This is a genomic window from Heyndrickxia shackletonii, assembly GCF_001420715.1.
GTDB lineage: Bacteria > Bacillota > Bacilli > Bacillales > Bacillaceae_C > Margalitia > Margalitia shackletonii.
The window spans coordinates 2,324,594-2,374,647 of the sequence record NZ_LJJC01000004.1 but is presented as its reverse complement, the minus strand read 5'-3'; the positions used below and the strand labels follow the sequence as shown (position 1 = coordinate 2,374,647).

54 protein-coding genes and 2 pseudogenes are annotated in these 50,054 nt (G+C 37.0%); 41 read left to right on the top strand and 15 right to left on the bottom strand.

The features are described 5' to 3' along the window. Both AN964_RS11300 and AN964_RS11295 read right to left on the bottom strand, forming a co-directional pair. Positions 1-226 (bottom strand): transposase (locus AN964_RS11300; RefSeq protein ID WP_083489315.1); only part of this gene is annotated, 226 nt, incomplete at its 3' end. A 215-nt stretch (positions 227-441) separates the two neighbouring features. Continuing rightward, on the bottom strand, positions 442-636 hold the full coding sequence (locus AN964_RS11295) for a hypothetical protein (protein WP_055739773.1): 195 nt from the start codon (positions 634-636) through the stop codon (positions 442-444). Between the two features lie 150 nt (positions 637-786). Here AN964_RS11295 and AN964_RS11290 point away from each other — a divergent pair, with 150 nt between their 5' ends. The 9 genes from AN964_RS11290 (at position 787) to AN964_RS11255 (ending at position 8,784) form a co-directional block, all read left to right on the top strand. Next, positions 787-1,593: an amino acid ABC transporter substrate-binding protein gene (locus AN964_RS11290; RefSeq protein WP_152982374.1), complete on the top strand. Its 807-nt coding sequence runs from the start codon at positions 787-789 to the stop codon at positions 1,591-1,593. A gap of 13 nt (positions 1,594-1,606) precedes the next feature. Then, a complete protein-coding gene (locus AN964_RS11285) occupies positions 1,607-2,290 on the top strand; it encodes an amino acid ABC transporter permease (RefSeq protein ID WP_055739771.1) in 684 nt (227 codons plus the stop codon). Between the two features lie 13 nt (positions 2,291-2,303). Continuing rightward, positions 2,304-3,050 (top strand): amino acid ABC transporter ATP-binding protein, encoded by a 747-nt coding sequence (locus AN964_RS11280; protein WP_055739770.1) that lies wholly within the window; start codon positions 2,304-2,306, stop codon positions 3,048-3,050. A gap of 155 nt (positions 3,051-3,205) precedes the next feature. Next, positions 3,206-3,343, top strand: a complete 138-nt coding sequence (locus AN964_RS26675) for a hypothetical protein (protein ID WP_163258566.1) — start codon at positions 3,206-3,208, stop codon at positions 3,341-3,343. Between the two features lie 65 nt (positions 3,344-3,408). Then, a complete protein-coding gene (locus AN964_RS11275) occupies positions 3,409-3,858 on the top strand; it encodes a Dps family protein (protein ID WP_055739769.1) in 450 nt (149 codons plus the stop codon). A 205-nt stretch (positions 3,859-4,063) separates the two neighbouring features. Beyond that, positions 4,064-5,554 (top strand): argininosuccinate lyase, encoded by a 1,491-nt coding sequence (gene argH / locus AN964_RS11270; protein ID WP_437177116.1) that lies wholly within the window; start codon positions 4,064-4,066, stop codon positions 5,552-5,554. Between the two features lie 121 nt (positions 5,555-5,675). Continuing rightward, positions 5,676-6,962 (top strand): extracellular solute-binding protein, encoded by a 1,287-nt coding sequence (locus tag AN964_RS11265; RefSeq protein ID WP_083489314.1) that lies wholly within the window; start codon positions 5,676-5,678, stop codon positions 6,960-6,962. A gap of 65 nt (positions 6,963-7,027) precedes the next feature. Continuing rightward, positions 7,028-7,942, top strand: coding sequence for a carbohydrate ABC transporter permease (locus AN964_RS11260; RefSeq protein WP_055739767.1), 915 nt, complete (start codon positions 7,028-7,030; stop codon positions 7,940-7,942). An 11-nt stretch (positions 7,943-7,953) separates the two neighbouring features. Continuing rightward, positions 7,954-8,784 (top strand): carbohydrate ABC transporter permease, encoded by an 831-nt coding sequence (locus AN964_RS11255; protein ID WP_055739766.1) that lies wholly within the window; start codon positions 7,954-7,956, stop codon positions 8,782-8,784. Between the two features lie 225 nt (positions 8,785-9,009). On the opposite strand, the gene AN964_RS11250 is transcribed toward AN964_RS11255, so the two are convergent. Continuing rightward, positions 9,010-9,495 carry an NUDIX domain-containing protein gene (locus AN964_RS11250; RefSeq protein WP_055739765.1) on the bottom strand — a complete coding sequence of 162 codons (486 nt, stop codon included), beginning with the start codon at positions 9,493-9,495 and terminating at the stop codon, positions 9,010-9,012. Between the two features lie 451 nt (positions 9,496-9,946). On the opposite strand from AN964_RS11250, the gene AN964_RS11240 reads away from it, so the two are divergent. After that, positions 9,947-10,435 carry a glutathione peroxidase gene (locus AN964_RS11240; protein WP_055739764.1) on the top strand — a complete coding sequence of 163 codons (489 nt, stop codon included), beginning with the start codon at positions 9,947-9,949 and terminating at the stop codon, positions 10,433-10,435. A 101-nt stretch (positions 10,436-10,536) separates the two neighbouring features. Then, complete coding sequence (proC, locus tag AN964_RS11235) at positions 10,537-11,367, top strand: pyrroline-5-carboxylate reductase (protein ID WP_055739763.1); 831 nt, start codon at positions 10,537-10,539, stop codon at positions 11,365-11,367. 266 nt (positions 11,368-11,633) lie between these two features. On the opposite strand, the gene AN964_RS11230 is transcribed toward proC, so the two are convergent. Beyond that, positions 11,634-12,896: an Nramp family divalent metal transporter gene (locus AN964_RS11230; RefSeq protein WP_244885887.1), complete on the bottom strand. Its 1,263-nt coding sequence runs from the start codon at positions 12,894-12,896 to the stop codon at positions 11,634-11,636. Between the two features lie 308 nt (positions 12,897-13,204). Here AN964_RS11230 and AN964_RS11225 point away from each other — a divergent pair, with 308 nt between their 5' ends. The 4 genes from AN964_RS11225 to AN964_RS11210 all read left to right on the top strand — a co-directional run bounded on the left by AN964_RS11225 (position 13,205) and on the right by AN964_RS11210 (position 15,961). Further along, positions 13,205-13,642, top strand: coding sequence for a MaoC family dehydratase N-terminal domain-containing protein (locus tag AN964_RS11225; protein ID WP_055739761.1), 438 nt, complete (start codon positions 13,205-13,207; stop codon positions 13,640-13,642). 81 nt (positions 13,643-13,723) lie between these two features. Continuing rightward, a complete protein-coding gene (locus AN964_RS11220; protein ID WP_055739760.1) occupies positions 13,724-14,110 on the top strand; it encodes a MaoC/PaaZ C-terminal domain-containing protein in 387 nt (128 codons plus the stop codon). Between the two features lie 200 nt (positions 14,111-14,310). After that, positions 14,311-14,778 carry a flavin reductase family protein gene (locus tag AN964_RS11215; protein WP_055739759.1) on the top strand — a complete coding sequence of 156 codons (468 nt, stop codon included), beginning with the start codon at positions 14,311-14,313 and terminating at the stop codon, positions 14,776-14,778. A 142-nt stretch (positions 14,779-14,920) separates the two neighbouring features. Then, a complete protein-coding gene (locus AN964_RS11210) occupies positions 14,921-15,961 on the top strand; it encodes a TldD/PmbA family protein (protein WP_280513080.1) in 1,041 nt (346 codons plus the stop codon). Between the two features lie 70 nt (positions 15,962-16,031). On the opposite strand, the gene AN964_RS11205 is transcribed toward AN964_RS11210, so the two are convergent. Further along, entirely contained in the window at positions 16,032-17,858 is a 1,827-nt protein-coding gene (locus AN964_RS11205) for a LysM peptidoglycan-binding domain-containing protein (RefSeq protein ID WP_055739757.1), read from the bottom strand. A gap of 227 nt (positions 17,859-18,085) precedes the next feature. Between AN964_RS11205 and AN964_RS11200 the strand changes: the two genes are divergently transcribed. The 7 genes from AN964_RS11200 (at position 18,086) to AN964_RS11170 (ending at position 25,243) form a co-directional block, all read left to right on the top strand. Next, the gene (locus AN964_RS11200) at positions 18,086-19,147 is read left to right on the top strand and encodes a permease (RefSeq protein WP_244885870.1); all 1,062 of its coding nucleotides are present in this window, start codon (positions 18,086-18,088) and stop codon (positions 19,145-19,147) included. A 112-nt stretch (positions 19,148-19,259) separates the two neighbouring features. Further along, a complete protein-coding gene (locus tag AN964_RS11195; RefSeq protein ID WP_055739755.1) occupies positions 19,260-19,883 on the top strand; it encodes a hypothetical protein in 624 nt (207 codons plus the stop codon). 3 nt (positions 19,884-19,886) lie between these two features. Continuing rightward, positions 19,887-21,110 carry a sensor histidine kinase gene (locus tag AN964_RS11190; protein ID WP_055739754.1) on the top strand — a complete coding sequence of 408 codons (1,224 nt, stop codon included), beginning with the start codon at positions 19,887-19,889 and terminating at the stop codon, positions 21,108-21,110. Beyond that, positions 21,107-21,772, top strand: a complete 666-nt coding sequence (locus AN964_RS11185) for a response regulator (protein ID WP_055739753.1) — start codon at positions 21,107-21,109, stop codon at positions 21,770-21,772. Before AN964_RS11190 ends, AN964_RS11185 begins: the two co-directional genes overlap by 4 nt. A 152-nt stretch (positions 21,773-21,924) precedes the next feature. Then, positions 21,925-22,857, top strand: a complete 933-nt coding sequence (locus AN964_RS11180; protein WP_055739752.1) for an ABC transporter ATP-binding protein — start codon at positions 21,925-21,927, stop codon at positions 22,855-22,857. Positions 22,858-22,868: 11 nt separating this feature from the next. Next, entirely contained in the window at positions 22,869-24,065 is a 1,197-nt protein-coding gene (locus tag AN964_RS11175; RefSeq protein WP_055739751.1) for an ABC transporter permease, read from the top strand. A gap of 23 nt (positions 24,066-24,088) precedes the next feature. Further along, positions 24,089-25,243 carry an ABC transporter permease gene (locus AN964_RS11170; protein WP_055739750.1) on the top strand — a complete coding sequence of 385 codons (1,155 nt, stop codon included), beginning with the start codon at positions 24,089-24,091 and terminating at the stop codon, positions 25,241-25,243. A gap of 33 nt (positions 25,244-25,276) precedes the next feature. Here the strand turns inward: AN964_RS11170 and AN964_RS11165 are convergent, their stop codons facing one another. Next, complete coding sequence (locus tag AN964_RS11165) at positions 25,277-25,552, bottom strand: alpha/beta-type small acid-soluble spore protein (protein WP_055741221.1); 276 nt, start codon at positions 25,550-25,552, stop codon at positions 25,277-25,279. Positions 25,553-25,813: 261 nt separating this feature from the next. On the opposite strand from AN964_RS11165, the gene glsA reads away from it, so the two are divergent. After that, positions 25,814-26,743: a glutaminase A gene (glsA, locus tag AN964_RS11160; protein ID WP_055739749.1), complete on the top strand. Its 930-nt coding sequence runs from the start codon at positions 25,814-25,816 to the stop codon at positions 26,741-26,743. A gap of 132 nt (positions 26,744-26,875) precedes the next feature. Continuing rightward, on the top strand, positions 26,876-27,088 hold the full coding sequence (locus AN964_RS11155; protein WP_055739748.1) for a hypothetical protein: 213 nt from the start codon (positions 26,876-26,878) through the stop codon (positions 27,086-27,088). Between the two features lie 41 nt (positions 27,089-27,129). Here AN964_RS11155 and AN964_RS11150 read toward each other — a convergent pair whose 3' ends face one another. Genes AN964_RS11150 through AN964_RS11140 form a run of 3 tightly spaced genes read right to left on the bottom strand, consistent with a single transcriptional unit; the run spans position 27,130 to position 30,111 of the window. Continuing rightward, complete coding sequence (locus AN964_RS11150) at positions 27,130-28,014, bottom strand: glycine betaine ABC transporter substrate-binding protein (protein WP_055739747.1); 885 nt, start codon at positions 28,012-28,014, stop codon at positions 27,130-27,132. Continuing rightward, positions 28,014-28,862, bottom strand: a complete 849-nt coding sequence (locus AN964_RS11145) for an ABC transporter permease (protein WP_055739746.1) — start codon at positions 28,860-28,862, stop codon at positions 28,014-28,016. The genes AN964_RS11150 and AN964_RS11145 overlap by 1 nt, the downstream gene beginning before the upstream one ends. Before the next feature lies 1 nt (position 28,863). After that, complete coding sequence (locus AN964_RS11140) at positions 28,864-30,111, bottom strand: quaternary amine ABC transporter ATP-binding protein (protein WP_055739745.1); 1,248 nt, start codon at positions 30,109-30,111, stop codon at positions 28,864-28,866. Between the two features lie 403 nt (positions 30,112-30,514). Here AN964_RS11140 and AN964_RS11135 point away from each other — a divergent pair, with 403 nt between their 5' ends. The 7 genes and pseudogenes from AN964_RS11135 (at position 30,515) to AN964_RS11105 (ending at position 36,418) form a co-directional block, all read left to right on the top strand. Then, the gene (locus tag AN964_RS11135; protein WP_126646984.1) at positions 30,515-31,054 is read left to right on the top strand and encodes a GbsR/MarR family transcriptional regulator; all 540 of its coding nucleotides are present in this window, start codon (positions 30,515-30,517) and stop codon (positions 31,052-31,054) included. Between the two features lie 393 nt (positions 31,055-31,447). Beyond that, positions 31,448-31,543, top strand: a pseudogene (locus tag AN964_RS27605) (DUF1641 domain-containing protein); the annotation flags it as partial. 175 nt (positions 31,544-31,718) lie between these two features. Next, entirely contained in the window at positions 31,719-32,654 is a 936-nt protein-coding gene (locus tag AN964_RS11125) for an NADP-dependent oxidoreductase (RefSeq protein ID WP_055739742.1), read from the top strand. Positions 32,655-32,784: 130 nt separating this feature from the next. Continuing rightward, positions 32,785-33,174 carry a CidA/LrgA family protein gene (locus AN964_RS11120; protein ID WP_055739741.1) on the top strand — a complete coding sequence of 130 codons (390 nt, stop codon included), beginning with the start codon at positions 32,785-32,787 and terminating at the stop codon, positions 33,172-33,174. Next, complete coding sequence (locus tag AN964_RS11115; RefSeq protein WP_055739740.1) at positions 33,152-33,838, top strand: LrgB family protein; 687 nt, start codon at positions 33,152-33,154, stop codon at positions 33,836-33,838. Before AN964_RS11120 ends, AN964_RS11115 begins: the two co-directional genes overlap by 23 nt. 270 nt (positions 33,839-34,108) lie before the next feature. Continuing rightward, complete coding sequence (locus AN964_RS11110) at positions 34,109-35,728, top strand: long-chain fatty acid--CoA ligase (protein ID WP_055739739.1); 1,620 nt, start codon at positions 34,109-34,111, stop codon at positions 35,726-35,728. 75 nt (positions 35,729-35,803) lie between these two features. Then, on the top strand, positions 35,804-36,418 hold the full coding sequence (locus AN964_RS11105) for a lytic transglycosylase domain-containing protein (RefSeq protein ID WP_055739738.1): 615 nt from the start codon (positions 35,804-35,806) through the stop codon (positions 36,416-36,418). 153 nt (positions 36,419-36,571) lie between these two features. Here AN964_RS11105 and selD read toward each other — a convergent pair whose 3' ends face one another. Continuing rightward, positions 36,572-37,627: a selenide, water dikinase SelD gene (gene selD, locus AN964_RS11100; protein ID WP_083489311.1), complete on the bottom strand. Its 1,056-nt coding sequence runs from the start codon at positions 37,625-37,627 to the stop codon at positions 36,572-36,574. A 116-nt stretch (positions 37,628-37,743) separates the two neighbouring features. On the opposite strand from selD, the gene selA reads away from it, so the two are divergent. Then, positions 37,744-39,153, top strand: a complete 1,410-nt coding sequence (selA, locus tag AN964_RS11095; RefSeq protein ID WP_055739736.1) for an L-seryl-tRNA(Sec) selenium transferase — start codon at positions 37,744-37,746, stop codon at positions 39,151-39,153. Positions 39,154-39,253: 100 nt separating this feature from the next. Here selA and AN964_RS25520 read toward each other — a convergent pair whose 3' ends face one another. Further along, entirely contained in the window at positions 39,254-39,400 is a 147-nt protein-coding gene (locus tag AN964_RS25520; protein WP_083489310.1) for a small acid-soluble spore protein P, read from the bottom strand. Between the two features lie 117 nt (positions 39,401-39,517). Here AN964_RS25520 and AN964_RS11090 point away from each other — a divergent pair, with 117 nt between their 5' ends. Next, positions 39,518-39,775 (top strand): hypothetical protein, encoded by a 258-nt coding sequence (locus AN964_RS11090; protein ID WP_055739735.1) that lies wholly within the window; start codon positions 39,518-39,520, stop codon positions 39,773-39,775. 63 nt (positions 39,776-39,838) lie between these two features. Here the strand turns inward: AN964_RS11090 and sspO are convergent, their stop codons facing one another. Next, positions 39,839-39,988, bottom strand: coding sequence for a small acid-soluble spore protein SspO (gene sspO, locus AN964_RS11085; RefSeq protein ID WP_055739734.1), 150 nt, complete (start codon positions 39,986-39,988; stop codon positions 39,839-39,841). Positions 39,989-40,328: 340 nt separating this feature from the next. Between sspO and acnA the strand changes: the two genes are divergently transcribed. From acnA to AN964_RS11055, 7 genes are all read left to right on the top strand, one after another. Continuing rightward, the gene (gene acnA, locus AN964_RS11080; protein WP_055739733.1) at positions 40,329-43,040 is read left to right on the top strand and encodes an aconitate hydratase AcnA; all 2,712 of its coding nucleotides are present in this window, start codon (positions 40,329-40,331) and stop codon (positions 43,038-43,040) included. A 112-nt stretch (positions 43,041-43,152) separates the two neighbouring features. Further along, positions 43,153-43,743, top strand: coding sequence for a TlpA family protein disulfide reductase (locus AN964_RS11075; RefSeq protein ID WP_055739732.1), 591 nt, complete (start codon positions 43,153-43,155; stop codon positions 43,741-43,743). Between the two features lie 123 nt (positions 43,744-43,866). Further along, a complete protein-coding gene (locus tag AN964_RS25515; RefSeq protein ID WP_083489309.1) occupies positions 43,867-44,001 on the top strand; it encodes an FbpB family small basic protein in 135 nt (44 codons plus the stop codon). A 55-nt stretch (positions 44,002-44,056) separates the two neighbouring features. Then, the gene (locus tag AN964_RS11070) at positions 44,057-44,200 is read left to right on the top strand and encodes an acid-soluble spore protein N (protein WP_055739731.1); all 144 of its coding nucleotides are present in this window, start codon (positions 44,057-44,059) and stop codon (positions 44,198-44,200) included. Positions 44,201-44,295: 95 nt separating this feature from the next. Beyond that, positions 44,296-44,529: a small acid-soluble spore protein Tlp gene (gene tlp, locus AN964_RS11065; protein WP_055739730.1), complete on the top strand. Its 234-nt coding sequence runs from the start codon at positions 44,296-44,298 to the stop codon at positions 44,527-44,529. A 203-nt stretch (positions 44,530-44,732) separates the two neighbouring features. Then, positions 44,733-45,155 carry an acyl-CoA thioesterase gene (locus AN964_RS11060; RefSeq protein WP_055739729.1) on the top strand — a complete coding sequence of 141 codons (423 nt, stop codon included), beginning with the start codon at positions 44,733-44,735 and terminating at the stop codon, positions 45,153-45,155. Between the two features lie 12 nt (positions 45,156-45,167). Next, positions 45,168-45,467 (top strand): hypothetical protein, encoded by a 300-nt coding sequence (locus AN964_RS11055; RefSeq protein ID WP_055739728.1) that lies wholly within the window; start codon positions 45,168-45,170, stop codon positions 45,465-45,467. A 44-nt stretch (positions 45,468-45,511) separates the two neighbouring features. On the opposite strand, the gene AN964_RS11050 is transcribed toward AN964_RS11055, so the two are convergent. Further along, entirely contained in the window at positions 45,512-45,805 is a 294-nt protein-coding gene (locus AN964_RS11050; protein WP_055739727.1) for a HesB/YadR/YfhF family protein, read from the bottom strand. A 224-nt stretch (positions 45,806-46,029) separates the two neighbouring features. Between AN964_RS11050 and AN964_RS11045 the strand changes: the two are divergent. Next, positions 46,030-47,706 (top strand): annotated as a pseudogene (locus AN964_RS11045) (FAD-binding dehydrogenase). A gap of 118 nt (positions 47,707-47,824) precedes the next feature. On the opposite strand, the gene AN964_RS11040 reads toward AN964_RS11045, so the two are convergent. Together AN964_RS11040 and plsY are read right to left on the bottom strand one after the other, a co-directional pair. Beyond that, positions 47,825-48,973, bottom strand: coding sequence for a CapA family protein (locus AN964_RS11040; RefSeq protein WP_055739726.1), 1,149 nt, complete (start codon positions 48,971-48,973; stop codon positions 47,825-47,827). Positions 48,974-49,339: 366 nt separating this feature from the next. Next, entirely contained in the window at positions 49,340-49,939 is a 600-nt protein-coding gene (plsY, locus tag AN964_RS11035) for a glycerol-3-phosphate 1-O-acyltransferase PlsY (protein ID WP_055739725.1), read from the bottom strand. Positions 49,940-50,054 lie beyond the last annotated feature (115 nt).

Genomic DNA, 50,054 nt, shown 5'->3' with positions numbered 1-50,054 from the left:
AAAGATCCCAACCGGATGTATATTGAATAAAGGTAAGTTTAATCAAGATCACGGGATCAATACTTGGGCGTCCAACTGCGGAATATGTTTCTTCCACTAAATCATAAATGAAAGAGAAATCAATCGCTGCCTCCATTTTTCGGACTAAATGATTTTCGGGAACCAACTGGTCTAAAGCGATCATTTCTACTTGATCACGTTGAATGGAATTATGTTTTGAAAGCATCTTCATCACCCCAAGTATTATTTCTATTTATATTTTAAAACAAAAAAGACTGTAGGCAAGCTCGATCTTCATCGAGTTTGTCTACAGTCTGAGAGGAATAAGGTTCATACCTTCATTCCTCTTTTTTAATGTAAAAAAGGAGTGAAAATAGTGTTACATAATAATATTATGTTAACGTAATTTGCTCCAATACTTCTAACATTCATTTATCCTTATTATTTAAGACGATTTCCAAAGAGGACTATTAAAGCTTTTACAATTAAAACAACGGAGAAAAGAATGACGATAATTGCACCAACTACCATTAAAACCGTTGCTAAAGTTGCAGGTATGATGGATGTTGTAACCAATGATGGAAGGATAATTAAAGCAAACCCGGAAAGGATTGCGTAGAAATACTGAAGATTCATCTTCACCACCTCCTTGAATTAATATATGTACAATCCTTAAGATGGTGAAGAAATTCCGCATATTTGAAACATTGTCCTATTTGCATACATTTGAAAAACCGTGGAGATGATAAAAAAAGAAACGATGATTAAAATATTGGGGGAATCATTTTGAAAAAATATACACTCATCATCCTATTCTCGGTTTTATTCCTATTGTTAACAGCTTGTGGTACTTCCAATCGCAATACAGGAAGTGATAAGGATGGTAAAAATACTCTTTACCAAAATATCCAAAAAAAAGGAGTTATTACGATAGGGACGGAAGGAACATATGCCCCTTTTACGTATCATGACAGTACTGGAAAGCTGACTGGATTTGATATTGACATTGCAAATGAAGTGTTTAAAAGATTAAATATCAAACCTAAGTACATTGAAACCAAGTGGGACGGAATGATAGCGGGCTTAGATGCTAAACGATATGACTTGGTCGCCAACGAAGTAGCAGTAAGACCTGATCGATTAAAAAAATACGATATGTCTGATCCGTACATTGTTTCAAAAGCTGTGTTGATTGTTCGCAAAGATAACAACACCATCAAATCATTAGATGATTTAAAAGGGAAAAAGGTTGGGCAATCTTTGGATAGTAATTATCGAAAAATTGCAGAAGATCACGGTGCAACAAATACGGTCGTAGACGGCTTTAACCAAGCCGTTGATCTTATAACTTCCCGACGGATTGATGCAACGATAAATGACAGCCTTTCTTATCTCGATTTGAAGAAGCATCGTCCGGATTTACCGATTAAAGAAGTATACGAGGAAAAAAAAGCAACAAGTAATGCCTTTTTATTCCGAAAAGGCAATAAAGATCTAGTAGATGCGGTTAATAAAGCTCTTGCAGATATGAAAAAGGATGGCTCGTATTTAAAGATTTCAAAAAAATGGTTTGGTACAGATGTATCGAAGTAAAGGATAAAAGACAATGTTTACTAGTGACCGTTCAGAACATATTATAGGGATCCTGCGCGATTCCTTTTTTCCTATATTACAAGCAGGGTTATACTTTACCATTCCATTAACCCTCATCACTTTTGTTTTAGGTCTGATATTAGCCTTTTTAACCGCATTGGCAAGAATATCTGACATTAAAATAGTGGATTACATTGCTCGTTTTTATGTATGGATATTCCGTGGAACACCATTAATTGTTCAATTATTCATTTTGTTTTATGGTTTTCCTAGTATCGGAATCACATTAAACCCCTTTCCAGCGGCAATCATTGGATTTACATTGAATGTCGGTGCCTATGCTTCCGAAATATTTAGAGCTTCCATTCTTTCGATTCCTAAAGGCCAATGGGAAGCTGCATTCTCAATAGGGATGACAAAATCGCAAGCAATGAAACGAATTGTATTGCCGCAAGCAATGCGGGTTTCTGTTCCTCCATTAGGCAATTCGTTTATAAGTTTGGTTAAGGATACCTCCTTGGCAGCAACGATAACCGTAACAGAAATGTTTCAAAAAGGACAGCAAATTGCCGCTGCAACCTATGAACCATTATGGTTATATATTGAAGTCGCTTTTATTTATTTAATATTTAGCACTGTGCTATCCTATGCACAATCGGCGCTTGAAAAACGGTATAATCGTAGCATAGCAAAATAATGGAGGAAACATCATGATTACAATTGAAAAGCTCTATAAAAAATTTGATGACCTTGAAGTGTTAAAAGGTATTGATGTAACACTTGAAAAAGGAAAAACTGCTGTTATTATAGGTCCCTCTGGGTCGGGGAAAACAACCTTACTCCGTTGTTTAAATCTATTAGAAATACCGGATAGCGGAAAAATCACATTGGGTACAAAGAAAATCGAATTTATTCCCTCCACTAAATTAAAAACCAGGGAAATGATGACATTTCGAAAGCAAACAGGGATGGTATTTCAAGGGTACAACTTATTCCCTCATTTAACTGCAATCGAAAATATTATGGAAGGACAAATCGTTGTGCTGAAAAGGTCAAAGGAAGAGGCTCGAAAAAAAGCCCTTACCTTGTTGGAAAAGGTTGGTCTAAAGGATCGCGGGGATATGTATCCCCATCAACTTTCCGGAGGGCAGCAGCAGCGGATTGGGATTGCCCGGGCGATGGCCATGGACCCGGAAGTACTCCTATTTGATGAACCTACATCAGCCTTGGACCCAGAACTAGTTGGCGAGGTTTTAAAAGTTATGAAGGATCTTGCTAAGGAAGGGATGACAATGGTAATTGTAACGCATGAGATGAAATTCGCTCATGATGTTGCTGACCAAGTCATCTTCATGGACCAAGGTATTGTGATGGAGAATGGGACACCTGATGAAGTATTTGATCACTCCAATAACCCGAGGCTTTTACAGTTTTTAAATAAGGTTATTGCTAGATAAGAAAAGTGAAGCACTGCAGCTCAAGCCTGTGGATTTCGAAGTCTTCGACACAAGGAACCAAGGCGAGGGACAAGCCGATGTTGACTGAGAAATCCCGCTTGCGGGCGAATGACTAGCCAAACTTGTGTAATGATAAAAAAACGAGGTGTAAAAAGATGAATAAGAAAACGGAGACAAATAGAGCTTCCCAGAAGGGCAACAAAGATAATCAATCTTTAGAAGAAAGAGCATTAAAGAATATGCCATCCGAACCATTACCACAGCCAAAAGATTATGATGAAATCGAATATTAATTTTTCATGTATAAAAGCCAGCGCCTTTCAAAAAATAAGAAAAAACTTGAAAGGTAAGGTATTACATGTCAAATCAAAAGCTTATCAATTTTTTAAACCAAGAACTATCTAATTTTAATATTATGTATGTTAAATTGCATCGATATCACTGGTTTGTCCAAGGCAGACATTTCTACTCACTGCACCAATTATTTGAGAATTTATACAATGAAATGGCAGACGATCTAGATGAGATAGCTGAAAGAATCTTGTCCATCGGCGGAAAACCGCTCGCAACAATGAGTAAATATTTAGAGGAAACTACTCTTGTAGAGGCAACAGCTGATGACAAAGAAAATGAAATGATTTCACAATTGATCAAGGATTACCGTCAAATGGTGGATGAAATGAAAAACACCGGTGTTAAACTAGCGGAAGAAGTGAAAGATGAACCAACTGTTGACTTACTAAATGAACTTCAAGCAAAATTTGAAAAACATTTATGGATGCTTGGTGCACTAATTGCATACGAATAAAACCTGAAACCGGAACTAGTTTTTGCTTAGTTCCGGTTTTTTACGATTTGGCCTTCCTTGATGGACAAGTATACCTATTAATGTTTAGGTATTCGAAAAAACCATGTCTAATGTGAGGAATGATTTAATAAACTTTTACCAAGTTCGTTTATTTCATATCTAATGTAAAGAAGGAGAGGAAAGCTTGCATAGAATAGAAAAAATAATGAAACAGGAAGGCTTTAAATTTCCTGGGATAACGTACGCGGAAGTCGTATTGGAACCAGCATTTGAAAATGCAAAAAAGCAATTGTTAGAACCAATGTTAGAAATTAATCGAGCCCATTTAGTTATGTTGGTAGAACAACACTTATTGACCCAAAAAGAAGGGGCAACCATTCTCGATGCTATCAGTCAGATGGATATCGAAACAATCAAAAATACCTCTTACGATGGAGAATATGAAGACTTATTTTTTCTGATTGAAAGTGAAATTATTCGTCATGCAGGTGAAATTGGGGGCAGTCTTCATTTGGCACGGAGCCGAAACGATTTAGGTGTCGCTATTTACCGCATGACATTAAGGCAGCATATACTTCAAACTATTCAATCCGCACAAAACTTCCAACAAACCTTACTTGACGTTGCCGAGGAGCATTTAGATACATTAATGCTAGGGTATACGCATACTCAGCAAGCACAGCCCATGACTTTTGCCCATTATTTACTAGCCGTCTATGACTTTGTCAATCGTGATGTTAAAAGGCTTTTCAATGCTTATAAAACGTGTAATAAAAGCCCGCTTGGAGCAGCTGCCTTAACAACCACAGGGTTTCCTATTAATCGTTATCGTGTTGCAGAGCTTTTAGGATTTGATGGGCTAGTAGAGAATTCATATGACGCAATTGCTGGGGCCGACTACTTATGTGAAGCAGCATGCGCGATTAAAGTAGCACTTATTAGTTTAGGGAGGGTTGCCCAAGATTTGTTGCTTTGGTCCACACAGGAGTTTTCTGCCATAAGCGTCGCTGATCCATATGTGCAAATCAGTTCCATTATGCCTCAAAAGCGAAATCCAGTGTCTTTAGAACATATTCGTGCCCTTAGTTCGAGCGGAGTCGGGGTTGCCGAGACAGTGTTGCAAATGATTCATAATACTCCGTTCGGGGATATTAATGATACAGAAGATGACTTGCAGCCTTTTATCTGGAAATGCCACAAAACGGCTAAGGATGTATATGCATTATCGACAGTTGTTATCGGTACTCTCAAGGTAAATAAAAATACTTTATATGAGCGTGCAAAGGAAAGTTTTGCAACGATAACAGAATTGGCAGATGCCTTAACACGTGAAGTAAATATTCCTTTTCGATCATCGCATGCCATTGCCAGCAAACTTGTCCGCATTTGCATGAATCGCAAATTACAACCCTCTCAAATTACAGACAAACATTTAGAGGAAGCAGCAATACATATTCTTGGAAAACCTCTTCAACTTTCTAACCAATTCGTAGAAAATGCAATAAATCCCGAACTATTTATACAAAAAAGATCCCAACCGGGAGGGCCGGCTCCAACTGAAGTAAAACGAATGATAGAGAACAGAAAAAATAACATAAAAGCTCAGCTTTTAGAAACAAAAACATTATTTGATAAACTATCCTCTTGCAGCGAATCATTGCATGAAATCACGAATAAATGGACGAAAACAGATTAATAAGAAAAGCGGAAGCATCTGGCCCATCCGCTAGCCGAAAGGCGCTCGAACTAGACAATGGCTAAACATGTCAATCAATTTATCGGAAGTTTTATAGACAGCTTGATGAGGGGGAACTTATATGAAGAAAAGAAAGTATATGATTTTTATTACCTTAGTCATCAGCGTGCTGTTGCTAACAAGTGCATGCGGCAAAGAAGATGGCTCTAAATCAGGCAAGATAACCATTACGTATTGGCAGTACACCTTCCCACAAAAAGTAGATATTATCAAAGATTTAATCAAAAAGTTTGAAGCGGAAAATCCGAACATTAAAGTTGTAGCACAGGATTTCCCATATGATCAATACAATCAAAAAATTGCGGCAGCAGTAAATGCCAAAAAAGGTCCGGATATTATGAATCTCTACTATGGCTGGCTTCCTCAATATCAGCAAAAAGGCTATATTCAACCCATTCCAGAAGACTTCATGAGTGCACAAGATATTGAATCCTACTATATTCCTATGATTCAAGCTTCAAAAATAGATGGAAAATATTATGGATTGCCCGTAGCGGTACGATCTCTTGCTTTATTTTGGAATAAAGATATGTTTAAAGCAGCAGGTCTAGATCCTGAGAAACCGCCAAAAACATGGGATGAACTGATTACAATGGCAAAACAAATGACCAAAATGAAAGCTAATGGGCAATATGAGCAGGAAGGTTTTGCTTGGGATGTGAATGGTCAAGGGTACCATACCTTTGAAGAAGTAATGCTGCGTCAATGGGGGGTAACACCATTTAGTGATGAAGGGAAAACAGTTCAATGGAATAGCTCACCAGAGGGTTTAGAGGCATTTAAATATTGGATTAATATGACGAAGGAAGAAAAAATAGGGGATCGTAATTTCCTGACGGATTATAATACTGCGTTTAAAGCGGGCAAAGCTGGAATGATGATTGATGGATCCTTCAGTGTTGCTGCTACAAAAGAAGCAGCAAAGTTCGACTGGGGCGTTACTACCTTGCCTGTTAAAGAAGAAGGAGGAGTAAAATCTAACTTTGGCTCCTATTGGACTAATAGTCTAGCAAAAGGGTTGTCAGGAGAAAAATTAAAAGCCGCAGAAAAGTTTTTAAAATTTTTGATTTCCGAGGATACACAAAAGGAATGGCTGGATAAAGTAGGGGAACTGCCTGCCGCAGCATCTTTTTCAGACGATGCCACCATTAAAAATGATCCTATTTACGGCCCATTTGTGGAGGGATTGGCGGATGCGCATGCGACACTTTTCGTGGATGAGGCAAAGGAAAGAGACTCCATCAATAATGCAGTTGAATCCATCCTGCTTAAAAAAGCGCCATTCGATAAAACATTTGAAGATTTAGTGAAGCAGCAACAAGATATTCGTGATCAATATTATAAATAAGGATTTTAGCACCGTCTGAACCTTTTTCACCAGACGGTGCGTTTTCCAATAAGGGGGACAAGGAGATGAATTCCACCACCGTTCATAATAAGCGGCAGCCTATGAAATTACATACTAGAAGAACGCTAACTGCTTATGCCTTTTTAACGATTCCATTGCTTTTCTTTTTATCCATTCGAATTTTTCCAACTCTTTATGCATTTTCACTCTCTTTCATGACCCAGGATCATTCAAGCGGTACATTGGATAATTACAAACAACTTTTACAGGATCCTGTTTTTTGGAAGTCTGTCTTGAACACAGGTTTGTATGTTATTGTCACCGTTCCCCTGCAGATGGCTTTTGGGTTAATTATCGCATTAGGGATTGGGCGGGTTAGGCGTTTTCGGTGGCTGTATCGAATGATTTATTTTTTGCCATATATTACTTCCATCGTTGCAGTCAGCTGGGTATGGAGACTGATGTATGACCAAAATACCGGAGTGTTTAATCAGATATTAACTTGGCTTCATATCCCTCCCCAAGGATTTCTCGGAGATCCAAGTGAATCACTTTTATCTGTGAGTGCTGTAATGATTTGGCAGGCGATGGGATTCAGTATGCTGATTTTTATGGCTGGACTTGAGGCGGTTCCTAAGCATTTTTATGAAGCGGCACAAATCGACGGGGCAAGCAAATGGAAAATGTTTTGGAAAATTACATTTCCATTATTAAATCCGACGATTGTATTTTTAGCAGTAACAGGGGTTATTCAATCCTTGCAATCCTTTACGCAAATTCAAAATCTAACCGGGGGAAGCGCCGCTAATGCAGGAGGACCATTAAATAGTACTTTAAGTATCGTGGTATACATGTATAAGAACGCCTTTACTGATTTTAATATGGAGTATGCTTCCGCCATTACAGTTGTTTTATTTATCATTATTTTACTCGTAACGTTAATACAGTTAAGAATTTTAAATAAAAGCTATGAATATTAGGAGGTGTTTTTATGCAAAGGAAGAAGAAGGACATCGGGGCTGTCATTATTCATCTTTTTCTTATAGCTGGAGTCATTATCGTTGCATTTCCATTTGTATGGATGATCCTGTCATCTTTAAAAAGCATCTCTGATTTTTATAATTTTACCTTTCTTCCAAAGAAAATTGATTGGTCAGGCTACGAATATATTTTTAAAGAAACCGAATTCTTGCGCTGGTACTGGAACAGTATTGTCGTAGCAATAATCGTTACTATCAGCTGCCTTATTTTTAATTCTTTAGTTGGTTATGTTTTAGCGAAGCACCGTTTTCCCGGAGCAAAAGTTGTCTTTATTTTAATTCTAAGTACACTAATGATTCCAACAGAGATGCTGGTCATTCCCTGGTATATGATGGGGAGTGATTTTGGCTGGGTAGATACTTTTTGGGGGATTATGTTTCCCGGCTTGATTGAAGCGTTTGGGATTTTCTTAATAAGACAATTCATGCTCGGTGTTCCCGATGATATTTTAGATGCGGCAAGGATTGACGGAATGGGGGAATTTAAGATTTGGTGGCGAATCGCCCTTCCACAAGTAAAACCTGCATTATCGGCTTTAGGAATCATAACTTTTTTAGGAAATTGGAATGCTTATTTATGGCCGGTTATTATCACCGCTACCGATAATATGCGTACCCTTCCTGTTGGGATTTCCTTATTTTCGACTGCAGATGCAGGCGGGATAAAATGGAACCTCATTATGTGTATGAGTACAATGGCTGTAATCCCAATGATCATCGTCTTTCTCTTTTTCCAAAAAAGAATTGTAGAAGGGATTGCTTTAACAGGTGTGAAAGGGTAGAAGGGCTAGTTTAAAAACGTATTATGTATTCTTTTTGCTTTTCTTAAAAAATCGAAATAATATCGTTCCGATGACAATATAGATAACTACCATTATACTGAGGATTGGTATCCAAATATTACTCATGCTTACTGCTCCTTTCGTTATACTTCCTTATTTTAAAAGTTTCTCTTTTAGATGAAAAGTATTTGCAAGAGGGAATCAAAGAAAAAATGGATTCCCTCTTTATTTTATCTTTAACGCTGTTTCTAATATTTTTAACGTAAGTGGATGGTCATCGATGATATAAGAGATTTGGTCCGGTTCCACCCAAATACGAGCTAGAGATTCATTTTTTCGCAAAAATGGCAAGCACTCTGTAATTTCCATACGATAAAACAATTGATATCCGATTAAAGGGTATATTCCATTTGGATCAAAAAGAGGATTATCTGAATGGTTTACTTCTATTGTACCTAAATATTTTATTTCTCCCTTTACATAGCCCTCCTCATAGGCTTCACGATGAAAGGCCTGTTCAGGTGTTTCATTTCCTTCGATATGTCCGCCCGGCATATTGAAGCCGCGATTATCAATCTTAACCAACATAATTTTTTCATCCAGAAAACAATATCCGTGCACACTTGTCACTAATGCAACGTTGGGCATCCTATTTGGAAGCCAAGTTAGTTTAACATGATGACCATTCCAGTTAACATATGATTGATCCATCTGAATTTCCCCCCCTAAAATGATGGAATGATATAGTTTAACATTACATTAAATATTCTTGAATAATATTCATTTCCCTTTTCAAGAAGTCGCCAGTTTGTGACAAACTTTTTAAATTTCATAATTGGAGGCGGTAAAATGACAAGAAGAATACCGACATTTATGGATAGTCCTTATTTTGTGGGTGAACCGGGAAATTGGCATCTAAAATATGGAGCACCAGAAGAATTATAAATTGAATTACAAGAGTATATGGAAGCTTTAGAAGATGAAAATGTACCTGGTACGATATACGCGAATCATATTTTATACCCCTATGATAATGAAGTATAGACGGAGAAATCCTTTAAGGATTCTCCTGTTTTTATTTATAGTAAATAAAAAGGTATATTTGTTTATAGTGTTTAATCATATATTTAGAAATATCTATTAAAGAAAAGAGGGGTTACCAATGAGTTTTTACTATCATTCAGCACGATTAATAAATGGCGAAGAAGTTTCAATGACTAACTACAAAAATAAAGTTCTGCTTATTGTAAATACTGCCAGTAAATGCGGATTCACAAAACAATTTAAAGACTTGGAAACATTATATCAAAAGTATAAAAACAAAGAATTTGAAATACTCGGCTTTCCATGTAATCAATTTGGGGAGCAAGATCCAGGAAGCAATGAGGAAATTGCCCAATTTTGCACCCTTAACTATAATGTTTCCTTTCCAATGTTTGAAAAGATAGAGGTAAATGGAGAAAATGCACATCCTATCTATCAATATTTAACGTCACATGCAGCAGGATTTTTAGGAACCAAAAAAATAAAATGGAACTTCACCAAATTTTTAATCAACCGTCAAGGCGAGGTGGTTGCAAGATACGCGCCGAATATAAATCCTTTGAAAATTGAAAAGGACATTGAAAAATATTTGACTCCTATAAATTAACAATCCAAAATAAATGGTTAGTCTTATTCTATTTATCTATTTAATTTAACGTGTTATGATAGTAAACGTTGTATAAAAATAGATGGATAGAGGGATTAAAAATGACCTTGAACCAAAGCATCGCTTTTTTAGGAGCAGGGCCAATGGCAGAAGCTATAATATCAGGCATCATAAATAAACAGATTATTCCTGCTCCCCATATATTTGTTCAAAATCATCATAATAAAGAGAGACTATTAGATTTACGAAATAAATACCATATTAATATAGATAATGTTGAAATCGAAAAAGCCGATATCATCGTATTGGCAATGCAACCTAAGCATTTAGAACAAGCATTACTTTCCATTAAAAATAAAGTAACATCAGACCAAGTAATTATATCTGTCGTTACTAGTGTAAATACCAGTTATATGGAGGAATGCCTTGGTGGACAGCCGCAAATGATTCGAGTCATGCCGAATACATCCAGTATGGTCGGAGAGTCTGCAACTGCATTATCCGCAGGTGCTTACACATCAAAAGATTCTGTTGCTCTCGCAATGGAAATTTTCAGAGGTATTGGTGAAGTATACCAAATCGAAGAAAAACATATGGATATATTTACGGGAATTGCCGGCAGTGCACCTGCTTTCTTTTATGCATTAATGGAACAAATGGAGCAAGCGGCTGTCGAAGAGGGATTACCAAAATCCATAGCTCGCTATGCAATTGCTCAAACAGTCTTTGGCTCGGCTAAAATGGTTCTTGAACAAGAGGAATCTTTTGCAGAACTTATTAAAAATGTTGCTGCTCCTAATGGACCTACGGCAAAAGGATTGGAAGCTCTCGAGGCTTTTGGCGGCAATAAAGCAATAATAGAAGCAGTAAAAGCTACAGTTGAAAGATCAAAAGAAATGGGGGAACCTTTCGTTAAGGTCCTTTCAAAATGATAAAAGTTAGAAGCAGGTCTGTTTATGCAGCGGCCTGTTTTTTTATTATGCTTGGCAAGATTTGCTATAAAGGATCTTTAGCAAAACGAATAATTTGGAATTCAGGCAAATGAGGAGATAATTCAGTCAGTTTGAACAATAATTCAGCGAAATCTAGACATAATCCCGCGAATTCCAAGCATTATCCCGCCAATTTTTACAATAATCCCGCGAAACGCTAAACAAAAAAAAGTTGTGAAGCACACATGTCATCACAACTTTCCTTTTTAAAATATCGTTTCAATAAGAAGAAATATGTTCAATGCTACTACCAATCCCGCAACAATCCAGCCAATGATAGTTGTAATCCGATGATTTACAAGAGCACCCATAATTTTTTTATTACTTGTAAAAATAATTAAAGGTATTAATGCAAAAGCAATCCCAAATGACAGAATGACTTGGCTGATAACTAATGCACTAGTTGGATTCACACCCAGTATAATGATGGCTAATGGCGGAATCATGGTGATCGCTCTTCGCAGATAAAGATTGATATGCCTATTAATAAATCCTTGCATTACAACATCTCCGGACATAGTACCAACAGAAGAGCTTGAAAGCCCTGCAATTAAGAGTCCAAGTCCAAAAGATATGGAAGCGACCGGACCAACATAATGTTTAAATTGATCATATGCAACATTCAAATCTTCTACCACTAACCCGTGCTTGTGAAATAAGGCTGCTGATACCACTAGCATACTCATATTAATGGCACCGGCAATAATCATGGCAATCACGATATCAAAAAACTCAAATTTAAAAATTTGTTTCTTCTCGCGGTCATTTCTCCCAACAATTCGATTTTGTGTTAAAGATGAATGCAAGTAAATTGCATGAGGCATAACAGTTGCTCCCAGAATACCTGCACCGAGTAAAATACTATCAACACCTTGAAATTTCGGAAGCACAAGTCCTTTCGCAACTTCACCCAAATCGGGTCTAGCCAAAAAGGTTTGTAAGGCAAATGCCAATACAACGATTAAGACCATTGCAGCAATTCCTGCTTCTAAGGAACGGTAACCTCTTCGCTGCAGCTCTAAAATTGCAAAGGAGCCGACAGCAGTGATTAAAGCAGCTGGAACCATCGGAATATCAAATAATAAATATAGTCCCAGGGCTGCACCAATAAATTCCGCTAAATCCGTTGCAATGATAACAAGCTCACTTTGAATCCATAAGAAGATGGAGGCTCCTTTAGAAAATCTTTCTCTTGCAATTTCAGGAAGATTTTTCTGAGTAGCAATCCCTAATTTTGCTGAAAGAGATTGAATAAGTACCGCCATTAAATTCGATACTGCAATCACCCAAAGTAAAAGATACCCGTATTTAGAACCAGCAGTTATGTTAGTAGCAAAATTACCGGGATCAATATAGGCAACAGCCGCAATAAACGCCGGTCCTAGAAAAGGAAGGATTCTTTTAATGCCTGAAACTTCGCCTCTGAGCACTGCTCTTGCATTGGAAGTTGTTTTATTCGTTTTTGGTATATATTTACGCGGTAATGTTTTATCGCTCAATTTTTGTTTCCTCCCTACTCAAAAGTAAACCTTCAACAAAAAAGTTTCCTTAGGGAAAATTAGTATATTTACATTGTATTCATGTAATTCGAAAATGTAAACTATTTTAATTGATTTTTAGTTAATTAGTTTTTAAGTTTTTTTAACCCGATCTTCTTACTTAAATCATGCCCAACTTTGTCTTTAATCACATGTGTTTCTTGTTGTTGTAATTTTAGGAAAAGTAGAAAAGTGTTATAATTAAATTACTTATATTTTCAATTAAGAAGGGAGAAACCATGGAGAAAAGTAATAAAACAGGAAAAACCTTTAAGGTTCGTTCATTTACTGTCGAACGTGGGAAAATAAAAGAATTTGCTATGGCTATCGGAGATGAAAATCCTTTATATTATGATGTCGGAGCAGCGAAAGAACAAGGCTTTCGGGATATTCCTATCCCACCTACATTTCCAACTGTCATAGAAATGTGGAGCGGGTTAGATTTTGAAACATTAATTCGCGAACTGGAATTGAACCCATTAAAGGTTTTGCATGGAGAACAGGAATATGAATATTTCGATGATATTTGTGCGGGTGATGAGATTAGCTGTACAGCTAAAGTAATTTCTCATATTGAAAAAAGACGAATGAACTTCATTACAATTGAAAATCAATTTTCACGTGATGGAAAAATTGTATTAATAGCTCGAAGCAATATTATTGAAAGAAATGAATAAAAGCTCTTTTCTTAAAGTTAAAATCGTTTTTGGATTTTATCTATCCATTCAAAAATCAGCAATAATAAATGAGGTGAAAAAATGAGCGAATTAGAAACGTTGCAAAAAGATACCATTACGCATACGCAGCTCGTTCGATATGCCGGGGCATCCGGAGATTTTAATCCTATACATACAGTTGTACCCATTGGAGAAGAGGCAGGTTTAGGCGGAGTGATCGCACATGGAATGCTTGTCATGGGGATGGCAGGGGAAGCATTAACAAAATGGTTTCCAAGACAAAATTTAAGAGCTTTCAAAGTGCGCTTTTCGGCTATGACCAGACCAGGCGAAAAATTGTCCATCGAAGGAATAATTGATGATGAAAAAAGCGTAGACGGAGAAAGGAGATGGATCGGCAAAATTTTTGTAAAAAATGAAAACGGAGAAGTTAAATTAAAGGGAGGATTCGAGGTTAAAAAGCCATAAATCGGCTACTGCCATTTCTTTACTATCTCTTTCTAAAATGATGATATCAGTACGATTTTTTTGACATTGTTTTCAAAAGAATTGTATAGTTTTATTCATGAGGCATGTTTTTAAAACGAAAAATTAAGTCTATATAAGGATTCACAAAAAAGCAATACTTTTTTCGAAAACTGCCTTTAATAAGGGAGAGAGGTATTATAATGGATTCAAGAGTCTTTCGCAATGCTATGGGGAATTTTGCAACGGGAATAACCATTGTCACAACAGAATCGGAAGGTGAAATACATGGCATGACTGTTAATGCCTTTATGTCTGTTTCACTTGATCCGATGTTAGTAGTTGTTTCCATAGATAAAAAAGCAAGCATGTACGATATTATGCAAAAAACGAAAAAATACGCTGTAAGCTTTTTAAAAGAAGAACAAACAGATTACTCCATGATATTTGCAGATCAAATGGACGGGAAAGAAAAGGTAGAATATGATCGGTTAGATGGACAGCCGGTTTTAAAAAATGCCTTGACCACCATAGCATGTGAAGTGCAAGATATGGTGAAAGCAGGGGACCATATGTTGTTTATCGGAAAAGTAACAGATATTGCTATAAATGAAGGTGACCCGCTTCTATACTTTGGCGGCAGTTATCGGAAATTAAAGGACATCGAATAAGATGTTCTTTTTTTGTGACTTATTCATTGTCAAACGTATTTGTAATAGTTTTAACAAAAGAAAAGGAAAAAAGAATCTGTGTTCCTCCTTCTCAAGACGGAGGTAAAATCAAGCAAAAATAGGAAGACATTGAAACAGAGTAATATATAATAATTATAAAGATTTCTTTTCGGATGAGTTAGAAAGGGTATCCATTTCAGAAAAGATTCAATTTATGAAAGAGGTCGAAAAGGAAATTTTACAATACGATCCGCGTATTATTGGTACGGATTCTTGCAGCATAAAAAGTGTCAATACTACCCGTGCACTTTCCAATAGTAAAGGACTTTCTTTGCATGATAAACAAAACTATGTATTTTTTATGATCAATGCCATTGCAAGAGACGGAGAAGAAACAAAAACCGCTTATAAATTTTTTACAACTAAGGATTTTGCATCACTTGATCCAAAACAAATCGCAAAAGAAGCAGCAGAAGAATCGCTCTCATTTTTAGGTGCGAAAACCATTGAAAACAAAGACTACAAAATATTACTAAGAAATGATGCAGCTGCCCAGTTGTTGGCTACATTTTCTACTGTATTTTCTGCGGAAAATACGCAAGCGGGTAAATCCTTATTAAACGGAAAAATTGGTGAAAAGATTGCACATTCCAACGTTTCGATAATAGATAATCCATTATTGGAAAGTGGTTTGGCAAGCAGAACGTTTGATGGGGAAGGCGTAGCATCAAGAAAGTTGGCAGTTGTTGAAAATGGTGTACTTAAATCTTTGCTTCATAATCAAAAAACTGCGAAAAAGGATAACACTTTTACAACAGGGCATGCTTCGAAGCAATCTTATAAAAGTGCTTTATCTGTAGGACCTTCTAATTTTTATATTCAACCTTCATCCAAAGGTTTTGATGAACTATTAAGTTCTATTGATGAAGGCGTGCTCATCACTGAACTATCAGGATTACATTCAGGTACAAACCTAATTTCTGGCGATTTTTCTGTTGCAGCAAATGGTTTTTATATAAGAAAGGGAAAAGTGGATTCACCGGTTAACTTGATGACGATCGCAGGAAATTTCTATGAACTGCTAAATAACATACATGAGGTTGGATCTGATTTAATTTTCCCATTTTATCATGTTGGATCTCCATCCGTAACGATTAATTCCTTATCAGTTACAGTAGAATAGTCCGTGATGAAAAAAAGTCTCACCATTTTTTGAGAGACGTTTTTTTCGAAAAGGATTATTTTTTATAAAGCTACTTTACAATAGACAATAGTTGTCCAATTCGAAGCGTATTCGATTTTAAATGGTTGGTCTTCTTGATTTGTGTTATAGATACTTTATATTTCATGGCAATTTTTGATAGAGAATCACCGCGAACAACCTTATATTTAATGGTTTTCGGTGTCACATCAGTAGTCTTTATTATTGGTTTTGCATTAGTACTTGATTTAGTCGTTGGTGCAGGTACTTTAACGGTTGTTTTAATCGTAGTTTTATAGTGTATGGTTAAAATTTGACCGATACGAAGCTTACTTGATTTTAGTTTGTTATCTTTCATAATAGCAGAAAACGTTATTTTGTATTTATTCGCAATTTTCGATAGAGAATCCCCTCGTACCACTTTATATTTAACGGTCTTTTTGACTGTTTTCGTTATCGTTTTTGTAATGGTTTTTGGCGGTACCGGCTTCACAGGCGTTTGCGTTTTCGGTGGTGTCTGATTTTTTTTCGGATCAGAAGGATTCCCCGGTTTGCTTGGTATCATTTGAATAGGTTCACTTGTCACAGGAATTACCAGTACTTGTCCCACTTTAATAACATCTGATGTTAAGTTATTGGCTGTTTTCAATTCTTGTACGGTAATATTATATTGTTTTGCAATTTTCGTGAGAGTATCACCACTTACCACTTGATACGTTATGCTCGTTTGCGGCTGGTCAGTTGTCTCTTGATTTCCATTAGGACTTGCTCCTGGACTTTGGTCCAATACATTACGAAAATAATTCCACATTGCTGTATCTTCCTGATTTAAACTCCAGCTTCCTGTCCCTTTTAGGTTGTATTTACTTACTAATTGAATTTTCTTTGTTATAGATTCTTGATTGTCGTACCAAAGGATATAATTGCCTGCCGTTAATTCAACACCTCCAACTTTTGTCGTTGGATCAGTTGCCTTAATAGTAAAGGTTACTTTAGGACATTGCTCCGTTGTGTCATAATCTACTTTTCCATTATAGGCTTGGATTATATCATTTATTAATTTATGAGAAACTCCGGTTCCATTTACTTTCGTTCCATTAGAAGTTGGGCCGTCTGTTTTCCAAATTCGACCGTATAAAGGAATGCCCAAAACAATTTTGTCTGAGGCTACTCCTTGATTCAGTGCATACTGTATGGATTTCTCTACCCATGGAAGTCCTGCTACAGGTCCATTAGAAGTATCCCCATCCCAATTTTCATCATATGCCATTATCATTAAATAGTCACTGTTAAGGGAGAGCGCATTATAGTCGTACATTCCTTGCCAGCCTTTTGTCCAGCTGTTAGGATTGGCCGCTACAGCAATAGATACTTCTTTGTCAGGAATTTGCTTGTTTAATTTTGTAACAAAATCGGTGAAATTTGTGCGATCTGCCTCTGTTAAACCTTCTATATCTATGTCTACTCCGTCTAAATTGTATTGATTAATTTTATCTACCAATTGTTTTATTAATTGCTTGCGATTAGCAAGCCCAGCACGTCCAATAGTCCGATCCCAATTATTGCTTAAATAAGGAATTACTTTTAAACCTTGACGGTGCATTTCATCGATAAAGGTTGGATCAAATTTTGACGTAAGAATAAGATTGCCATTCGTGGATATCTCAAAATAATTGGGAGCAACGGCATTTAGAGATCCTTTCGTTGCGGCAACCTGATTAAAATAAGAACTTTTTGTCCCGAAAAATAAATAGGACATATTAAACTTCGAGGAATTAGTTGATGCTTCAGCAGAAGCATTTCCAATAAAGGAAGTCGACAACATCGTTGCAGACAACGCTATTCCCACAAAAGAGTTACGCAGTCGAGATTTATTCATGTAGTTCTCCTCTCTTGTTACTATTACGTTACAAAAATATTATAATAAGATTTCAAGAATAAGAGAATAGAAAATAATTTGGTAAATAAGATTTTTTAAACGATTAGAGGAACGAATAGGGATTTTTTAGAATTACTAATATGATGGAATTTGACCCCGATTTATTGGTTTGATAGAATTTAAAGGTTGAAGAAATATAGTTTTTACATTTTATAGGAGGAATTCAAGTGCAATCGGGCATTACTCATAATCAATCGGTTAGCAAAAAATGGTTAGGTTTTGCAGTGTTTTTAATCGTTTTTGCTGTTGGTTTATATTGGGCTAAATGGAATCCATATTTTCATAAACCCATTTTAGCCTCCAAAGAACATAATATCGGTACTTCGCTTTTAGCAGGAATGACAGGTGGGAATTTCTCGGAGGTAGTAAAGTCAGCTTGGAATTATTCTATTACTTACTTTTTAGCAATCTGGAAAGCTTTATTAGTGGCGACTATTGTCGCTTCTCTTATGCAGGTAATCGTTCCGCGCGAATGGCTGACTCGCGTTCTCGGAAAAACAGGCTTCCTAGGTTCTGTTAGCGGAGGGTTATTAGCGTTGCCAGCAATGATGTGTACATGCTGTGCCGCTCCAGTTGTTTCCGGCTTAAGAAAATGCTCTAGTTCAGTAGGTGCAGCTATTGCCTTCTGGTTTGGGAATACAGCACTAAATCCAGCTGTTCTTATTTTTATGGTGTTTGTTTTGGGTTGGAAATTTACGATTTTAAGACTAATTCTTGGAATTATCTTAGTGTTCGGTGTAAGTTATTTGGCAAATCGGATAGCCAAAAATGAGGCTGCAGATCCCGCGATGATGGAAAAAATGAATAAAAAGGATAAACTCAGTGGAAAGCCTTTATTGGTTCGCTGGATTTATACCTTTGGGAAGATGCTAGTTACGATTCTTCCATTGTATATTTTATCTGTTTTCGTCATGGGACTTCTTATTTCTTGGGTTTACCCAACGCTGAATGGTCATGCCATTCATTCATTTTGGCTTATCATTGCCTTTGCCATTATTGGTACATTATTCGTCATTCCGACAGCAGCGGAAATTGCCATTATTCAAGCTGTACTGGCACTAGGACTTGGACACGGTCCTGCTGCAGCTTTATTAATAACTTTACCTGTCATTAGTATTCCATCGATCATTATGGTCCGCAAAGCATTCTCAAAGAAAACGATTGCGTTTTTAACGATGAGTGTGATGGTGCTAGGAATCGTTGCAGGCTGTATAGGGACATTTATATAATTCATCCCTAAAAGGATCACGTTCACTTCCACGTGATCCTTTTTCGATTTATTGGAGGATTTTTTACTATTTTTATTGAATATGTTTCTATTACTAGATGGGAGTGATAGAAATGAATGTTTGGTATGTTAGCTATGGATCCAATCTTTGTAAAGATAGATTTATGTGTTATATCCAAGGAGGAAAGCCTGAAGGTTCGGTAAAGATTGAAAAAGGGTGTAGAGATCAAACACCACCTGAAGCGGATGAAAAAGTAGATCTAATGTACCCGTTATATTTTTCAAAAGAAAGGAGCAAGTGGGGAGAAGGCGGAGTAGCTTTTATTAGTCACGACAAGCTTTCCGCTTGGAAAACAATTGGCAGAATGTATTTAATCACAGATGAACAATTTGAAGATGTCGTGGCACAAGAAAATAATCAAGACAAACTATCAATTGATTTACATAAAGTAATAGAAAATGGCTATCAAGATATAAATAAGAGTTGGTATGGAAGAATCCTTTTTTTAGGCTATATGGACAAGGCACCTATGTTTACATTTACAAACCCAAATCCAATGAATGATGAAAAATTCACCCTTCCGCCTGCATCTTATTTAAAAATAATTTCACGGGGATTAATGGAATTAGGTTTACATACGGAAGAAATTATCCGGTATTTCCATACTTGTATGGGGATTAATGGAAAATTTACTACTGATAAATTGCACCAATACATATTTAGTGAGCGGGGATAAGAGTTGAAAAAGGGTTCGTTTTTATCATTATCATTGACAAGGATTTTCATGTTTTTACTTTTAAGCAGCAGTTATTTTACCTTTATTAGTGACAATAATTCGTTTAAACGAATATACATTATTGCAGCTATGATTATATATATCGTGAATCATTTTATTCAATTTTCTACCGAGAAAATATCTGTTCGATTGTTATCTTTTTCTATTGATTTTATTTTAAGTGCGGGATTTGGTTTTTTATTTATTAAAGAAGAAAGCTTAATTTATTTAATATTCTTCGGTGTAATAGCTACTTCTATTTTTCTAGTTATGCAACACAAAAAGATACTAGTCTTGTTTTCTGTTATCTTTTTTATAATATGGATCCTAATAAGCTATGAAAAATATATCTTCACACAGACGTTTTCCATCGGAGATAATATTTTAAACTTCATGTTCGTTGTATTTTGTGCTATTGTAGGAAGCTTAATTCGGAATTTAATCAATGCAAGAGAAACCATCTCGACCCAATTCACACAATTGAACGATTCTCATGAGGAACTTCGGAAAGCACATCAACAATTAAGCGAATATTCAAAGCAGGTAGAGGATTTAACCGTCATTCAAGAACGAAACCGAATAGCGCGCGAAATTCATGACACGGTTGGTCATAATATGACAGCATTATTAGTACAAATCCAATTAGCAAAGGAACTCTTGAAAATAGATGTGCCAAAGGGAGAGGAGGTTCTTGATGTTTGTGAAAAATTAACGAGAAACTCCTTAGAAGAAATTCGTTTATCTGTCAGAACGCTGCGAGACGAAAAGTCCGAACAGCTTTCATTCGTTCCATCGCTTAGATCGATGTTATCTAATTTTTCAACTGCATCCGGTTTGGAAACCAACTTGAATATTGTAGGTGATCCAAAACTTATATCATCGTCTCTTCAGCCTACGATAAAAAGGGTGATCCAGGAGTCTCTAACGAATGCTAAACGGCATGGATTAGCAACATTTTATAAAGTTACCATACAAATCTCCCAAAATAATGTTTCGATGGAGATTTTCGATAATGGCCAAGGGACCAAAAATGTTGTGCCAAGTTTTGGGTTAATTAATATGAAGGAACGTATTCAAGAGCATGGCGGAGAAATACATTTTGAAGGTAAAGTTGGGGAAGGGTTTTATATCAATATATCCATCCCGCTAAAACAGTTGCAGTGGAGTTCTACGGAGGTAAAAAGATGATTAAGATAATCATAGTGGACGACCAGCCTCTTATCCGGGAAGGTCTTGGTACCCTTTTAAATTTACGGCCGGAAATAGAGGTAGTGGGTATGGCAAGTGATGGGCTCGAGGCATTGAATGTGGCCCTTGAAAAACGGCCTGATTTAATATTAATGGATATTCGTATGCCAAATATGAATGGGGTAGAAGGAACAAGAGTGTTACGTGAAAAGCTGCCTGATATCAAAGTATTAATGCTTACAACCTTTAATGATAGCGAGCTGATCTATGATGCCTTGCAAGAGGGAGCCAGCGGCTATTTGTTGAAGGATATGTCAACCGATACGATTGTTCAATCGATCATGACCGTATACCATGGCGGAGTGGTTCTGCCAAAAGATTTCACCAATCAAGTATTAGCAGAGAAACGAAAGACAAATTCAGCGAATGATAAGACAGAAGAAATACCGAGCCTTATCAAGGAATTAACAGAGCGTGAATTAGAAGTGCTAAAACTATTAGGTCTTGGGTTAAACAATAAAGAGATCGCTAACACATTGTATATTACGGAAGGTACAGTCAAAAATCACGTCTCCAACATCATACAAAAATTAACGATAAGGGATCGAACGCAAGCGGCTATTTTTGCCGTACGTTATGGGATCACGACTTTTTCGATATGACTTTTGGCATATTGGAATATGAAGAACGGCACGCCATGTGCCGTTTTTTTATGCGCCAAAATCTATCTGCAGAGTGATGGAACGAAACCTCCTTCCATTTAAAATAAAAACAGATTTAAGAAGAGGAAGATAATAGTCAGGAGGAAAAACAAATGCTAACGATATCAAATATTAAAAAAAGCTTTAAAGATCACCATGTAGTCAAAGATGTATCATTTGAAGTACAAAAGGGGGAAGCGTTCGGGCTGCTTGGTCCAAATGGTGCTGGAAAGTCAACGACTATTTCCATGATTTGCGGACTGATTCCATATGATGAAGGGGAAATTCAGGTAGATGGATTATCCGTAAAGAAAAAGCCAATGAAAATTCGTGAAAAAATTGGGGTAGTACCTCAAGATATTGCTCTATACCCAACTATGTCCGCATACGATAACTTAGTTTTTTGGGGAAAAATGTACGGTTTAACAGGCAAAACAGTAAAGCAAAGAGCATACGAAGTGCTTGAAATCGTTGGTCTAAAGGATCGGGCAAAGGATAAAATCGAAACCTTTTCCGGTGGGATGAAACGCCGAATCAATATAGGAGCTGCTCTCATGCATGAGCCGGAGCTTCTCATTATGGATGAACCTACTGTAGGGATTGATCCACAGTCAAGAAATCACATATTAGAAACCGTTAAACGATTAAATGAAGCTGGAATGACCATTATTTATACAAGTCACTACATGGAAGAAGTAGAATACTTGTGCAAACGGATTGCGATTATTGATTATGGGAAACTGATTGCAATTGGCGATAAGACAGAGCTTTGCAATCGCTTGGCTGGAGGACATATTTTGGAACTAACCGTTGACAATCCATGTGTGGACTTTTTAATCCAACTGGAGAGTATTGACGGCATAGAAAATGCAAATATGAGAGAGGATGGGATCATTGAAATCATCCTTTCCGATAAAAATACGGTTTTATCGGAAGTGATATCACTAAGTCTTAAACAAAACATTTCCATCCAATCGATGCAAATAAAAGAACCAAATTTAGAATCTTTATTTTTACAATTAACCGGCAGGACATTAAGGGATTAGGAGTGAAGCAAATGAAAAGCATAGCAATAGCCATAAAAGATTTTTCCATTCGTTTTAAGGATCGGAAGGCAATAATCATGATGATTCTGATGCCCATCATCCTGACCGTTATTCTAGGTTCTGCTTTAAAAGGAGTGATGGGAGACTCATCCTCTTTACCAAAAACAACAATCGCTGTATACCAACAAGATGTGAATCACATAAGCAATCAATTTGTTCAGAAAGTTCTACAGGGTAAAAAATTAAAAAAATCAATAAAAGTAAAAAAGGTGGAATCGCAAAAGGAACTCAACCAATTGATCCAAGATAAGAAAGCGGACGTTGGTATAGTGCTGCCTAATAATTGGGGGTCAAACCGACAAGTCGCGATTATTAAAGTCGCTGCAGGAAAAGATTTTGAAGCAAATTTTGTCCGGCAATTAACCGAATCCTATTTAAAAACAACGATAGCTGTAACCGGATCTGCTAAACTGATTATTTCTGAATTAGCAGCGGAAGGAAAGACCGCTAATGAGTTGAATGCAATTGGATCGGAATTAACAAATAAACTTATGAATGGAACAAAAGAAGGAAATCAATATGTTTACGATAAACCTGTAGGGAAAAAACAAGTATCTTCCATTCAGTATTACGCGGCAGCAATGGCTGCAATGTTTTTATTATATAATGCGATGGTTGGAGGAAAATCTATCCTAACAGAGCGTGCAAATATCACTTTATCGAGAATGATGATTTCCCCAACGGGTAAAGGGTCCATCATGACAGGAAAATTTTTAGGAACCCTTTTGTATACTTTCATACAATTCCTTATTTTTATGGGGGCAACCCATTATGTTTTACAAGTTAATTGGGGAAATGATTTTATCCAAATTATTGCAATTGCCATTGCGTACAGTATTTCGGTATCAGGACTATCCATCATTGTAGCCGCCTTTATGAAAACAGAAAAGATGGCTGATTCATTAGGCGGAATGCTTGTGCAAGTACTGTCTCTGCTAGGAGGCTCTATGATTCCTATTTCGGTATTTCCGCAGGCTTTACAAAAAATCTCGATGGTTGCACCTAATTCTTGGGCATTAAATAGCTTTACCAATATTATGTCGGGAACCTCTTGGGATAGCTTGATTATTCCACTTTGTACATTATTAGGAATTGGAATCATTGCTACATTAATTGGAACTTTGCGTTTTCGAATGTTATCAAATTAAATACGATGGAAGGAGTAATGAAAGTGAGAAAAGCATTATCTGTTTGTTTATTTGAAATGAAAAGATCTTTGAGCAAGCCTTCTGCCTATATATTAATGATTGTAATGCCAATTATTTTCACACTATTATTCGGAAGCATATTTGGTCAGGATTCATCACAAGCAATTGCCATCAGTGTTGTTGATAAAGATAATAGCCATTTATCAAAAAGCATCATAAGCAGATTACATCAAGATGCAACATTAAAAGTAAAGGAAAGTAGCAATAAGAAAGCCACAGAGTTATTTAAGAATCACAAAATCGATGGGATTATCACCATTGAAAAGGGGTTCCAAGACAAAATAACAGCGGGTGGGAACCCTACTCTATCTTTCCAGCATCAACCTGGAGCATCTAGTTCCATCTTTGTAAAACAATCGTTTAACCAAGAGATGGAAAGAATGAAATTACAAGTAGTTTCCGCTTTGGAATGGAGTAAGGCAAGTAACAATACTAATTGGAAAGAGATGTTTGACAAAATCTCCAATTCTAAAGACGGCACTGGAGAATTGACAAAGATTGTATCGCCAAATGATAAGAAAAAAACGTTAAGTGGGATGTCTTATAGTTCAGCAGGATTTTCTATTATGTTTGTCATGTTTATGATGATGTCTGTTACAGGGGTCATTATTGAAGCGAAGAATTCTGGAGTCTGGTCAAGATTATTAACGACTTCCATCACAAAATTTCAGCTTTTACTAGGGTATTTATTGGCATTCTTCCTAATTGGCTGGGTACAGTTCTCCATATTAATGACCTTCTCATCTGTCGTTTTTCATGTAGAATGGGGAAATATCTTAGGATTAATTGTTTTAATCTCCGCGTTATTACTGTGCGTAGTAGGGCTTGGGCTGGCCATTGCAACCATTGTAAAAACAACGGAACAACAAACCGCTATTGGCTCATTAATTATTGTTTCTACCTGTATGCTGGGCGGTGTCTACTGGCCACTAAGTGTTGTTCCAAACATCATGCAAAAAATCGCCAATTTTGTTCCGCAATCATGGGCCATGAAGGGATTTACAGGGTTAATTGCAGAAGGAGGGACATTGCCAGATATTTTGCAGCCAGTAACAATACTATTAGGATTTGCTGTTGTATTTCTTTCATTTGGATTATTTAGAGTAAGAACGAACTAGTTCATGATAAAAAAGTGCCGGGGTGAACCGGCACTATTTTTTTCCTAGCTGTTCCTGTGCCATTCTAATCATTTCCTTGACCATGTTACCACCGATTGGACCGCCTACTTTCCCAGCTTCCTCGGCAGATAAATTTCCGTTATATCCTTTTTTTAATGACACACCTTGTTCTTTTGCTACTTCATATTTTACACTGTTCGGATCTTGCGGATCGACTTTATATCCCTGTTTTGCCATCACTTGTCCTTTGAATGAATCCAGTGCATTCCGGACTCCGGGTACAAGTGTTTGTCTATTTCTTCTCGCCATCAACAATCCCTCCTTTTCATTAGTTTTTCCACCTTTTATTTTTTCATGTGATAGTGTATCCTTACTTTTTGGAGCAGAATAAAAAACAAATGCGCAAGCGCCTGGCTCTGGCATACGGATGAGTGGAATTTGAAGTCTAATTTTCCCTCGTAGTCTTCGACTGAGATAAGGTAACACAGTATGGAGACGGAGAAATCCGCTAGCCGATTGGCGCTGAAGCAACACGTAGGTATATATAAACAATTTTACGGGGGAATAATTTTGAACTGTCAATCAAGCGAAGAATTACAAGCATTAGTGAATGAATGCAGAGATTATGCGAAACAAGGGAAGGTAGCTGATTATATACCTGCATTAAAAAAAGCAAAACAAAATGATTTATCCATCTCGATTTTTTATCCGGATGGATATGGGTTCTCTGCAGGAGATTGTCAACAATCCATGACTCTGCAAAGTATATCAAAAGTAATTAGCCTAGCACTTGCCATCATGGATAGGGGAGTGGACTATGTTTTTGAAAGAGTCGGTCAAGAACCAACAGGAGACCCGTTCAATTCCGTTGCAAAATTAGAAACAAATAAGCCTTCTAAGCCGTTGAACCCAATGATCAATGCAGGTGCTTTAGCCGTTACTCATATGATAAAGGGTGCAAATGTACAGGAGCGATTACATAGATTAATGACCTTCATCCATGCGATTACAGGAAACGATCAAATTAAAGTAAATGAAGAGGTTGCTGATTCTGAATTTAAGACTGCAGACTTAAACCGTTCACTTTGTTATTTTTTGAGACAGCATAATGTCATAGAGGAAAATGTGGAGGATTTAATTGATCTATATACAAAGCAGTGTGCCATTGAAGTAACCTGCTTGGATTTGGCTAAAATCGGCTGCGTCTTGGCGATGGACGGGGTTGAAATGTCAACCGGGAAGCAAGTGATACCACATGAAATTGCCCGAATATGCAAGACATTTATGGTCACATGTGGAATGTATAATGCTTCAGGTGAATTTGCTATCAAAGTAGGAATTCCAGCGAAGAGCGGTGTTTCAGGAGGTATTCTTGGAGCAGTCCCTGGTAAATGCGGGATTGGAATATATGGTCCTTCATTAGATGAAAAGGGAAATAGTATAGCTGGGGTAAAGCTATTGGAGAAATTGTCCAAAAAATATTCTTTAAGTATGTTTTAACATGTTCTTTCATCCCTTCCATACATAGGACAACACACATTTAAAATTCTTCAGGATAAATACATAATCCGTTTTCATGTATTTAGAATTAAATGTAAAAGATACTACATATCATGTACAGAGGGGATGAACGTGAACTTTAGAAGAACGCTAGCCTTCAGAAATCATAAATGGGTAGAAATTGACTTTAAGCATCTGCAAAAAGGGGACAACTTTAGGATGTTTGAACTAAATGGGGATGAAGTTCTTGATGAATATGGAAATAAAACAATGCAAGCTAAATCAGATCCATATTATGATCTTGAACTTGAATGCTGGATAATAGATTTAGAGGATTATGAATAGGAAAAGAGCCTCTAATAGTAGAGACTCTTTTCTTTTATAAATTATTTTTTTAAATCTTCGATCGAATCAATTTTCATATATTTTGGAACGACAAGACCTATTTTTACCCCAGTCATACTTGTTCCTATATCTTCAAATTTACCATTATATTTTTCAGAATAATTTTTATGTGTTAATGGAAGCCATGCAGAAAGGGAAGCATCCGCACTGCCGTCGGCAACAGCTGTCCACATAGGACCAGCTTCTACTTGCGTCAATGTAACATCAAACCCTTGGTCTTCAAGTACCTTGCCAATCACATTCGTACTTGCAATTTCACTATCCCACGCTACATACACCAATTTAATTTTCTTTCCGTTCACTTTTTTTGTACCATCTGTCCATTTAGCAACCTTTTCTGGATTATCTTTCACCCAATTTGCAGCAGCATCTGCTGGTTTTGTGCCTTGTTGAATATCAAGCATTACTTTTCCCATATCATCCTCTGACCACTTAAAGTTACTTAGAATCTTATAAGCTTCTGGAAGATCTTTCTTTAATCCTTTTCTGGCAATAGTATGAATTTCTTCTGCGCTTCCATATACACCTTTTGGATCCTTAAGGTATTTTAAATCATATTTTGCAAACATCCAATGTGGGTTCCAACCTGTAATAATTATAGGTTCTTTTTTATCATAAGCTTTCTTTAATGTTGCAGTCATCGCAGCGCTTGATCCAGAAACAAGCTGCCAATCATCTAATTTATAATCCTTTATTGCTTTATCTGTTGCTTCCATAATTCCTGCACCTGGATCAATACCAATTATTTTATGATCAACACTGTCTCCAACAGTTGATTTGTTAGAGCTAGCCTTATCACTTCCACATGCTGCAAGACTGAATGAAAGTGCAACTACAGAAGCAAACCCGATAATTTTTTTCCACATTATAAATTCCCCCTTTTCTTTCTTTTGCCAGCGTTTTGTGTAATTCTGTCTAAAACGATGGCAACAATAACAATAGCGATACCCGCTTCTACACCGACACCAATTTTTAATTGTGTTACTGCCCGATACACTTCTTCTCCTAACCCCGGTGCACCTACCATAGATGCAATAACAACCATTGAGAGTGCAAGCATGATGCTTTGGTTAATGCCGGCCATGATAGTAGGCATAGCAAGCGGAAGTTGTACCTTCAATAACCTCTGAGAAGTAGTGGAACCAAAGCTTTCCGTCGCTTCAATGATATCTGCAGGAACTTGCTGAATTCCTAAAATGGTAAGTCTTATTGTCGGAGGCATCGCAAATATTACCGATGCAACAACACCCGGCACCACTCCTATATTAAAAAAGAAGATGGCTGGTAGCAGGTACACGAAAGCAGGCATTGTTTGCATGAAATCAAGGATTGGTGTAACGATTTTGCGAACCATTGCTTTTTGTGAGGACCATATCCCGATTGGTATTCCGACGACTATGGAAATGATAACCGAAGTTAAGACAAGAGCCAATGTGTTAAGCATTGCATCCCAATATCCAAGATAATCAATGATTAGGAAGCCGATAAAAGAAAAAATCGCAATGCTTTTTTTGGTTAGCCATAAGGCAAGCAACCCAATAATAATCGCCAGTATGATAGGCGGTAATAGACCTAATACTTTTACAATACCGTCCACTGAGTTTTCAACTGCAGAAGAGACACCGTCAAAAAATCCTCCAAAGGTAGTAGTTAACCAGTCGACAAATGTATCGATCCAATCTGCTAATGGTATTTTAGGGAGCCATTTATCCATCTTAATTCACCTCCTTCAAAGAGGAAGGTTCCAGAATTTCTGCCTGATGAATATAAGTTTCATTCCCGGCAAGGGCACCAATTAATGCACCTCGAATGACAATTCCTTTCATCCTGGAGCGTTCATCCACTACTGCAACCGGAATACTTGCAGTGGACACCATATCAAAGAGATCCGTCAGTAATATTTCACTCGGAACGGTCGTAATTTCTCTAACTAGTACTTCCTCAATAGAGATGCCTTTTTCGACTGCTTCTTTGGCACTTTGCGCGGTAACTGCACCTAATAAACGATTTTGTTTATCTACTACATAAATAGAAGAAATGCCAAGATTCTTCATCAAAGTTAGAGCTACCCTGGGACCTTTCTCCACTTGTACCGTTTCAGCACGTTTCATAATATGCCCTGCAGTCAATACCTTAGAGAAATCAACATCTTCTACGAATCTTTCAACATATTCATTGGAAGGATTCATTAAAATTTCTTCCGGTGTGCCAATTTGCACGATATTGCCATCTTTCATTAAGGCAATCCGGTCACCAATACGAAGAGCCTCATCAAGGTCATGGGTTATAAAGATAATTGTTTTCCCCATGGTATCATGCAATTCCAGCAATTCATCCTGCATATCTTTTCTAATTAACGGATCCAATGCACTAAAGGCTTCATCCATTAACAAAATATCAGGATCATTTGCTAAAGCTCTTGCCAATCCAACTCGCTGCTGCATACCGCCGCTTAACTGATCGGGATATTGATCTTCATAACCATTTAATCCGACTAGTTTTAAAGATTGCAAAGCTTTTTCCTTCCTTGTTTGTTTATCGATTCCTTGAATTTCCAATCCATATTCAGTATTTTGGAGAATGGTTCGATGAGGTAATAGCGCAAATTTCTGAAAAACCATACTGATTTTCTTTCTACGGACATTACGAAGCTGTTCCTTTGTCATGGAAGTAATGTTTTCGTTATCAATGAGAATTTCGCCATAAGTGGGTTCAATTAATCGGTTTAGCATTCGGACCAATGTAGATTTACCACTCCCGGAAAGTCCCATGATGACGAAAATTTCACCATCATACACCTCAAAATTAGCCTGATTTACTCCAATGGTGGCGCCGGTCAATTTTAAGATTTCTTGTTTTGATTTTCCATTTGACAATAGCTGAGACGCTTTTTTTGTATGTTTGCCAAATATTTTTGTGACATTCTTTACTTTTACTTTTGTCTTTTTGTTTTCTTCTATCATCCAATCACCCCTCTTAGTTGCCACCATATCATTTTATAGAAAGCGGAAGGGAACACTCAAACTCCATATTCCTTTATATTCCGTATGTACAGTTCGTAAAGTAAAAACTGTACGTACTTGATGATGTGTGTTCTCAAATATCCTTCCATTTCCTCTTGAATCCTCCCTTATGAACACACTTTACATTCCAAGTGGAAACGGATAGATTATTACATGAGGATTTTTTTGAGGCTCCATTTCTTAAACTTTTGTATACATAAACACAATAATATCCTTTTTCGGATGGATGAATGAATAACTGTTAAGAAAAGATGCCCTGAAACAAAGTCTGGATAGGGAATAATTAGAACAAAAGAAATAATGCATACGAAAACAGCCATTTATGATTAGGATGTGAATATTGTTGAATGCGAAGGATCAGCTTGAAAAAATCAGAGAACGGGTCATCGAGTCCATTGCACAAAATATGAACCTATATGGAATTGCTCCTTCCATTGGAAGACTATATGGTATGATGTTTTTTCATCATGAGCCATTAACTTTAGATGAAATGAAAGATGAGCTCGGAATGAGCAAGACAAGTATGAGTACATCTGTTCGAGCATTACTAGAATTAAAAATGGTCGATAAAGTTTGGAAAAAGGGTGTACGCCGGGATTTATACGCAGTAGAAGGGGATTGGTACCAAAATTTTATCGATTTATTTTCTGTCAAATGGAGAACTGCTATTTCCATGAATACAAATACTATCTTAAAATCTATTAAGGAACTTCAAGACATGTTACTCCATGAGGAAATGGATAAAGAGATAAAAGATATTATTAAAAGTGATATTGATAAATTAGAATATACATTGGAATATTATGATTGGCTGAATCGTTTAGTTGATATTTTTGAAAGCCATGAAATCTTTAATTATGTACCCAAAAAAGTGAAAGAATAACTATTAAACGAGATTCAACTTTGTTGAATCTTATTTTTTTTGCATCAAATCATAAAACGTTTCATACGATTAAAGGGTGAATTCTTTGTTGGGGGTTTTGTTATGAAACATTCAATTAGTAAGGCAGATTCCTTCCCACTTCGTGAAAAAGATTACCCTGCAGATATCCAGCCATTTTTAGAAAATAATAAAGAACATATATACGAACTTGTCACACTTGTGAAACATCTGGAGGAGTATAATCTTCTTTCCATTGTTAATGAATCTATAACGAAATATTCAAATCGTTTAAATGGAATAAACAGTAAGGACATGGACCAATTAATATTTGGAATAAAGAAAGGAATCGAAGAAGGTTCTGCAAACATAGATACAGGAAAGGATATTAATGCATTTCAGTTAATGAAGTATTTGAAGGATCCCGATATTAATCGTGCAATAAATTTTCTGGTTCATTTTTTAAGGGGAATGGGAAGGACATTAGAATAGAGTTTTAGAGAAGGGCAGGGAAGGCCCTTCTTTTTTATTAAGCAATATTGTAGTTATGTCAACTAATTGTGGTTATAATATCTTTTATTTTTGTAGAAATTACTTAAGGAGCAGAATTCTTGCCCTTTTGAAACAAATATTTATACTTGATTAAGTAAAAAGGAGGAACAAAAATATGAAAGCTATTGTAATTGAACAATATGGTGATAAAGAGCAACTAAAAGAAAAAGAGGTTCCAGCTCCAAAAATCAATGAGAACCAAGTCTTAGTGGAAATGAAAGCCACTTCTATCAATCCAATCGATTGGAAATTAAGAGAGGGTTATTTAAAGGAAATGATGCCATTTGAGTTTCCGATTATTTTAGGATGGGATGCAGCGGGAATTATTAAAGAAGTAGGCAAAAATGTAAAAAATTTTCAAGTGGGAGATGCTATTTTTTCCCGTCCGGCAACCACTCGTTTTGGTACATATGCGGAATATGTTGGAATAGATGAAGAGCTTTTAGCAAAAAAACCAGAAAACATTAGCTTTGAAGAGGCAGCGTCGATTCCATTAGCTGGCCTTACCGCTTGGCAGGCTTTATTTGATGTGGCACATTTGGAAAAAGGCGAAAAAGTTCTTATTCACGCTGGATCAGGCGGTGTGGGAAGCTTAGCAATACAGCTTGCAAAGGAAAAGGGTGCCTATGTAGCAACAACTGCAAGTGAAAAGAATCATGCGTTTTTAAAAGAGCTCGGTGCGGATGAAGTAATTGATTATAAAACGACAAATTTTGAAGAAGTATTGCATGATTATGATGTTGTGTTCGATACGATGGGTGGAGAAATCCAAACCAAAAGCTATCAAGTGTTAAAAAAAGGCGGAAGATTAGTAACGATTGTCAATGCGCCAGATGAAGAAAAAGCTAATGAATATGGTGTGACAGCAAGCAACGTTTGGCTGCAACCAAATGGGAAACAATTGGAACAGTTAGGCGCCTTACTTCAAAATGGGAAATTAAAAGCGATTGTTGGACATGTGTTTCCGTTCTCAGAACAAGGTTTAAAAGAAGCACATGCGCTTAGTGAAAGCCATCACGCTAAAGGGAAAATTGTCATCAGCTTTGATTAAAAAATACGCTTGGAGAATAAAATCTCCAAGCGTATTTTTATTTCGCTCAAATATCTGAAATTTATAACAGGAAAATCACACAATGAATCGAATAAGTATAAGAATATCTTTAAAGTAAGGAGCTATCATCTTGAAGAAAATCCTCGTCATTATTTTTCAGTTGTGTATCCTTTGGGGGCTAAATGAATTGGGATCAGTGATTGTAAAGTTTACGCATATTCCTTTGCCAGGGAATGTTGCAGGAATGATTTTATGCTTCATCCTTCTGTTGACAGGAGTGCTGAAACTGCAGTGGATTGATAGGACTTCATCGTTTTTAATCCGGCATCTTGCTTTCTTTTTCATTCCGATTTCAGTTGGATTAATGACTTTAGGGGGAATATTTCTGAAAAAAGGAGTCATTTTACTCTTTATTTTATGTATTAGTGCTATCGTTGGCATATGCGGTTCAGGGTATTTGTCTCAGAAATGGATGAAATCTGCGGAGGACAACGTACATGACCATCATCACAGTCTTTAGCATCGTTCTTACTATTTTGGTATATATTTTCACCCTTTTTGTTGCAAAAAGGTATTCTTCCCCGTTTACAACACCTGTATTTTTAAGCACTGTAATCATCATTATAGTGCTCGTTGCCAGTCATATCTCTTATAGAGAATATGAACCTGCAAAAGAAATCATGACGTATTTACTAGGTCCAGCTACCGTTGCATTAGCTGTTCCCCTATATAAAAATCGCCATATCTTGATCCAAAACCTTTTGCCGGCACTTGCAGGGGTTTTTACAGGAACCATACTTACCATAATAACCGCTATTTTGTTAGGCAAAGCATTTAAGCTATCAAAGCTAATGATTACATCATTAAGTATTAAATCTACCACTATACCAGTTGCGTCTGAAATTTCCAAAATAATAGGCGGAGATGAAATATTGGTTGCAGCTTTTGTGATGATTACCGGCATGTTCGGAGCGATGTTCGGACTTAAAATACTGGATAGAATAAAAGTTTCAAGTCCTTTTTCAAGAGGATTATCTTTAGGAACGATTTCCCATGGCATCGGTACTTCTCAAGCAGTAAAAGAGGGAGAGCTGCAAGGTGCTGTATCCAGTGTCGCAATGGCATTATCCGCGGTGTTCACGTCTATTTTAGTGCCATGGTTGATTCCATTGTTTTTGAATTAATATTTAGCCATTTTAGCCTATAAGGCAGGTATTTGGGTCTATAGGTCGAAATGATTGAATATAACCATCTTAGAACCTTCATATTCACAATGTATTTCTATCGTAAGAGGTAGGTTTTTTGTTACCGGATAAGGTGGAGATAGTTTGGGGGGACTTTTGCTCAAAGCTCAACAATCTAGGATGGGCATCATGTAGTATAAAAATCGCTTCCGCTAGTTTTCAACACTCTATCCCACATTATCTGAACATAAAATGAGGGGGAATTGAAAAATGATGGACACACCGCTACTATTAACCTCCATGATGGAACGTGCAGAAAAATATTTTCCGCGAAAAGAAGTCATTTCCAGAACGGCATCCGGCATTCACAGATTTACTTACAAAGAAATTGGAGAAAGAACGAGAAGATTGGCAAGTGCACTAACAAAAATCGGGTTAAAGAAAGGGGATAAAATCGGAACATTTGCTTGGAACCATCATCGGCATTTAGAAGCTTATTTTGCCGTGCCATGCAGTGGTGCAGTCCTCCACATGGTTAATATCCGCTTAACCCAAGAACACTTGACATATGTCATCAATCATGCAGAAGACAAAATTTTACTTATTGACCCGGATTTAGTGCCTATTATAGAAAAAATTAAAGATCAATTAACAACGGTTCAATGCTTCGTAATAATGTCTGATGAGAAAGAAATACCGGAAACAACTTTGCATCCAGCATTTTCTTATGAACAACTGATAGATGATGGAGACCCAGCATTCAACTTTATATCGGATATGGATGAACGTACACCAGCAGCAATGTGCTATACATCGGCCACTACCGGTAATCCAAAAGGGGTCGTTTACACACATAGAGGTATCGTCCTTCATAGTCTGGCAATTGGTCTCGCTGATACACTTGGACTTTGTGAAAGAGATGTTGCCATGCCAGTAGTGCCGATGTTTCATGTAAATGCATGGGGGTTACCTTTTGCTGCTGTTTGGTATGGGACAAAACAGGTTTTACCAGGTCCTTCATTTACTCCGAAAATTTTAGCGGAGCTGATTGAACAAGAAAAGGTAACCATTACAGGCGGTGTTCCAACGATTTGGATTGGTCTGTTAAAAGAATTAGAGGAAAATCAATATGATATTAGCAGTATACGTGCTTTAGTTTGCGGAGGAGCAGCATCACCAAAAGGATTGATTCGCGCCTTTGAAGAAAAGTATAAGGTTCCTTTTATTTCGGGATATGGTATGACGGAAACAAGTCCAATCGTAAGTTTATCTACTTTAACAAGTGAGATGGATTCTTTATCTTTAGAAGAAAAAATTGTTATCCGTTCGAAAACAGGATTGGTTGTACCTGGCCTTGATATACGGGTAGTGAATGAAAACGGAGATGTCCCGTGTGACGGTGCAACAATGGGAGAATTAATAGTCAGGGGGCCATGGATTGCCAACGAATATTATAAGGATGAACGTACAAATGATGCATTTAAAGATGGCTGGCTTTATACCGGCGATATCGCGGTAATGGATGCAGATGGATACGTTCGAATTACCGATCGGACAAAGGATTTAATAAAGAGCGGCGGAGAATGGATTTCCTCTGTTGCACTTGAAAATGCACTTATGTCCCACGAAGCAGTTTATGAAGCTGCAGTTATCGCCATTCCACACCCTAAATGGCAGGAACGTCCATTAGCCTGTGTTGTACTGAAAGATGCCTATAGAAATCAAATTTTCGAACAGGATCTTATTTTATTTTTAAAAGGACAATTTTCTAATTGGTGGTTGCCGGATGAGATAATATTCTTAAAGGAAATACCGAAAACCTCCGTAGGCAAATTTCTCAAAAGGACATTGAGAGATCAATGGAAGCATTACTATTCAAATGCTGAATAATACTCTTGTAGTATTATAAATCTATTGTAAAATGGTACTCAGTCTTTATCCAAGAAAGGATCATTTTAAAGAAAAATGGCAGCAAAGAAAAAATCATACAAAAAGCGAAAAACGAATAAACGCTCACCAATATTAATATTGCTCATACCGGTCGTGATTATTGCCTTATATGTTCTAACAAATGATCATGAGGACAAAAAAAAGCCGACCAAAACTCCTGATATGAAAATCCCGGCTCAATATATTCCGATTTATAAAGCAGCAGAAAAAAAATACGGAGTACCATGGTATGTCCTTGCAGCACATCACCGTGTGGAAACTCGCTTTTCTACCATGAAAACAATGGTTTCACCTGTTGGGGCTGAAGGGCCCATGCAGTTTATGCCATGTACATTTGTCGGCTGGAAACATCCATCCTGTTCCGGTAAAGGGAAGGGGAACATTCCAAAAGAAGAAAAAGAAAACCCAGCGGTTATCAGAAAATATGGAGGCTATGGAGTGGATGCAGATGGAGATGGGGTAGCAGATCCATTTAATATTTATGATGCCATCTTTAGCGCAGCAAACTATCTTGCACATAATGGTGCAACAAATGGAAATTTAAAAAAAGCGATATACGCCTATAATCATAGCAATGAATACGTAAAAGAAGTTTTATATTATGCAAAAGAATATGAGCAGGCTTTTTAAAGGATAAGTGTCAGGCACCACTTGTGGACATTTCCGGAAACTGTCCACACCCGATGGACAGTAACATTGGATTGTTTTATTCAAAATATGAAAATCCCCATTAGAAGTTGATTACACTAACTTCAATAGGGGATTTTTCATATCAAAAAAATATCACTTTATAACCCGAATGGTCGAAATTTCCTTTTCTGTAACCCTGCCAATAATGGCGGCATCTTCAATGCCTTTTTGCTGCAAATCCTCTACATACAATAATGCATCTTCTTCTTTCAGCGCAACTAGCAACCCACCGGAAGTAACTGCATCACATAGAATAATCTGTTGCTCCAAGGACAGGGATTGATCATAGACAATATTCTCTGCTAACCATTGATGATTAGATTTGGAACCACCCGGAATGACACCATTCATGGCAAGTTCATATGTACCATCAAGAATCGGTACTTTACTATATTCAATCGTAAAGGTAACGTTGCTTCCGCCGGCCATTTCGCTTGCATGTCCTAACAATCCGAAACCTGTGACATCCGTGACAGCATGTGGTTCATATTTCTGTAAGCACTCAGCAGCGTCCTTGTTCAGCGTTGCCATAACCTTAGTGACAATTTCTTCTTGCCCCTGTGTCACTGCATTCCGCTTTATTCCCGTCGTCATAATGCCGACACCAATTGATTTTGTTAACACAAGTACGTCACCAGGCATTGCTCCAACATTCTTCCATACTTTCTTTGGATGCACAATACCGGTTACAGATAGACCAAACTTCGGTTCCTGATCATCGATGGAATGCCCGCCAATTGTTATAGCACCCGCTTCATGAACTTTATCAGAAGCACCTCGTAAAATCTCTGCTAAAGTATCAGCACCTAATTTTTTGATAGGGTACCCTACGATATTTAAGGCTGTTTTTGGTGTTCCGCCCATGGCAAAAACATCACTAAGGGCATTTGCTGCCGCTATTTGCCCAAACATGTATGGATCATCCACAATCGGTGTAAAGTAATCAATGGTCTGAACTAATGCAATTTCATCTGTCAATTGATACACTCCTGCATCATCAGATGTCTCATTTCCAACCAATAGTTCAGGTACATTTTGTGTTTTCGGTAATTTACGCAAAACTTGCGCAAGGTCCTCGGGACCAATTTTGCAGCCTCAGCCAGCTTTTGTCGAAAGAGCTGTTAACCGTAGCTTTTCATGCTCACTCATCCATACCACCTCCAATATTTTTTAGTTTATCCTTTTTTAGTGAACCTGAAAACAAATTTGCAATAGGAATACCATCAATAATACAATGTTTTTAATAAGAAATAGGGGGAAATCAAATGCTTGACATGGTTCGATCTATACCACCTATACATGAACTGCAAAAAACAGATTTATTTCTATATATCCAAAATAAATATCAAATTCCTTATGAACAGCTAACTTCCATCGTAAAAGATGAAATTAGTGATATTCGTGAGTCCATATTAAAAAACAATTGGAAAGGCAGTTACCCGGGAACCGCAGAATTTAGCAAAGAATTATTTACTAGAGTGGAGAACTCAACAGCTCACCGTTTTACCTACTCAATTAAAAAAGTAATTAACGCAACTGGCACCATTTTACACACAAATGTGGGAAGAGCTCGTTTAAGTAAAGAAGCTGCTGAACATGTGAAGGAGACTGCTTTATCCTATACAAATCTAGAATATGATATAGAAAAAGGGACTCGCGGAACAAGGCATACTCATGTAGAGGAACTAATAAAGGCACTTACTGGCGCAGAAGCGGCACTAATTGTCAATAATAATGCTGCAGCTGTTTATTTTATTTTACATACTTTTGCAAAGGATAAAGAAGTCGTTATTTCTAGAGGAGAACTCATCGAAATTGGGGGATCCTTTCGGGTTTCTGCCATTATGGAGGAATCCGGAGCAAAGCTAATAGAGGTTGGGACCACTAATAGAACACATCTAAAAGATTATGAAAATGCTATTAGTGATCAAACATCTATTATCCTAAAGGTCCATACAAGCAATTTCACCATCAAGGGATTCACAAGTTCCGTTGATACAGAAGCACTTTACAACTTTAAACAAAACCATCCTTCACTCCTACTATATGAAGACCTTGGCAGTGGGGTCTTGATTGATTTAAACCCTTTTGGAATCGGAGACGAACCGGTAGTTAGCAGAAAGTTAAAAGCCGGAGCAGATATTGTATCATTTAGCGGGGACAAACTACTAGGCGGACCACAAGCGGGAATTATCGCCGGCAAGAAGGAATATATTGAAAAACTGAAAAAGCATCAGCTTGCACGCGTATTGCGTGTTGACAAAATGACAATAGCGGCACTAGAAGCAACATTGCTGCATTACTTAAAGGGAGAGGCTTTTACTAAAATCCCCGCACTGCACTCGATAACTATGGATGCATCTATCGTAAGACAAAGGGTAGAGGATTTTAGAATGAAGCTATCCAATGAAAGAGAAGATTTTACCATTACTATAAGGGAGGGAACAAGCCAAATAGGCGGGGGCTCATTGCCTGATGTTTCCTTAAAAACATATGTGTTAAGTTTAAAGCATAAAAATATCAAAGCAGAGGATCTTTCTATGCAATTACGAACTGGTGAACCTTGCATTTTAACAAGAATTCATCAAGAGGAAGTAATATTCGATTTTAGAACAATCGCGATAGAAGAAGAAGACTTGTTGCTGGAAGCATTAAAAGGAATACCAGGTCGATAGTGATCTGGTATTCCTCTATCATATATCTATTACACGACAAAAGTCTTTGTCAAGCGCAAGCAGTTTAGCGGATGTGTAAGGAATTTTATGTCTTTCTTAATTACATATCATGGCTTTGATTATGTTTCGCACGGGTATGGTTACGGTTTTTTACTTTTTTAGACCCGCTTAATGGCTCTGGTTGTCCGTTATCATGTCCTTTTTCGGCATTTTTTCTCATATCTTTTCCATCATTTTTATTCGTCATTTTAATATCCCTCCTATATTTTAGATTGTGCCGTCATCAACAATTTATACTGAATAATAATTGAAATTTTGCACAATCTATTTTTGCAATCGATTATTGTGAAGGGAAGAAGAATGGATGGCACATCATAAAAATAAACAACAAGCATTCCAAGCTGCCCAGAAAGGTGCAAAGCAATTACATGATGCTTATAACAATCTTGAAAGAGACAGTGCAAGCTACGGGCAACAATTAAAGCATTTAAAACAAGAAGTAAACGAAACCTATCAGCAAATTGAAAATGCAATGGAAGTGGCAAGTGAAACACAAAGACCACAATTAGAAAAGTTTAGAAGGGATCTTCAACAAATTGTAAACGAAGTAAATGAATTTTAATGATTTCCATAGAAAAAACTCGCAAATGCTTGCGAGTTTTTTTGTTTAAAATAGGTTATAAAATTATTGGTTTTTCTTTCGTTTCTTATTATTTTGTTTTTGTGCTGCCGTTAACGGTTCGTTAGACAATTCTTCATTGTAACCAGTTCCCATACCTTGCGCTTTAGCTGCATTTGCTCCAGGAATAATATGATTAGCCTTACGTTTTCCCACTTGATTCACCTCTAAAAAATTAATATTTCACCCTAAAGTCTCCGCTTAAGCAATCATTGTTACTGAAGCAGAAATTTCTATTATTTTTCACTTAACCAGAGAGATTAAACGGAAAATAATATATAATTTCATGGAAGATTCACCATAAATTTTGATATGAGAAATATGCTTTACATGCTTCGATAAGTAATACTTATTAAAAACAATAACATTCTTGTTATTTACTTATGTAATTTCTTGTATTAAGATGTTAATGTGCGAAAAGTAAGAGACCAACATTCGAGCTTTTCTTCCAATTATCGATTTAAGATGCATTATTGAAAAGAAGGGGGAATCTCAGGTGGCTAAAAATGACGTATTTAATTCACGTACTTCCTTTGAATTAGAAGGAAAACGATATAACTTTTATCGTCTTGCAGCTCTTGAAGAAGCAGGTATAGCAAAAGTATCACGCTTACCTTATTCCGTAAAAGTATTATTAGAATCTGTTCTTCGCCAAGTAGATGGCCGTGTTATTACAAAAGAACATGTTGAAAACCTAGCAAAATGGGGATCTGAAGAAGTAAAAGATGCAGAAGTGCCATTCAAGCCTTCTCGTGTAATCTTACAAGACTTCACAGGTGTTCCTGCTGTAGTAGACCTTGCTTCACTTCGTAAAGCAATGGCTGACTTAGGTGGAAACCCTGATAAAATTAATCCAGAAATCCCAGTAGATCTTGTTATCGACCACTCTGTACAAGTTGATAAATACGGTACTACTGATGCATTAAATGCAAATATGGATTTTGAATTCGAACGTAATGCTGAGCGTTATCAATTTTTAAGCTGGGCAACAAAAGCATTTGATAACTATCGTGCTGTTCCACCAGCAACAGGTATCGTTCACCAAGTTAACCTTGAGTATTTAGCAAGTGTTGTTCATGCTATCGAAAATGCTGAAGGTGAATTCGAAACATTCCCTGATACATTAGTTGGTACTGACTCTCATACAACGATGATCAACGGTATCGGTGTTCTTGGCTGGGGTGTAGGTGGTATTGAAGCAGAAGCTGGAATGCTTGGACAACCTTCATACTTCCCAATTCCAGAAGTAATCGGGGTTAAATTAACTGGCGAAATGCCAAACGGTGCTACTGCAACTGACTTAGCATTGAAAGTAACTCAAGTATTGCGTCAAAAAGGCGTTGTTGGTAAGTTTGTTGAATTCTTCGGTCCTGGTGTTTCTACACTTCCACTTGCTGACCGTGCAACTATTGCTAACATGGCTCCTGAATATGGTGCAACTTGCGGTTTCTTCCCAGTTGATGCTGAATCTTTAGAATATCTTCGTCTAACTGGCCGTCCTGAAGAACATGTAAAACTTGTAGAAAAATATTTACAAGAAAACAATATGTTCTTTACACCAGAAAACGAAGAACCAGTTTACACTGATGTAGTTGAAATCAATCTTTCTGAAATCGAAGCAAATCTTTCTGGTCCAAAACGTCCACAAGATTTAATCCCGTTATCCAAAATGCAAAAAGCATTCCAAGATGCTTTAACTGCACCTGTAGGTAACCAAGGATTCGGTTTAAAAGATTCTGAGATCAATAAAGAAGCAGTGGTTAAATTTGATAATGGTGACGAAGCAACAATGAAAACTGGTGCTGTTGCCATTGCCGCTATCACAAGCTGTACAAACACTTCCAACCCTTATGTAATGCTTGGCGCTGGTTTAGTAGCGAAAAAAGCAGTTGAAAAAGGTTTAGAAGTTCCTAAATATGTAAAAACTTCATTGGCACCAGGATCTAAAGTTGTTACAGGGTATCTAAGAGACTCTGGTTTACAAACATACTTAGACAAATTAGGATTCAACCTAGTAGGTTACGGATGTACTACATGTATCGGTAACTCTGGTCCTTTAAAAGACGAAATTGAAAAAGCAATTTCTGAAAGTGATTTACTTGTAACTTCTGTACTTTCTGGTAACCGTAACTTTGAAGGTCGTATTCATCCATTAGTAAAAGCTAACTACTTAGCTTCACCACCACTTGTTGTTGCTTATGCATTAGCTGGTACTGTTGATATCGATCTAGTAAACGACCCTATCGGAAAAGATAAAGATGGCAACGATGTATTTATGAAAGATATCTGGCCATCAACAGAAGAAGTAAATGCAGCAGTAAAAGAAACTGTAACGCCAGAATTATTCCGTAAAGAATACGAAAATGTATTCAACGATAATAAACGTTGGAACGAAATCAAAACAAGTAATGATCCATTATATACTTGGGATGAAGAGTCAACTTATATCGCAAACCCACCATTCTTTGAAAATCTATCTCCAGATCCAGAAGAAGTGAAACCACTTAATGGCTTACGTGTAATTGCGAAGTTTGGCGACTCTGTTACAACAGACCATATTTCACCAGCAGGTGCAATCGGTAAAGATACACCAGCAGGTAAATATTTACGCGAACGCGGTGTTGAACCACGTGAATTCAACTCTTACGGTTCACGTCGTGGTAACCATGATGTAATGATGCGCGGTACATTTGCAAACATCCGTATCCGTAACCAAATTGCTCCTGGAACAGAAGGTGGCTATGCTACTTACTGGCCAACAAACGAAGTGACATCTATCTATGATGCATGCATGAAGTACAAAGAAGATGGAACTGGATTAGTAGTACTTGCTGGTAAAGATTACGGTATGGGATCTTCTCGTGACTGGGCAGCAAAAGGTACTAACTTATTAGGTATTAAGACTGTTATTGCGGAAAGCTTCGAACGTATTCACCGTTCAAACCTTGTATTGATGGGTGTTCTTCCACTTCAATTCAAGAAAGGTGAAAACGCTGAAACTCTTGGCTTAACAGGAAAAGAAGTAATTGATGTTCAAGTGGATGAAAATGTAAAACCACGTGATATCCTTACTGTAACAGCTACTGATGAAGCTGGTAATAAAAAGCAATTCGAAGTATTAGTACGTTTCGACTCTGAAGTGGAAATTGATTACTATCGTCATGGTGGTATTTTACAAATGGTACTTCGTGATAAATTACAAGCGTAATGTCATAAAGGAACACATCTCGTTTTTACGGGATGTGTTTTTTTTCTTCTTCTAAAAAATATATGATTACATACAATAACCCATATATCAGATATTTTTTTGGAGGAAGGAAATGGGACGAAAAATAATTGCGCTAACAATCCTTCTTTTTTTGGGAGGAGTATTTGTTGTACAAGCAGTCGAACAAAATACACATATTATGGATTATAAGACCAAGGAGAACCTTTCTAGAAATGAAAATATCAATACGGGAAAGAAGCAAGATGTTCAAGAAGCCGATATTTCAAGTATAGGCTTGTCTATTGGCCAAAAAGCTCCTAATATAAAAGCAGTCGCGTTAAACGGGAAGAGCATTGATCTATCCGCTTTTAAAGGAAAAAAGGTCATCTTAAATTTTTGGGCAGCGTGGTGTCCGCCTTGTAAAGAGGAACTTCCAGAGCTAGTAAAGTTTTATAATGAACATCACTCAGATGTAGAATTGATTGGTATTAATATTGAAAGTTCGAAAGCCCAAGTGATGGACTTTATGAAAAAGTATGACATTACGTATCCAATTATTATGGATAATAAAGAAACTATAAGTAATCAATATGAAATACAACCAATTCCCACTACCTACGTTATCGATGAAAAAGGTATGATTATGAACAAACAAATTGGGGCAGTAACTTATAACCATTTAAAACATATTTTAACGAAATGAACACCTTTTAGGAGGTGTTTTTTCTTTTAAAGGGGCAAAATGTTCTAAAAATATTATAATTATGCAAATAACTGACCATACTAAAAAGTAGAAAAAAGTAAAATTGCCAAAGGAGACTTGCAAATGAGAAAATCAATGAAAAAATCGTTTATAGATTTAGTAATGGAGAATAAACAAGAACTTCTGAAAGATCGGGATGCAATGGATCGTATTGAAGAAAAATTAGAACAGAAACGAATGATAAAGAAAGCTGAATAGACCACATATTCCCTGACTTTTCGGAAAAACTAACAGAAAAGGAGGGAATTTTTCATTGAGCAACCCAAAAAGAAAACCACAGGATTATGTACCTAACCATATTGGAACACAACAGCGATCCGCAGGAGGCAACAAGGGAAAGAAGATGCAGGATCAATCTGGTGAACATGCACAAGTAATGCAAACGAAGGGTGAGTAAACACTAATTTCCATCAATTCTTTTTTCATATCTAGTTACACTAATGATGTACCGAGTAATTGGTGCACTTATTTTCTTCAAGGAGGAATAAGCGAATGGCATGGAACAAACCGAAACCAGATGACCGCAGCGATAACGTAGAGAAGCTTCAAGACATGGTGCAAAACACTATTGAAAATATGGAAAAAGCAGAAGCAACCGCTGAATTTGCTGACGGTGAACAGCGAGCACAAATTGAGGCAAAGAATGAACGCCGCCGTGAAAGCATTGATGCGATGCGCAGTGAAATTAAAGACGAAGCACATGCTCAAGAAAACAATAATCAATAATGTATTGACAAAGCCGGCTAAATGCCGGCTTATTTATTGGGAATCAAATGATAAAATGAAATCCGGTCGAGAACTTTCAAAAAAATGTCGCGACTAGCTATAGAGCCTGGAAGATTTGTTCTTGGTTAAATTCTTTTATTTTTCGAAGTTTAAATTGCATGATACAATGATGGTACTAGTTATTTTTACTTGAGGTGAACTAAATGTTAATATCTGATAAAAAGATTGAAGTAAGATACGCCGAAACAGATCAAATGGGTATTGTATATCATGCAAATTATTTAGTTTGGATGGAATTAGGACGTACACAATTGGTAGAAGATCTCGGCTTTAAATACGCTGATATGGAGGTGGAGGGCATTCTCTCTCCAGTAATCGATATCGAAATTTCCTATAAAAAACCTGTCCTATACGGAGAAATGGCAACAATCAAAACCTGGATAGAAGAATATGATGGGATCCGTATTACATATGGCTATGAAATTTATAAAGAAAATGGAGAACTATCGGTTACCTCCTACTCGAAACATGCCTGTGTGAGAAAAGAATCATTCCGACCGATTTCTATTAGAAAAATATTCCCAGACTGGCATGAAGCATACGAAAAAGCAAAAAAGACAGAGTAAGGTGTGGATCTAGTGGCATTTGGAATAACTAAAGATGAACTTAGAACCTGGAAAAAATCAATTGATCGCGGAGAAATCGCTTTTTTAACCCATTATTGGCTAGATGACCGCTTTCCAGAGGCAAGATCCGTAACCAAGGTAGGATGCAATGATTTACATAAGCTTCAGAAATGGGGTGCCAAGTACGGGTTAAAAAAGGAATGGATCCATCATCGTAAAGATGGGTATTCCCACTACGATTTACTTGGAACAAGGCAAAAAGAAATTTTGGAATCGGAAGGAATAATAAATAAACATATTAAATACCTATAAAATACAAAACCTCCATACCGAATATTTCGGATGGAGGAATTTTATTACCCTTTTTTATACTCGAATACTGGTTCGTCTAGTCCAGAATTATATCCAACATGTAAATCATGACCATCAAAATACCATACATCTCTTTCCTCAATAAAAAATAATATACCGTTTTTTGTTGTAGTAACGACAGGATCTTCCGCTTCCTCTTTCATTAAACCGAGTGAAAAACCTTCTTGCACAGCGGTAGAACCTCCATATTTAACAAAGAAACGAATGGAATCTCCTGCTTCTATATCCATTTCATCTTGAAACCACTTTACCGCATCATCGGAAACAAAAATTTGCATATTCCAAACCTCCTAAAGAAAACAAGCATATTTAGTATACTTCCAGCACACACAGACTATTTTCATCAAATAATATTGAACTTTCCTTATTTTATCAAAGAAGCATCGATGAAGAAAACAATTAGACTTTGAGGAACTATTTAAATACTTCTAAATGTTCTTAATACATTGAGTTTGAATGCAAGCATATATATACTTAATGTAAAAACTACTGTAAATACTTTATAAAGCAATGGGGGATGCTTGTGGACTACGACGTTATTGTTGTTGGGGCTGGTTTAGCAGGTTTAGTTACTGCAACGGAAATTGCCGATTCCGGAATAAAGGTCCTCCTTCTTGATCAGGAGCCCGAAAGCTCACTAGGCGGACAGGCATGGTGGTCGTTTGGCGGTTTATTTTTAGTAAACTCCCCTGAACAACGAAGGATGGGTATTAAGGATTCGACAGAATTGGCTTGGCAGGACTGGCTTGGAACAGCAGGGTTTGACAGAGAAGAAGATGAAGATATTTGGGGAAAAAAATGGGCGAGGGCGTATGTTGAGTTTGCTGCTGGTGAGAAGCGTGAGTGGCTTCATAATATGGGAGTAAGATTTTTCCCTGTTGTCGGATGGGCAGAACGAGGTGGCTATCTTGCTGATGGACACGGAAATTCCGTACCAAGATTCCATATCGTATGGGGAACTGGCCCTGGCATCGTAGCGCCTTTTGAACGAAAGCTGAGAGAACATATAAAAAATGGATTGATTGAATATCGGTCCAGACATCGTGTAGACCGTCTATTAACAAGAAATGGTGCTGTAGAAGGGGTAAGTGGGTCTATTTTAGAACCAAGCACTGTATCTCGCGGAGAAGCAAGTTCTCGTGAAATAATAGGGGAATTTGAATTTAAAGCAACCATTGTTGCGGTGACAAGTGGTGGAATAGGTGCAAATCATGATTTAATCCGGAAAAATTGGCCAAGTCGACTTGGAACACCACCGAGGCAAATGCTTTCTGGTGTGCCTGCGCATGTCGATGGAAGAATGCTTGCGATAACAGAAGATGCTGGAGGACGTATCGTAAATCGAGATCGGATGTGGCACTATACGGAAGGAATAAAAAATTGGAATCCTGTTTGGAATCTTCATGGGATCCGTATTCTTCCCGGCCCATCTTCCATTTGGTTAGACGCAAAGGGAAGGAGATTTCCCGCTCCTAATTTTCCTGGTTTCGATACTCTTGGAACATTGGAAGCTATTCAAAAAACCGGATATAGCTATTCATGGTTTATCCTGACACAAAAAATTATTGAACGGGAATTTGCCTTATCAGGTTCCTAGCAAAATCCAGATTTAACAGGGAAAAGTATTAAACAGGTATTAGAAAGAGCATTACCTGGCGCTTCTGCACCTGTCCAAGCTTTTATGGATAAAGGGGAAGATTTTGTTATTGCAAATACATTAGCTGATCTTGTAGAGGGAATGAACAACCTGACAGATAAAAAGCTTCTTCAATTAAAGGAAATTGAAAAGCAAATTCAAGCACGCGATCGCGAAATCGAGAACCCTTTTACAAAGGACCTGCAAATAACGGCTATTCGTGGTGCACGCAAATATCTTGGGGATAAATTAATTCGTGTGGCCAAACCACACAAAATACTGGATCCTAAAAACGGACCTCTTATAGCAGTTAAACTGAATATTATTAGTCGAAAGACATTGGGAGGACTGCAAACCGATTTATCAGCAAAAGTTCTTGATTCGTTGGGTAATCCAGTTCCCGGTCTTTATGCCGCAGGAGAGGTGTCGGGATTCGGAGGAGGAGGCGTACATGGTTATCGTGCTTTAGAAGGTACATTTTTAGGAGGATGCCTCTTTAGCGGAAGGGTTGCTGGCCGAGCTATTGCAGCAGAATTAAAATAGAAACAAACTATACATGATAAATAATTTATATTATAGATAAATATTTTCCTATTTCTAAATAAAGAAAAGAGCTTATTCTATAGTTTTCTCACCTAGAATAATAAGCTCTTTTTCTACATTATTTAATACCGCCCATCATGTGCTCCATTATCTCTTTATAGGAGTGATCTGCCATCCCTTTGGCATAGGCTTCTTGCAATGGATACAATTGGTAATTTTTAAATTTATGATTATACACAAACGTAGGGTAGAATTGCATATCCTCTAATTTAATGTTGTTTCCATTGGTGGTTACATCTTTTGTAACCTTCACTTCAAACATACCGCCGATATCTTTGTAATCCCACATTTGTCCAGAAATAAAGTTCCCGAGCGAGTATATAACAATCGCATCACGTCCATCCTTTGTATGAAACTTTTGGATTGGCTGCAAGACATGAGGATGACTGCCAAGAATGATATCTGCACCGCCATCTGTAAAAAGCTTTGCTAGTTGCTGTTGTTCTTCATTAGGTTGGCGTTGATATTCAATCCCCCAATGCATACCTAAAACAACAACATCTGCTTGTGCACGTGCTCTTTTTAGCTCAGCCAAAATCTTATCTTTATCTATCATATTAACCAGATAATCTTTACCCTCTGGTATTGGAATTCCATTCGTTCCGTAGGTATAAGAGAGAATGGCAATTTTAATGCCATTAACATTTTCAATTCTTAGCGTTTCTTGATCCTCTTTGCTTTTAAACGTCCCAACATGCGGCAAATGTACTTTATCATAGTAGGTAAGGGCACTTAACAATCCTTTCTCGCCCTTATCGAGAACATGATTATTTGCGGTTGTAACAAAATCAACACCAGCATCCATAATAGCATCCACAATTTCATACGGGCTGTTAAAGCACGGATAGCTGGAAACACCTAATTGCGCTCCGCCTGGGGTCGATTCTTGATTGGCAATCAATAAATCAGGTTTTTTCATTATAGCTTTAACATTTTGAAAAATCGGTTTAAAATCATACCCGTACTTGGTTTTTGCATCTTCATACACCCAGTCATGAATAAGTACATCCCCAATTCCACCAATTACAGCACTTGAATGGAACTCCTTTGTTTTTACACTTAATGTTCTTGTCGTGTTTGTTGCGACTGTAAATGTTTTTTTAGACACTGCTTGTTTCCAATTATCGAATTGTATAAAGAATAATACCCCTATAGCAACAAGCAAACATAGCAATAATATACCTGCAACCTTATGTTTTCCCCTCATCCCATAACCAGCCTTTACTTTTATATCTATACTGCTATCTTACTATACCAATGTATATTAGTGGAGGTTTTATGCGAAATTTGTAGAAAGTTTAAAAGATTACAGAAAAGCGCAAGCCCGCAGCACTAGCGTACGGATTTCGTAGTCGCTCACCTCGAGATAAAGGAAACACAGTGAGGTAGTTCACAAGCTGATGTTGACTTATCGTAGGGAGGAGACAAGAAATCCACTAGTCGATATCTGCTTACGCTAGACAAAATTTAACTTGTTAAATTATTTAGATGTTGAAAAATTTTATACTTTCCTCCTTTAAATAAAAAAGCGTCCTAATCATCTATATTAGGACGCTTCTCTACTTATGACCATTTATATCCATTTTACTTTTGGCTCTGTTTTTTCTCTAATTCGTTTGATGTTCGCCCGATGTCGATAGATGACAAAAAATGCGATTGCAAAAATGACAACAAAGAACGGCCAATCATGACGAATCAACATATCGATAAAAGCGTAAATGATCGCAAATACTCCACAAATAATCGAGGACAGCGATACATATTTGCTTATTTTTAAGCTAACGAGAAAAACAATTACAATTAATAAAAATAATAGAGGACTGTAAGCCAAGATAACACCGCCTGATGTAGCCACCGCTTTTCCACCTCTAAAGCCTGCAAAGATTGGAAAGATATGTCCAATCACTGCAACCAATCCGACTAATAATGGGTGAAAACCTGCTGATACTCCAAAAATAAGAGGAAGGCAGGTAGCTAATGTACCTTTTAGAATATCTGCAACAGTAACAGCAATACCCGCCTTTTTACCTAACGTCCGGAAAGTATTGGTTGCTCCAAGATTCCCGCTCCCATGTTCACGAATATCTATTCCGTAAAAAAGTTTTCCTACAATTAATCCTGAAGGAATTGAACCTAGTAGGTAGGCAAGAATTAGTATGAGTGCATAAATCATTCACATAGCTCCTTTAATGCTAGTTCAAAAGAAATCGTTTGGAATTCTTTTATCTATTCAAATTTATTATTGCTTTATTATTGTATCATGTAAAGAATGTGAAAGAAAAAAGATT

Coding starts and splice junctions, on each gene's coding strand:
- AN964_RS11295 (WP_055739773.1), bottom strand. CDS start 636: ATGAATCTTCAGTATTTCTACGCAATCCTTTCCGGGTTTGCTTTAATT.
- AN964_RS11285 (WP_055739771.1), top strand. CDS start 1,607: ATGTTTACTAGTGACCGTTCAGAACATATTATAGGGATCCTGCGCGAT.
- AN964_RS11280 (WP_055739770.1), top strand. CDS start 2,304: ATGATTACAATTGAAAAGCTCTATAAAAAATTTGATGACCTTGAAGTG.
- AN964_RS26675 (WP_163258566.1), top strand. CDS start 3,206: ATGAATAAGAAAACGGAGACAAATAGAGCTTCCCAGAAGGGCAACAAA.
- AN964_RS11275 (WP_055739769.1), top strand. CDS start 3,409: ATGTCAAATCAAAAGCTTATCAATTTTTTAAACCAAGAACTATCTAAT.
- argH (WP_437177116.1), top strand. CDS start 4,064: ATGAAACAGGAAGGCTTTAAATTTCCTGGGATAACGTACGCGGAAGTC.
- AN964_RS11265 (WP_083489314.1), top strand. CDS start 5,676: ATGAAGAAAAGAAAGTATATGATTTTTATTACCTTAGTCATCAGCGTG.
- AN964_RS11260 (WP_055739767.1), top strand. CDS start 7,028: ATGAATTCCACCACCGTTCATAATAAGCGGCAGCCTATGAAATTACAT.
- AN964_RS11255 (WP_055739766.1), top strand. CDS start 7,954: ATGCAAAGGAAGAAGAAGGACATCGGGGCTGTCATTATTCATCTTTTT.
- AN964_RS11250 (WP_055739765.1), bottom strand. CDS start 9,495: ATGGATCAATCATATGTTAACTGGAATGGTCATCATGTTAAACTAACT.
- AN964_RS11240 (WP_055739764.1), top strand. CDS start 9,947: ATGAGTTTTTACTATCATTCAGCACGATTAATAAATGGCGAAGAAGTT.
- proC (WP_055739763.1), top strand. CDS start 10,537: ATGACCTTGAACCAAAGCATCGCTTTTTTAGGAGCAGGGCCAATGGCA.
- AN964_RS11225 (WP_055739761.1), top strand. CDS start 13,205: ATGGAGAAAAGTAATAAAACAGGAAAAACCTTTAAGGTTCGTTCATTT.
- AN964_RS11220 (WP_055739760.1), top strand. CDS start 13,724: ATGAGCGAATTAGAAACGTTGCAAAAAGATACCATTACGCATACGCAG.
- AN964_RS11215 (WP_055739759.1), top strand. CDS start 14,311: ATGGATTCAAGAGTCTTTCGCAATGCTATGGGGAATTTTGCAACGGGA.
- AN964_RS11205 (WP_055739757.1), bottom strand. CDS start 17,858: ATGAATAAATCTCGACTGCGTAACTCTTTTGTGGGAATAGCGTTGTCT.
- AN964_RS11195 (WP_055739755.1), top strand. CDS start 19,260: ATGAATGTTTGGTATGTTAGCTATGGATCCAATCTTTGTAAAGATAGA.
- AN964_RS11185 (WP_055739753.1), top strand. CDS start 21,107: ATGATTAAGATAATCATAGTGGACGACCAGCCTCTTATCCGGGAAGGT.
- AN964_RS11180 (WP_055739752.1), top strand. CDS start 21,925: ATGCTAACGATATCAAATATTAAAAAAAGCTTTAAAGATCACCATGTA.
- AN964_RS11175 (WP_055739751.1), top strand. CDS start 22,869: ATGAAAAGCATAGCAATAGCCATAAAAGATTTTTCCATTCGTTTTAAG.
- AN964_RS11165 (WP_055741221.1), bottom strand. CDS start 25,552: ATGGCGAGAAGAAATAGACAAACACTTGTACCCGGAGTCCGGAATGCA.
- AN964_RS11150 (WP_055739747.1), bottom strand. CDS start 28,014: ATGTGGAAAAAAATTATCGGGTTTGCTTCTGTAGTTGCACTTTCATTC.
- AN964_RS11145 (WP_055739746.1), bottom strand. CDS start 28,862: ATGGATAAATGGCTCCCTAAAATACCATTAGCAGATTGGATCGATACA.
- AN964_RS11140 (WP_055739745.1), bottom strand. CDS start 30,111: ATGATAGAAGAAAACAAAAAGACAAAAGTAAAAGTAAAGAATGTCACA.
- AN964_RS11125 (WP_055739742.1), top strand. CDS start 31,719: ATGAAAGCTATTGTAATTGAACAATATGGTGATAAAGAGCAACTAAAA.
- AN964_RS11115 (WP_055739740.1), top strand. CDS start 33,152: ATGACCATCATCACAGTCTTTAGCATCGTTCTTACTATTTTGGTATAT.
- AN964_RS11110 (WP_055739739.1), top strand. CDS start 34,109: ATGATGGACACACCGCTACTATTAACCTCCATGATGGAACGTGCAGAA.
- AN964_RS11105 (WP_055739738.1), top strand. CDS start 35,804: ATGGCAGCAAAGAAAAAATCATACAAAAAGCGAAAAACGAATAAACGC.
- selA (WP_055739736.1), top strand. CDS start 37,744: ATGCTTGACATGGTTCGATCTATACCACCTATACATGAACTGCAAAAA.
- AN964_RS25520 (WP_083489310.1), bottom strand. CDS start 39,400: ATGACGAATAAAAATGATGGAAAAGATATGAGAAAAAATGCCGAAAAA.
- AN964_RS11090 (WP_055739735.1), top strand. CDS start 39,518: ATGGCACATCATAAAAATAAACAACAAGCATTCCAAGCTGCCCAGAAA.
- AN964_RS11075 (WP_055739732.1), top strand. CDS start 43,153: ATGGGACGAAAAATAATTGCGCTAACAATCCTTCTTTTTTTGGGAGGA.
- AN964_RS25515 (WP_083489309.1), top strand. CDS start 43,867: ATGAGAAAATCAATGAAAAAATCGTTTATAGATTTAGTAATGGAGAAT.
- tlp (WP_055739730.1), top strand. CDS start 44,296: ATGGCATGGAACAAACCGAAACCAGATGACCGCAGCGATAACGTAGAG.
- AN964_RS11060 (WP_055739729.1), top strand. CDS start 44,733: ATGTTAATATCTGATAAAAAGATTGAAGTAAGATACGCCGAAACAGAT.
- AN964_RS11050 (WP_055739727.1), bottom strand. CDS start 45,805: ATGCAAATTTTTGTTTCCGATGATGCGGTAAAGTGGTTTCAAGATGAA.
- AN964_RS11040 (WP_055739726.1), bottom strand. CDS start 48,973: ATGAGGGGAAAACATAAGGTTGCAGGTATATTATTGCTATGTTTGCTT.
- plsY (WP_055739725.1), bottom strand. CDS start 49,939: ATGATTTATGCACTCATACTAATTCTTGCCTACCTACTAGGTTCAATT.